At 68.7% G+C, this 55398-nt stretch carries 54 protein-coding genes; 12 read left to right on the top strand and 42 right to left on the bottom strand.

What is annotated here, in order from left to right:
* Window positions 1-85: 85 nt before the first annotated feature.
* On the top strand, window positions 86-1561 hold the full coding sequence (gene eccD, locus A8G15_RS20295; RefSeq protein ID WP_068163677.1) for a type VII secretion integral membrane protein EccD: 1476 nt from the start codon (window positions 86-88) through the stop codon (window positions 1559-1561).
* A 22-nt stretch (window positions 1562-1583) separates the two neighbouring features.
* Window positions 1584-2963: a type VII secretion-associated serine protease mycosin gene (mycP, locus tag A8G15_RS20290; protein WP_156665490.1), complete on the top strand. Its 1380-nt coding sequence runs from the start codon at window positions 1584-1586 to the stop codon at window positions 2961-2963.
* A gap of 27 nt (window positions 2964-2990) precedes the next feature.
* Here mycP and eccB read toward each other — a convergent pair whose 3' ends face one another.
* Window positions 2991-4442, bottom strand: a complete 1452-nt coding sequence (eccB, locus tag A8G15_RS20285) for a type VII secretion protein EccB (protein ID WP_068163671.1) — start codon at window positions 4440-4442, stop codon at window positions 2991-2993.
* Window positions 4443-4550: 108 nt separating this feature from the next.
* On the opposite strand from eccB, the gene eccE reads away from it, so the two are divergent.
* On the top strand, window positions 4551-6173 hold the full coding sequence (gene eccE / locus A8G15_RS20280) for a type VII secretion protein EccE (RefSeq protein ID WP_068163667.1): 1623 nt from the start codon (window positions 4551-4553) through the stop codon (window positions 6171-6173).
* 16 nt (window positions 6174-6189) lie between these two features.
* Here the strand turns inward: eccE and A8G15_RS20275 are convergent, their stop codons facing one another.
* Window positions 6190-6756 carry an NADPH-dependent FMN reductase gene (locus A8G15_RS20275; protein WP_068163664.1) on the bottom strand — a complete coding sequence of 189 codons (567 nt, stop codon included), beginning with the start codon at window positions 6754-6756 and terminating at the stop codon, window positions 6190-6192.
* A gap of 22 nt (window positions 6757-6778) precedes the next feature.
* Window positions 6779-7360, bottom strand: a complete 582-nt coding sequence (locus tag A8G15_RS20270; RefSeq protein ID WP_068163660.1) for a TetR/AcrR family transcriptional regulator — start codon at window positions 7358-7360, stop codon at window positions 6779-6781.
* A 59-nt stretch (window positions 7361-7419) separates the two neighbouring features.
* Between A8G15_RS20270 and A8G15_RS20265 the strand changes: the two genes are divergently transcribed.
* Window positions 7420-8562, top strand: a complete 1143-nt coding sequence (locus tag A8G15_RS20265) for an acyl-CoA dehydrogenase family protein (RefSeq protein WP_068163703.1) — start codon at window positions 7420-7422, stop codon at window positions 8560-8562.
* 254 nt (window positions 8563-8816) lie between these two features.
* Here the strand turns inward: A8G15_RS20265 and A8G15_RS20260 are convergent, their stop codons facing one another.
* From A8G15_RS20260 to infA, 9 genes are all read right to left on the bottom strand, one after another.
* Window positions 8817-9773: an alpha/beta hydrolase gene (locus tag A8G15_RS20260; protein WP_068163700.1), complete on the bottom strand. Its 957-nt coding sequence runs from the start codon at window positions 9771-9773 to the stop codon at window positions 8817-8819.
* 194 nt (window positions 9774-9967) lie between these two features.
* Window positions 9968-10867 carry a tRNA pseudouridine(38-40) synthase TruA gene (gene truA / locus A8G15_RS20255; protein WP_082900031.1) on the bottom strand — a complete coding sequence of 300 codons (900 nt, stop codon included), beginning with the start codon at window positions 10865-10867 and terminating at the stop codon, window positions 9968-9970.
* 5 nt (window positions 10868-10872) lie between these two features.
* Window positions 10873-11415: a 50S ribosomal protein L17 gene (rplQ, locus tag A8G15_RS20250; RefSeq protein ID WP_068163656.1), complete on the bottom strand. Its 543-nt coding sequence runs from the start codon at window positions 11413-11415 to the stop codon at window positions 10873-10875.
* Window positions 11416-11445: 30 nt separating this feature from the next.
* The gene (locus A8G15_RS20245; RefSeq protein ID WP_068163653.1) at window positions 11446-12507 is read right to left on the bottom strand and encodes a DNA-directed RNA polymerase subunit alpha; all 1062 of its coding nucleotides are present in this window, start codon (window positions 12505-12507) and stop codon (window positions 11446-11448) included.
* A 112-nt stretch (window positions 12508-12619) separates the two neighbouring features.
* Window positions 12620-13225, bottom strand: coding sequence for a 30S ribosomal protein S4 (rpsD, locus tag A8G15_RS20240; protein WP_068163650.1), 606 nt, complete (start codon window positions 13223-13225; stop codon window positions 12620-12622).
* Window positions 13226-13249: 24 nt separating this feature from the next.
* Window positions 13250-13663: a 30S ribosomal protein S11 gene (rpsK, locus tag A8G15_RS20235; protein WP_003938066.1), complete on the bottom strand. Its 414-nt coding sequence runs from the start codon at window positions 13661-13663 to the stop codon at window positions 13250-13252.
* Window positions 13663-14031 (bottom strand): 30S ribosomal protein S13, encoded by a 369-nt coding sequence (gene rpsM / locus A8G15_RS20230; protein WP_068163647.1) that lies wholly within the window; start codon window positions 14029-14031, stop codon window positions 13663-13665. The genes rpsK and rpsM overlap by 1 nt, the downstream gene beginning before the upstream one ends.
* A 229-nt stretch (window positions 14032-14260) precedes the next feature.
* On the bottom strand, window positions 14261-14374 hold the full coding sequence (rpmJ, locus tag A8G15_RS20225; protein ID WP_003938068.1) for a 50S ribosomal protein L36: 114 nt from the start codon (window positions 14372-14374) through the stop codon (window positions 14261-14263).
* 92 nt (window positions 14375-14466) lie between these two features.
* Window positions 14467-14688 (bottom strand): translation initiation factor IF-1, encoded by a 222-nt coding sequence (gene infA, locus A8G15_RS20220; RefSeq protein WP_003418601.1) that lies wholly within the window; start codon window positions 14686-14688, stop codon window positions 14467-14469.
* 172 nt (window positions 14689-14860) lie between these two features.
* Between infA and dtd the strand changes: the two genes are divergently transcribed.
* Complete coding sequence (gene dtd, locus A8G15_RS20215) at window positions 14861-15298, top strand: D-aminoacyl-tRNA deacylase (RefSeq protein ID WP_068163644.1); 438 nt, start codon at window positions 14861-14863, stop codon at window positions 15296-15298.
* Between the two features lie 61 nt (window positions 15299-15359).
* Here the strand turns inward: dtd and map are convergent, their stop codons facing one another.
* The 13 genes from map to rplN form a co-directional block, all read right to left on the bottom strand.
* Window positions 15360-16157 carry a type I methionyl aminopeptidase gene (map, locus tag A8G15_RS20210; RefSeq protein WP_068163641.1) on the bottom strand — a complete coding sequence of 266 codons (798 nt, stop codon included), beginning with the start codon at window positions 16155-16157 and terminating at the stop codon, window positions 15360-15362.
* 23 nt (window positions 16158-16180) lie between these two features.
* Window positions 16181-16726: an adenylate kinase gene (locus A8G15_RS20205; RefSeq protein WP_068163638.1), complete on the bottom strand. Its 546-nt coding sequence runs from the start codon at window positions 16724-16726 to the stop codon at window positions 16181-16183.
* Entirely contained in the window at window positions 16723-18036 is a 1314-nt protein-coding gene (gene secY / locus A8G15_RS20200; RefSeq protein WP_068163635.1) for a preprotein translocase subunit SecY, read from the bottom strand. The genes A8G15_RS20205 and secY overlap by 4 nt, the downstream gene beginning before the upstream one ends.
* Window positions 18037-18307: 271 nt before the next feature.
* Entirely contained in the window at window positions 18308-18751 is a 444-nt protein-coding gene (gene rplO, locus A8G15_RS20195) for a 50S ribosomal protein L15 (RefSeq protein ID WP_068163632.1), read from the bottom strand.
* Window positions 18752-18753: 2 nt separating this feature from the next.
* On the bottom strand, window positions 18754-18933 hold the full coding sequence (rpmD, locus tag A8G15_RS20190; protein WP_006554593.1) for a 50S ribosomal protein L30: 180 nt from the start codon (window positions 18931-18933) through the stop codon (window positions 18754-18756).
* On the bottom strand, window positions 18933-19583 hold the full coding sequence (gene rpsE / locus A8G15_RS20185; RefSeq protein WP_068163630.1) for a 30S ribosomal protein S5: 651 nt from the start codon (window positions 19581-19583) through the stop codon (window positions 18933-18935). The genes rpmD and rpsE overlap by 1 nt, the downstream gene beginning before the upstream one ends.
* A gap of 31 nt (window positions 19584-19614) precedes the next feature.
* Window positions 19615-20025, bottom strand: coding sequence for a 50S ribosomal protein L18 (rplR, locus tag A8G15_RS20180; RefSeq protein ID WP_068163690.1), 411 nt, complete (start codon window positions 20023-20025; stop codon window positions 19615-19617).
* Window positions 20026-20027: 2 nt separating this feature from the next.
* Window positions 20028-20567 (bottom strand): 50S ribosomal protein L6, encoded by a 540-nt coding sequence (gene rplF / locus A8G15_RS20175; protein WP_068163627.1) that lies wholly within the window; start codon window positions 20565-20567, stop codon window positions 20028-20030.
* Between the two features lie 13 nt (window positions 20568-20580).
* Entirely contained in the window at window positions 20581-20979 is a 399-nt protein-coding gene (gene rpsH / locus A8G15_RS20170) for a 30S ribosomal protein S8 (protein ID WP_068163625.1), read from the bottom strand.
* Window positions 20980-21173: 194 nt separating this feature from the next.
* Window positions 21174-21359: a type Z 30S ribosomal protein S14 gene (locus A8G15_RS20165; RefSeq protein ID WP_006947159.1), complete on the bottom strand. Its 186-nt coding sequence runs from the start codon at window positions 21357-21359 to the stop codon at window positions 21174-21176.
* A 4-nt stretch (window positions 21360-21363) separates the two neighbouring features.
* On the bottom strand, window positions 21364-21930 hold the full coding sequence (gene rplE / locus A8G15_RS20160; protein WP_068163622.1) for a 50S ribosomal protein L5: 567 nt from the start codon (window positions 21928-21930) through the stop codon (window positions 21364-21366).
* 1 nt (window position 21931) lies between these two features.
* Window positions 21932-22249: a 50S ribosomal protein L24 gene (rplX, locus tag A8G15_RS20155; protein ID WP_068163619.1), complete on the bottom strand. Its 318-nt coding sequence runs from the start codon at window positions 22247-22249 to the stop codon at window positions 21932-21934.
* Window positions 22249-22617 (bottom strand): 50S ribosomal protein L14, encoded by a 369-nt coding sequence (gene rplN, locus A8G15_RS20150; protein WP_068163686.1) that lies wholly within the window; start codon window positions 22615-22617, stop codon window positions 22249-22251. The genes rplX and rplN overlap by 1 nt, the downstream gene beginning before the upstream one ends.
* A gap of 233 nt (window positions 22618-22850) precedes the next feature.
* Here rplN and A8G15_RS20145 point away from each other — a divergent pair, with 233 nt between their 5' ends.
* Window positions 22851-23216: an MmcQ/YjbR family DNA-binding protein gene (locus tag A8G15_RS20145; RefSeq protein WP_068163616.1), complete on the top strand. Its 366-nt coding sequence runs from the start codon at window positions 22851-22853 to the stop codon at window positions 23214-23216.
* A 103-nt stretch (window positions 23217-23319) separates the two neighbouring features.
* Here the strand turns inward: A8G15_RS20145 and rpsQ are convergent, their stop codons facing one another.
* The 12 genes from rpsQ to A8G15_RS20085 form a co-directional block, all read right to left on the bottom strand.
* Window positions 23320-23604: a 30S ribosomal protein S17 gene (gene rpsQ, locus A8G15_RS20140; protein WP_068163612.1), complete on the bottom strand. Its 285-nt coding sequence runs from the start codon at window positions 23602-23604 to the stop codon at window positions 23320-23322.
* Window positions 23601-23837, bottom strand: a complete 237-nt coding sequence (gene rpmC, locus A8G15_RS20135; RefSeq protein WP_068163609.1) for a 50S ribosomal protein L29 — start codon at window positions 23835-23837, stop codon at window positions 23601-23603. Before rpmC ends, rpsQ begins: the two co-directional genes overlap by 4 nt.
* Window positions 23837-24253: a 50S ribosomal protein L16 gene (gene rplP, locus A8G15_RS20130; protein ID WP_068163605.1), complete on the bottom strand. Its 417-nt coding sequence runs from the start codon at window positions 24251-24253 to the stop codon at window positions 23837-23839. Before rplP ends, rpmC begins: the two co-directional genes overlap by 1 nt.
* A 3-nt stretch (window positions 24254-24256) precedes the next feature.
* Window positions 24257-25051 carry a 30S ribosomal protein S3 gene (gene rpsC, locus A8G15_RS20125; protein ID WP_068163602.1) on the bottom strand — a complete coding sequence of 265 codons (795 nt, stop codon included), beginning with the start codon at window positions 25049-25051 and terminating at the stop codon, window positions 24257-24259.
* On the bottom strand, window positions 25051-25452 hold the full coding sequence (rplV, locus tag A8G15_RS20120) for a 50S ribosomal protein L22 (protein WP_068163599.1): 402 nt from the start codon (window positions 25450-25452) through the stop codon (window positions 25051-25053). The genes rpsC and rplV overlap by 1 nt, the downstream gene beginning before the upstream one ends.
* Window positions 25449-25730, bottom strand: a complete 282-nt coding sequence (gene rpsS / locus A8G15_RS20115) for a 30S ribosomal protein S19 (protein ID WP_068163597.1) — start codon at window positions 25728-25730, stop codon at window positions 25449-25451. Before rpsS ends, rplV begins: the two co-directional genes overlap by 4 nt.
* A gap of 19 nt (window positions 25731-25749) precedes the next feature.
* Complete coding sequence (gene rplB / locus A8G15_RS20110; protein WP_068163593.1) at window positions 25750-26583, bottom strand: 50S ribosomal protein L2; 834 nt, start codon at window positions 26581-26583, stop codon at window positions 25750-25752.
* A gap of 37 nt (window positions 26584-26620) precedes the next feature.
* On the bottom strand, window positions 26621-26926 hold the full coding sequence (gene rplW, locus A8G15_RS20105) for a 50S ribosomal protein L23 (RefSeq protein WP_068163591.1): 306 nt from the start codon (window positions 26924-26926) through the stop codon (window positions 26621-26623).
* Window positions 26923-27606: a 50S ribosomal protein L4 gene (gene rplD / locus A8G15_RS20100; protein WP_068163588.1), complete on the bottom strand. Its 684-nt coding sequence runs from the start codon at window positions 27604-27606 to the stop codon at window positions 26923-26925. Before rplD ends, rplW begins: the two co-directional genes overlap by 4 nt.
* Window positions 27603-28256, bottom strand: a complete 654-nt coding sequence (rplC, locus tag A8G15_RS20095) for a 50S ribosomal protein L3 (protein WP_068163587.1) — start codon at window positions 28254-28256, stop codon at window positions 27603-27605. Before rplC ends, rplD begins: the two co-directional genes overlap by 4 nt.
* 29 nt (window positions 28257-28285) lie before the next feature.
* Window positions 28286-28591 (bottom strand): 30S ribosomal protein S10, encoded by a 306-nt coding sequence (gene rpsJ / locus A8G15_RS20090; RefSeq protein WP_003938093.1) that lies wholly within the window; start codon window positions 28589-28591, stop codon window positions 28286-28288.
* Window positions 28592-29028: 437 nt separating this feature from the next.
* Window positions 29029-30693, bottom strand: coding sequence for an amidase (locus tag A8G15_RS20085; protein WP_068163584.1), 1665 nt, complete (start codon window positions 30691-30693; stop codon window positions 29029-29031).
* A 115-nt stretch (window positions 30694-30808) separates the two neighbouring features.
* Here A8G15_RS20085 and A8G15_RS20080 point away from each other — a divergent pair, with 115 nt between their 5' ends.
* Window positions 30809-31504 carry a GntR family transcriptional regulator gene (locus A8G15_RS20080; RefSeq protein ID WP_068163580.1) on the top strand — a complete coding sequence of 232 codons (696 nt, stop codon included), beginning with the start codon at window positions 30809-30811 and terminating at the stop codon, window positions 31502-31504.
* 19 nt (window positions 31505-31523) lie between these two features.
* On the opposite strand, the gene A8G15_RS20075 is transcribed toward A8G15_RS20080, so the two are convergent.
* Window positions 31524-32924 (bottom strand): wax ester/triacylglycerol synthase domain-containing protein, encoded by a 1401-nt coding sequence (locus A8G15_RS20075; RefSeq protein ID WP_156665488.1) that lies wholly within the window; start codon window positions 32922-32924, stop codon window positions 31524-31526.
* Window positions 32921-34243 (bottom strand): wax ester/triacylglycerol synthase domain-containing protein, encoded by a 1323-nt coding sequence (locus tag A8G15_RS20070; protein WP_156665487.1) that lies wholly within the window; start codon window positions 34241-34243, stop codon window positions 32921-32923. The genes A8G15_RS20075 and A8G15_RS20070 overlap by 4 nt, the downstream gene beginning before the upstream one ends.
* 251 nt (window positions 34244-34494) lie before the next feature.
* On the opposite strand from A8G15_RS20070, the gene A8G15_RS20065 reads away from it, so the two are divergent.
* From A8G15_RS20065 to A8G15_RS20050, 4 genes are read left to right on the top strand one after another with little or no spacing between them, the layout of a single operon-like run.
* Window positions 34495-35499 (top strand): daunorubicin/doxorubicin resistance ABC transporter ATP-binding protein DrrA, encoded by a 1005-nt coding sequence (locus A8G15_RS20065; RefSeq protein WP_068163570.1) that lies wholly within the window; start codon window positions 34495-34497, stop codon window positions 35497-35499.
* Window positions 35496-36359: an ABC transporter permease gene (locus A8G15_RS20060; protein ID WP_068163566.1), complete on the top strand. Its 864-nt coding sequence runs from the start codon at window positions 35496-35498 to the stop codon at window positions 36357-36359. Before A8G15_RS20065 ends, A8G15_RS20060 begins: the two co-directional genes overlap by 4 nt.
* On the top strand, window positions 36356-37222 hold the full coding sequence (locus tag A8G15_RS20055) for an ABC transporter permease (RefSeq protein ID WP_068163683.1): 867 nt from the start codon (window positions 36356-36358) through the stop codon (window positions 37220-37222). The genes A8G15_RS20060 and A8G15_RS20055 overlap by 4 nt, the downstream gene beginning before the upstream one ends.
* 23 nt (window positions 37223-37245) lie before the next feature.
* Window positions 37246-38019, top strand: coding sequence for an SDR family NAD(P)-dependent oxidoreductase (locus A8G15_RS20050; RefSeq protein WP_068163564.1), 774 nt, complete (start codon window positions 37246-37248; stop codon window positions 38017-38019).
* Between the two features lie 91 nt (window positions 38020-38110).
* Here A8G15_RS20050 and A8G15_RS20045 read toward each other — a convergent pair whose 3' ends face one another.
* The gene (locus tag A8G15_RS20045; protein ID WP_082900032.1) at window positions 38111-39184 is read right to left on the bottom strand and encodes an alpha/beta hydrolase; all 1074 of its coding nucleotides are present in this window, start codon (window positions 39182-39184) and stop codon (window positions 38111-38113) included.
* A gap of 130 nt (window positions 39185-39314) precedes the next feature.
* On the bottom strand, window positions 39315-39533 hold the full coding sequence (locus tag A8G15_RS20040) for a hypothetical protein (RefSeq protein ID WP_068163562.1): 219 nt from the start codon (window positions 39531-39533) through the stop codon (window positions 39315-39317).
* 258 nt (window positions 39534-39791) lie between these two features.
* On the opposite strand from A8G15_RS20040, the gene A8G15_RS20035 reads away from it, so the two are divergent.
* The gene (locus A8G15_RS20035; RefSeq protein WP_068163559.1) at window positions 39792-40835 is read left to right on the top strand and encodes an alpha/beta hydrolase; all 1044 of its coding nucleotides are present in this window, start codon (window positions 39792-39794) and stop codon (window positions 40833-40835) included.
* Between the two features lie 83 nt (window positions 40836-40918).
* Here A8G15_RS20035 and A8G15_RS20030 read toward each other — a convergent pair.
* Window positions 40919-55398: non-ribosomal peptide synthetase (locus A8G15_RS20030; protein ID WP_156665486.1), on the bottom strand; the 14480-nt coding region annotated here is incomplete at its 5' end.

Genomic DNA, 55398 nt, shown 5'->3' with positions numbered 1-55398 from the left:
GTCGTATGGTCTGCGGCGGGTTCGGTTCGTCTGCAGGGGAGTTCCGGCGGACCGGCGACACATTCGATGCGACGGGGGAACATCGTTGACGGCTGCACACATCGACCGGCCGCGCACGGGCACCGAACCGAGCCGGGGCGTCGGCGCGCCGGATCTGTGCCGGATCACCGTGCTGACCCGGCACAGCCAGGTCGATCTGGCGCTGCCGCTGGGTGTACCGGTGGCACTGCTCGTCCCCGGGATCGTGGATCTCGTTGCGGCGCACCGCACCGACAACGACTTCGACTCCACCCCCGACCAGGTGGAGCCGGACCGGTGGACACTCGCGCAACTCGGCCGGGCACCTCTGTCCGGTGCGCTGGCACTCGAGGAACACGGGATCCGGGACGGTGAACTGCTCGTGCTCGAGAACGCCGCCGCGCCCGCGCCACCACCGCTGTTCGACGACGTCATGTACCACGTCGCGGTCGCCGGCCGCGACCGTCTGCGCCGCTGGTCGGCGCCGGCCGCGCAGTCGGTCGCCGCGGTCCTCGCGGTCCTCGCCGTGTTCGTGGGTTCGGCGGCGCTGCTGCAGACCCCGGCGGGGACCGGCCGCACGATCGCCGGCGCCGCGACGGCGACCCTGACGGTGCTGCTCGTCGTCGCTGCCGCCGTCGTGCACCGCGTGTACCGCGACCGCGCCACCGCGCTGCTCCTGGCGGTGTGCGCGACACCGGCGGCGTTCGCGACCGGGCTGCTCCTGGTCCCGGGGACATACGACCTTCCGCACCTGCTGCTCGGTACCGTCCTCACCGGGGCGGTCGCCGTGGTGGCCGCCCGTGTCGCCGTCGTCGGGACCGCGACGTTCACCGGTGTCGCGACGGTCGCGGCGGTGACGGCGAGCGCGTTGACCGTCGCGGTGTGCGTGCCGGTTCCGGTCGCGTCGATCGGCGCCGGGCTCGTCCTGGCCGGCCTGCTCATCGCGACGCTCGCCCCGCGCATCGCGATGATGCTCGCGCGGCTTCCGTTACCACCGGTGCCGGCACCCGGGACGTCCCTCGATCCGGTGGTCGCGGACCCCGACGACACGAATCCGGCACCGACGTTCGACGAACTCGAAGCCGGCGCAGCCCTCGCCCGGTCCCACCTCACCGGCCTCGTGTACGCCGTCGTCGTCCTGACCGCGGCGGGTTCCTGGTGCGCGACGATCCCCCGAGCCGACGACGGAATCTCTTGGCCGGGCGTGGCACTCGCGGTCGCTGCGGCCGTGACCCTGATGTTCCGGGGCCGCACGTACACCGGAGCGGAGGACGCCGCGCCCCTGGTACTCGGTGGCGGAATCATCCTCCTGGGGCTGCTCGCCGGGGCCGCGGTCACCGAGGCCGCGGCGCCGGTCGTGCTGTTCTCGGCAGGGAGCGCGCTGCTGGTGGGTGCCCTGGTCTTCGGGGTCGTCGCACCGCGGCGCACCTTCACGCCGGTGCAGCGCCGCCTCGCCGAGATCTCCGAGTACGCGGTCGTGGCGACGATCGTTCCGCTGGCCTGCTGGGTTCTCGGGCTCTACTCCGCCGTGCGCGGCATCTGACGTGCGGACCCGTTCTCCGGCCGTGACCGCTGCGTTCGTCGCGGCCGGGGTGCTCGGCGCCGCGACGGTCCCACCCGCGGATGCGGCCCCTCCGGTCGCCGACGCGGGAGCGCTGCCCCCGGCGGCTGTGCCCGCGCCACCGGAGGAGACCGAGCAGCGGAACCTGTGCACGCAGGTACGCGACGCCGTGGACGGTCCGCAGCCACCGGCCGCCCAGCGGATCCTGGATTTCGCAGCCGTGTGGCCCCTCACCCGTGGTGCCGGCCAGAAGGTCGCGGTGATCGACACCGGGGTGTCGCGCCACCCCCGGTTGCCGAACCTGCGGCCGGGCGGTGACTACGTCGCTGCGGGCGACGGCACCGACGACTGCGACGCGCACGGCACACTCGTCGCAGGGCTCATCGCGGCGCAGCCGGTGCCCGGATCGGGATTCGCCGGAGGCGCACCCGATGTCGAGCTGATCGCGATCCGGCAGTCCAGCCGCAACTTCGCCGACCGCAACCAACGCCCCGACGACGGGACCGCGCGCAACTCCCCCGGGTACGGGGATGTCCGCACCATGGCGGCGGCGGTGCGGACCGCCGCGGACATGGGTGCGACCGTCATCAACATCTCGGAGGTCGCCTGCGCGATGGCCGCGGACGGCCTCGACGATCGCGCGCTCGGCGCAGCGGTGCAATACGCGACCGACGTCCACAACGCCGTGGTGGTCGCGGCGGCGGGCAACACCGGCGACCTGTGCCGGTCGTCGAACCCCGGCAGCCTCGACCCGCTGGCGCCGGGCGGCGATCCGTGGTCGGCGGTCACCACGATCGCGTCGCCCGCCTGGTACGACGAGTACGTCCTCACCGTCGGGGCGGTCGAGGCGGACGGTTCCCCCTCCGCGTACAGCCTGCCCGGACCGTGGGTGGACGTGGCCGCACCCGGCAGCGGCGTGCTCTCGCTGCACCCCACCAACGGTGGGCTCGCCGATGCCTACCAGGGACAGGACGGACCGCAACCGGTCGCCGGGACGAGTTTCGCGGCGCCGCTGGTCGCGGCGACGGTCGCTCTGGTCCGTGCCCGGCACCCCGAACTCGACGCCCGCGCCGCGATGGCACGGATCGAGGCGACCGCGCACGCCCCGGCCGAGGGCTGGAATCCCCGGGTCGGGCACGGGGTGATCGATCCGCTCGCCGCGGTCGCCGGTCCGGATCCGGCTACCCGGCCGGAGACCCCGGTGTCCGTACCGATCGCCGCACCGCGACCGGCGCCGCCGCCGGACCACCGCCCGCGCACCGTCGCACTGGCGGCGGGCGGCGCGGTCTGCGGGGCCCTCGTGGTCGCGGTGCTCGCATCGATCCCGTTGCGGCACCGCAGCCGCCCTCGTCCACGGGGCGACGGGGACCGTCACCCGGACTGAGCGATGATGTGTCCCGGTCGACCGAGGTCAGCCGCCGGATCCGAACCGGGCGGGCCGGGCATCGGGTGCGATCCCGTCGTGCGCGACGAGGGCCTCGGCGCGACCCAGCGCCGGCCCCGGGGCGAACAACGACACGATCTGCCACGGGGCGCGGCCCGGTTGCTCCGGGAAACCGAGGGCGGTCGCGGACTCGGCGTCGACGACGCCGTAGCGCACGCCGGTGTCCGCGATGTAGAACAGCGCATCGCGCCGGCCACCGTCCGGAACGATCGAGGTGCTCTGGACGTACGCGCCTCGCCCGGGCGGTACGTACGCGGCATCCGCGTTCGGCCCGGGGCCGTCGGACTGGGCCAGCCCCACCGGCACAGCGTCCTCCGGGATCGGCAGCCCGCGACCCGCGGAGAGGGTCAGTCGCGCGCGTTGCTGTTCGCCGGCGTCGTCGTCCGGTGACCACGTCAGGCAGCCGACCGGTCGGTCGGACGCATCCACGATCGCCGGGACGGTATGCGGGAATGTGTCGACGGCGAGTTCGTGCACCGTCGGGGCCTGATTCGTCACGTCCGGAGGAACCATCGGAATCTCTGCCGCGCCTTGCGAATCCGAGTAGTGGATGATCTGGGCGGTGGCCTCGGAGACCTCCTGCACCCCGTCGCGCAGCACGACGTAGAAGCGCCGGCCGTCCGGTTCGGCCATCGCGACCACCGAGCCGACCGTCAATCCGTCGATGGGGAATCCGGGTTCGGTACCGGCCCCCGCGATGACGGGCGCGGACAGCCGCGGCACCTCCGGGATCGCCTCGATCAACCCCGGACTGACCGGCCGGGCCGTCGCCCCGTCGATGCCGAGTACGCGGGTCAGCGCGCGATCGTTCAGGTCGATCTCCGCCCGCGTCCCGTCGTAGATCAGGTAGTGGGTCGCCCCGGCGGCGACGAGCAGTGCCTCGCCGTCGAGAACGTCGATCCGTTCTCCGTACCGCGGCGTCCCCATCACGAGAGTGGTTGTCACCGAATGCGATCCGATTCCGACGGTGTCGCAGACCGTCCACGATTCGTCCTCGGACCCGTACGGCAGAGCGGACGGGGCGCCGGGAATCCCGACGAGCGGACCGCGCGGGCGCGTCGCGAACTCCTCGTCCGCGACCACGACCGGTTCGGTCGCACTCCCCAGCACGAGACGCGCAGACGCGAGGTTGAGCACCGGATGGAACGTTCCGTCGACGGCGACGAACATCGCCCCCGAGTCCCGGCCCAGCACGATCGTGGCGTCACCGATCTTGTCCTGGGGCCGGAACAGGGCCAGCGCCGCGCACCCGGCGAGGCCGAGACACGCGACCACGGCTCCGACCGCGAGTGCCCGCGTCTGTGAGCGCATCGGATCCCCGATCATCCGCACATCCCGGCGTACCAGCGCATGTTCCATGCGCCGCACCAGGAATCGGTACCCGCTGACCTGCCACCGCGTGGTGGGTTGTGCCGCCATGCTTCCTCCCCCGTACCGCACGCCCCCTGCGGCAACACAGTACAGTTCGCTCGGGGAATGTCGGGTGGACCCTGCGGTCCGCTTCGACCGGAGTTCGGGGGAAGAGCGATGGATCGAGTGGAATCCGCACGCGCGCAGCGAGCCGGCCTCGTGCGGTTCGTCACCGCCCAGTGCGTGGCCGTGGCGACCTGGACGATCGCGGTGGCGTCCGGCGCATCCGCGGTGACCGCCATCGCTGTCGCGATGTGCCCGGCGGCGGCCGCACTCGTACGCATCCGCGGTCGCGGCGTGCCCGACCTGGCGGTGGTGCTGGGGCGGTACATCACCGGACGGTACCGGCGGCCGGCCCGGCCGGTCGATCACCCGTACGGCTCCGGGTCCATCGGATTGCTCAGGGACGGAACGTGCCTGAGCGCGGTCGTCGAGGTTCTTCCGCCCACCGGGGACATCACCCGGCTCGGACGCGACCACACCGATTCCGACCGGATCCTGCCGCTCGCAGCGATCGCACGGTGCCTGACGCACCACGACGTCACCCTCGACGCGATCGACGTGATCGCGCACGGCCGGCGCATCCTCGACACCACACCGGCCGGCCAGGTGTACGCGCAACTCGTCGGTCCGCTGCCCGCCGCATCGGTGCGCACGGTACGACTCGCGTTGCGACTCGACGTGTCCCGGTGCCGTGACGCCGTGGCGAGCCGCGGCGGTGGAATCGAGGGCGCCGCCCGGACGATCACGGTCGCCGCGCAACGGCTCGAACGGGTCCTGGGCGAACACCGGCTCCGCGCACGTGTTCTCACTGCCGCCGAGATCGACGCCGCCGTCGCGCGGATCACCCGGGGTGTCGACCCCGCCGGATTGGAACGGAACTGGCGCAACGTCCCGTTGCCCGGCGGATTCGACAGCGGCGGTGTCGTCGAACCGCGCCGGCTCGATCGCGCCGCCCTGACCGGGATCTGGTCCCACCCCTCGCTCGCGTCCACGGTCACAGTGCGGCTACGACCGGGCCCCACGCCGGAGCGGGTCCGGACCGGCGCGCTCGTGCGGACCACGACCCGCTCCTCGGAACCGCTCGCCGCACCCGGACTGCGTCCGGTCCGGGGCCGCGACCGCGACGCTCTGGTGGCCGCGTTGCCGCTCGCGGTACCGGGTCTCGAGAATCTGGCGACGCTGCGCTCGACGGCGACCGCGGACCTCGACGAGTGGGCGATGCCGGTCGCCGGCTGCGGTCAGCTCCTCGGCTCCGACGAGTCGGGGAATGCGGTCGCCGCGTGCCTCACCGGCCCCGGCGTGCGTTCGGTACACGTGGCCGGGGAACTGTACGTCGCACTGCAGATCGTGTTCCGGGCGGTCGCGGTGGGCGCCCGGATCGTCGTGCACACCGACCGGCCGCAGGCGTGGCAGCCGCTGCTCGACAGTGCGGCCGGTCCGGATCGGTTGCGCCTCGCGGGCCGGTACCCCGGCGACGCCGAGTTCGACACGGCCGTCTACGACGGCGTACGACCGGCGACCGTGCCGCCGCACGTCACCGCCCTGCACATCCACGGTCACCCGGAGCAGTGGCCGCGCGAACGACCCGATCTGGCCCTGTTGCAGCCAGGGGCCACGGGCAACCGTGTGGTTCTCACCGCCGGATCATGCCGCACCACGCTGACCCTGGTGACGATCGCCGCCGAAACGGCGCACATCGGCCGGCCGCGCGTGGCCGCACCCGCGGTCGCGCACTGACGGCGACGCAGCCGGGTCAGCCCGGATAGGGTTCGATACCCCGTCCCGCGCGCACGGTGCGCGCCCACCACGCGAGCTGGTCGAGCATCCGTTCGGCCGCATCGATCGCGGCCCCGTCGGACGTACTGCCGTCGGCGGCGAACGCGTGCTTGACGCGGTGGAAGCTGACCGATTCGCGCACCGGCACCATGTGTACCTCGACCAGCACCTGGCGCAGTTGTTCGACGGCACGCAGACCACCGGACAGTCCGCCGTAGGAGACGAATCCGACCGGCTTGGTCCGCCATTCGCGTTTGACGGAGTCGACAGCGGTCTTCAGCGCCGCCGGGTATCCGTGGTTGTACTCCGAGGTGACGATCACGAACGCGTCGGCCGCACCGATCCGCCGGGTGAACGCCTCGACGTCGGGTCCGCCGGACAGGTCCTGCGGGAGTGGGGTGTCGGCGAGGTCGAGGACCCCGACGTCGAATCCGGGGCGGCGGCGTGCGGTCCCGGCGAACCAGTCGGCGACGACGGGAGCGACACGGCCCGCGCGCACGCTCGCCACGATGATGTCCAGCTTGATCGGCTCGGTCGGGTCCATGACTGTCATGAAACCACCGCGGTCAGACCGTGAGGCCGCGGGTGAGCAAGGTCGCGAGTTCGCGATAGGCCTGTGCGTCGGCGAGCCCCGTCGCGGCGGCGACCTCCCGCTGCTGGATGCGCACCATGACGGCGGCGACCACGTCGGCGACGAACGCGGCGTGCACGTCGCGCAGTTCTCCCGAGGCGACCCCGTCGCCGATGAGCGCGCGGACCCTCCCGGCGGCGAGGCGGGTGTTGCGTTCGTACACCTCCCGGGCCGCCGAGGTCGCGGCCATGTCCTCCATGAAGCGGGCCGACGCCGGTTCGAGTTGCCGGCCGACCGCTTCGAGGTAGGTCCGGATCCGGGATTCGGCGCCGGTGCTGCCGGCGAGTTCGGCCTCGACGCGTTCAGTGGCGCCGCGGAAGAAGTGCACGGTCACGGCGTGGACGAGGCGGTCCTTGTTCTCCGCGAGGGTGTACAGGGTGGACTTCGAGCAGCGGAGACGGGCGGCGATGTCGTCGAGGGTGAAGTGGGAGAACCCTTCGGCCAGGAACAGCGCCACGAGCTCGTCGAACAGTTGCATCCGTCGGGCCGTGGTGCGTCGGGCTCCCGCTCTTGTCATACGCAAAATAGTACTGGAGTATCGTTGTCAGTACTATTTCCCCGATGGAGGAGCCTTCCGTGCCTGTCGAGCGCTTGCTGCCCACCCCCGAAGCCCGGGACCTGATCGACCTGACCCGCGACGTCGCCGACAAGGTTCTGGCCCCCCGCGTCGTCGAGCACGAACGCAACGAGACCTTCCCCGAAGGCGTGTTCCCCGCGCTCGGCGCGGCCGGGCTGCTGAGCCTGCCGTACCCGGAGGAGTTCGGCGGCGGCAACCAGCCGTACGAGGTGTACCTGCAGGTGCTCGAGGAACTCGGGGCACGGTGGGCCGCTGTCGCGGTCGCGGTGAGCGTGCACGGACTGTCCTGTTTCGCACTCGCGACGCACGGCACCGAGGAGCAGAAGAACAAGTGGCTGCCGGACATGCTCGGCGGCAACACCATCGGCGCCTACAGCCTGTCCGAGCCGCAGGCCGGATCGGACGCGGCCGCGCTGGCGTGCCGCGCGACCGCCGTCGACGGCGGCTACCGCATCAACGGCGCGAAAGCCTGGATCACCAACGGCGGCAGGGCCGATTTCTACACGCTGTTCGCCCGCACGTCCGACGCCGGTTCGAAGGGCATCTCGTGCTTCCTGGTTCCCGACGGCACCGAGGGCCTGACCTTCGGCAAGCCCGAGGAGAAGATGGGGCTGCACGCGATCCCGACCACGACGGCGCACTACGACAACGCGTTCGTCCCGGCCGAGCGACGCATCGGCGCCGAGGGGCAGGGCCTGCCGATCGCGTTCAGCGCGTTGGATTCCGGTCGTCTCGGCATCGCCGCGGTGGCGGTGGGTCTCGCACAGGCCGCGCTCGACGAGGCCACCGCGTACGCGAAGGAACGCACCGCGTTCGGCAAGGCGATCATCGATCACCAGGGTCTGGGCTTCGTGCTGGCCGACATGGCCGCGGCCGTCGACTCGGCCCGCGCCACCTACATCGACGCCGCGCGGCGCAAGGACGCCGGCCTGCCGTACTCGCGGCAGGCGTCGGTGGCCAAACTCGTCGCGACCGACGCGGCGATGAAGGTCACGACCGACGCCGTGCAGGTTCTCGGCGGCTACGGCTACACCCGCGACTTCCCGGTCGAGCGATTCATGCGGGACGCCAAGATCACCCAGATCTTCGAAGGCACCAATCAGATCCAGCGTCTCGTCATCGCCCGCAGCCTCGCGAACTGATAGCTTCGGCACCGAAACAAGATCGACAACACGCCGTCGAGATGTATCACAACGGTTCGGCCCGGGTATAAGGTCCTCCACACGGCAGGGCACAAAGTCCTGTCACCGACAAAACGGAGGACTCTTCATGATTCTCGGATCTCTCGCTGCCACGCTGGCCACTCTGCTCGTCGGCCTCGGCATCCTGCTCTGACCCGAGCGGAACGCGCAGGAGGGGTGAGGTCACGCGACCTCACCCCTCCTGCGTTCTCGAATCAGGCGCCGATCGCCTCCGCCATGACCGGCCACGAATCGTGCAGCGCATCCTGCCAGTAGCCCCATGAATGCGTTCCGTCCGGTCGCAGATCGTAGGTGGCCTCGATCCCGAGCCCGTCGAGGGTGGTCCGGAGCCGCTCGTTGCACTGCGACACCGCCGCCTCGATCGTGCCGAGCACCGCGTAGTCGACCGGATCCGGCGCCGCCGAGAACTCGTGCGGGCCCGGCAGTCCCCCACCGGACGAAATGTACAGGGCCTTGCCGCGCAGCTTCTCCGCGTGGAGAGTGACGTCCCGCTCGGCCCATTCGGGCCCGCCCACCGGACCCCACATGTTCTCGACGTCACCACCACCGAGGTGCACGACCAGCTCGACGTAGTTCTGTCCGGGTTCCGAACTCGTCTGCGCGCAACCGCTGTACGCCGCGACCGCGCGATACAGGTCCGGAGCCTCGGCCGCCAATGCCAGCGCCGAGCCGCCGGACATGGACATACCCGCGATCGCGTTGCGGCCACTGGTGCCGAGCGCCTCGTCGAGGACCGGCGGCAGCTCCTCGGTGAGGAAGGTCGTCCAGCGTTGCCGGCCGAGCACCGGGTCGTCCTGCTGCCAGTCCGTGTAATAGCTGTACGCACCGCCGACCGGGATGACGACGTTGACGTCCTTGTCGGCGAAGAACTCCCGCACGTCGGTCTGCTGCTGCCAGGTCGCGGCGTCCTCGCCGCCGCCTGCCCCGTTGAGCAGATACAGCACCGGGCGGGGACTGCTCGTGTCCGCCGGCCGGATCACGTCCAGGCGCACCACCCGGTCCATCGCTGCCGAGTACACGTGCATCACGACATCCCGATCGGTCACGTTCTCGATACGGTCGACGTGCGCCACAGCGCTGTTCGTGCCGCCACCCGCTGCCGGCTCGGCGTTCGCGACACCTGCGACCGGCATCGCCGCGACGATTCCCATCGCCGCGATTCGCCGTCGCCATCGCACGCCGGACACCATTGCGCCTCCCGAAATCCTTTGATCGGCAACCGGATCCGATATGCGAGTACGCGACCGGGGTCACCGGGCCGGCCGGGGACGTGATCGTCTCCGCGGGGCAGGCTACCGGAGACCGGCTTCAGGGAGCACCAGGCGCGCCGCGGTCCGCGGTCGCGTCAGCAGCACCCCGGCACGATCGGGCCCCGCACTTCGCGGGTCGCCGCGTTCCGGGCGGCGAGGTCCTCGTCGGCGGGATAGTCCACGCCGACCAGCGACAGACCGTGCGCGGGTGCGACCGCGACCGACGCGGCACGTTCACGCTCGTCGAGCAACCCGGTCATCCACTCGACGGTCCGGCGCCCCTCGCCCACCGCGAGTGCCGCGCCGACGAGGCTGCGCACCATCGACCAGCAGAACGCATCGGCGCTGACGTGCGCGGTGAGGATGTCCCCGTCCCGGGTCCAGTCGTAGCGTTGCAGTTCCCGCACGGTGGTCGCGCCCTCGCGGCGTTTGCAGAACGCCGCGAAGTCGTGCAGACCGAGCAACGACGCCGATGCCCGCTGCATCGCGTCGAGGTCGACGGCCTTCGGCCACGACACGGTGTCCCGGGAGCGCAGGGGCTGCGCACCGTACGCGGCGGTGGTGACGCGGTACTCGTAGTGCCGCCGGATCGCCGAGAACCGGGCGTCGAAATGTTCGGGAGCCACCGAGATGCCCGTGACCCGCACGTCCCGGGGAAGGAACCGCGCCAGTCGTCGTATCCAGCGGGACGGGTCGTCGGGCAGCGCCGAGCAGGGCACGTCGACATGGGCGACCTGCCCGGTGGCGTGCACGCCGGCGTCGGTGCGGCCGGCCACGGTCAGCAGGACGGGCGTGCGCACGATCGCGGAGAGTTTCTCCTCGATTTCCCCGCACACGGTGCGCAGACCGGGCTGCCGGGCCCAGCCGGAGAAGTCGGTGCCGTCGTAGGAGATGTCGAGTCGCAGCCGGGTCGTCTCCTCCGGCTCGGATGCGGCGAACCCGCCGTCCCCGGTGGGGACGGCGGGTTCGTTCGCGTCAGCGGATGCCGAAGCCAAGTGGACTAGTCCTTCTTGGCCTCGTCGGCATCGGCGGCCGTCGCGGTGCTGTCCTCGATACCCTCGACGACGGCGTCCGCGTTCTCGACCTCGGCGTCGGTCGCGTCGGCTTCGACAGCCTCGACGACGTTCTCCTCGGCGGCCTGCGAGGCGGCGACGCGGCGAGCGCGATCGGCCTCGGAGGTGACCGTCTTCTCCTTGACGAGCTCGATGATCGCCATCGGAGCGTTGTCACCCTTGCGGGGGACGGTCTTGATGATGCGGGTGTAACCGCCGTTGCGGTCCTCGTAGAACGGGCCGATCTCCGCGAACAGGGCGTGCACGACGTCCTTGTTGCGGATGACCTTCAGCACCTCACGACGGGAAGCCAGCGTGTTGGTCTTCGCGTGCGTGACGAGCTTCTCCGCGTAGGGACGCAGAGCCTTGGCCTTGGCCTCGGTGGTGGTGATGCGGCCGTGCTCGAAGAGCGCGGTGGCCAGGTTGGCGAAGATCGCCTTCTGGTGCGAGGCCGACCCGCCGAAGCGGGCACCCTTCTTGGGCTTGGGCATGATTTTCTCCTAGTAACGGACCGTGAGCTGCTACAGCTGTTCGGTCTCGGCGTAGTCCTCGTTGCCGTCGGTGTCGCCGAAGGAACCAGCGTCCGTGTCGCTCCAGGTACCGGTGGCGGCGTCGTAGCCGGCCACGGTGCTGGGGTCGAACGACGCGGGGCTGTCCTTGAGCGACAGGCCGAGCGAGTGCAGCTTGACCTTGACCTCGTCGATGGACTTCTGACCGAAGTTGCGGATGTCGAGCAGATCGGACTCCGTGCGTGCCACGAGCTCGCCGACGGTGTGGACACCTTCGCGCTTGAGGCAGTTGTAGGACCGGACCGTCAGGTCCAGATCCTCGATGGGAAGTCCGAAGGAGGCGATGTGGTCGGCCTCGGCGGGCGAGGGACCGATCTCGATGCCTTCTGCTTCGACGTTCAGCTCACGAGCCAGACCGAAGAGCTCCACCAGGGTCTTGCCCGCCGAAGCGAGCGCGTCCCGCGCGGTGATCGAGTTCTTGGTCTCCACGTCGAGAATCAACCGATCGAAGTCGGTGCGCTGCTCGACGCGGGTCGCCTCCACCTTGTACGTCACCTTCAGCACCGGCGAGTAGATCGAGTCGACCGGGATACGGCCGATCTCGGCGCCGGACGCCTTGTTCTGCACGGCCGGGACGTAGCCGCGACCGCGCTCGACGACGAGCTCGATCTCCAGCTTGCCCTTGTCGTTCAGGGTGGCGATGTGCAGATCCGGGTTGTGGACGGTGACACCGGCCGGGGGCACGATGTCGGCCGCGGTCACGGTGCCGGGGCCCTGCTTGCGGACGTACATGGTGACCGGCTCGTCCTCTTCCGAGGACACCACGAGGCCCTTGAGGTTCAGGATGATGTCGGTGACATCCTCCTTCACACCGGGGACGGTGGTGAACTCGTGGAGCACGCCGTCGATGCGGATGCTGGTGACGGCCGCGCCCGGGATCGAGGACAGCAGGGTGCGACGGAGCGAGTTGCCGAGGGTGTACCCGAAGCCAGGCTCGAGCGGCTCGATGACGAACTTCGAGCGGTTGTCGGCGATGACTTCTTCGGTCAGCGTGGGTCGCTGCGAAATGAGCATGAGTTGCCTCCTTGTGGGCGTCCGCTATATGACGCCCTCGTGGGATGCGGTGTTCCCCCGGCTGTGACCCCGAAGAACCTGGGCCGGAAGAACACCGCAGCGCGTGTGCGCCTTACTTCGAGTAGTACTCGACGATCAGCTGTTCCTGCAGCGGGATGTCGATCTGCGCGCGCTCGGGGAGCTGGTGGACCAGCACCCGCAGGCGCGAACCGACGACCTGCAGCCAACCCGGAATCGGGCGGTCGCCCTGGGTCTCACGGGCAACCTGGAACGGCAGCGTGCTCAGCGACTTCTCGCGGACATCGATGATGTCGTACTGGGAGACGCGGTAGCTCGGGATGTCGACCTTCTTGTTGTTCACAAGGAAGTGGCCGTGCGTGACGAGCTGACGGGCCTGCCGACGCGTGCGGGCGAGGCCGGCACGGTAGACGACGTTGTCCAGACGCGACTCGAGGATGGTCAGCAGAACCTCACCGGTCTTACCGGGGCGGGAGGCGGCTTCCTCGTAGTAGCGGCGGAACTGCTTCTCCATGATTCCGTAGGAGAAGCGAGCCTTCTGCTTCTCCTGCAGCTGGAGCAGGTATTCGCTCTCCTTGATCCGCGCGCGGCCGTGCTGGCCGGGCGGGTAGGGGCGACGCTCGAACGCCTGGTCGCCTCCGACGAGGTCGACGCGGAGACGACGCGACTTACGGGTGACGGGACCGGTATAACGTGCCATTTTCTAGTACCTATTCCTTTCCCGTTAGACCCGACGCCGCTTGGGCGGACGGCAGCCGTTGTGCGGCTGGGGGGTGACGTCGGAGATGGTGCCCACCTCGAGGCCGGCGGCCTGGAGGGAACGGATCGCCGTCTCGCGACCCGAGCCCGGGCCCTTCACGAAGACGTCGACCTTCTTGACACCGTGCTCCTGCGCCTTGCGGGCGGCGTTCTCGGCGGCGAGCTGCGCGGCGAACGGGGTCGACTTGCGCGAGCCCTTGAAGCCGACGTGGCCCGACGACGCCCAGGAGATGACGTTGCCGTTCGGGTCCGTGATGGACACGATCGTGTTGTTGAAGGTGCTCTTGATGTGAGCGGCGCCGTGCGGAACGTTCTTCTTGTCCCTGCGCCGTGCCTTCTGGGTCTTCTTCGGACCGGTGCTGCGTGACTTGGGAGGCATTACTTCTTCTTTCCTGCGACGGTGCGCTTCGGACCCTTACGGGTGCGGGCGTTGGTCTTGGTGCGCTGTCCACGCACGGGCAGACCACGACGGTGTCGCAGGCCCTGGTAGCAGCCGATCTCGATCTTGCGACGGATGTCCGCCTGGACCTCGCGGCGGAGGTCACCCTCGACCTTGTAGGACTCCTCGATGTACTCGCGGAGCTTCGCCAGGTCCTCGTCCGAGAGGTCCTTGCTGCGCAGATCCGGGTTCACACCCGTCGCCGCCAGGATCTCCTTGGAGCGGGTACGGCCGACGCCGTAGATGTAGGTGAGTGCGATCTCCATCCGCTTTTCGCGGGGAAGATCGACACCTGCGAGACGTGCCATGAGTGGCATTCCTTTTCGGTGTGCGGAGGTCTGCTCCCAGCCCGTCCCCTGCGTCGAAGAAACTGTGTGGTCGACAAACACAGTGGGGCCCCGGCCTCCGAACCGGGGGTTGATCGCGCAGCTTCCCGACGAATCGGGAATCGTAACCGCGCGACTGGTGCTGGAAGGTCTTCGTGCTCGTTTCCGAGCTTGCTTGTTGCCAAGCCGATCTTCGCGAAGAAGAGTCGATCTAGCCCTGACGCTGCTTGTGACGCAGGTTCTCGCAGATCACCATGACCCGACCGTTGCGGCGGATCACCTTGCACTTCTCGCAGATCTTCTTGACGCTAGGCTGAACCTTCACGTGCGTCCGATCTCCTGTATGTACGCCCCCGGACACGGCGAAAGACCGTGTCGAAGACATGGTTCTCCCCGACCGTGTAGCCGGGGAAGCTGTTACTTGTAGCGGTAGACGATGCGTCCGCGCGACAGGTCGTAGGGGGAGAGCTCCACGACAACCCGGTCCTCGGGCAGGATGCGAATGTAGTGCTGGCGCATCTTGCCACTGATGTGAGCCAAGACCTTGTGGCCGTTCTCGAGCTCAATGCGGAACATCGCATTGGGCAGCGGCTCGACTACACGGCCCTCGACCTCGATTGCCCCGTCCTTCTTAGCCATATCCTCCGCGATCCGTCGTTCGGTGTGTGGTTGCATCGGCATCCGATACCGTGACGCTCGGCAAGAACCGGTTCACGGACAAGCCGATAACCGGAGCGCAGAGCGCACCACCGATCAATGGTACGGGAAGTTTCCCACCAGGCCAAATGAGACAACACGAGGAGGACCGCGGGTGCGGGCACTGGTTCAGCGGGTCACGACGGCGGCGGTGTCGGTCGACGGCACCGAGGTCGCACGCATCTCCCCCGCCGACGGCGGACACGGACTACTCGTTCTCGTCGGCGTCACGCACGACGACGACGTCACGAAGGCCGCGACGCTGGCCCGGAAGGTGTGGACGATGCGCATTCTCGACGACGAGCGGTCCGCCTCGGATCTGAACGCCCCGCTGCTGGTCGTCAGCCAGTTCACGCTGATGGCCGACACCCGCAAGAGCCGGCGCCCGTCCTGGTCGGCTGCCGCCCCGCGCTCCGTCGCCGAACCCCTCGTCGACGAGTTCGTCGCCGCCCTGCGCGGTCTCGGCGCAGACGTGGGTACAGGAGTGTTCGGCGCGCACATGGAGGTCAGCCTCGTCAACGACGGCCCGGTCACCCTCCTCGTCGAGGTGTGACCACCCCCGCCCCCATCCGAACCGGAGAATAGAACGCTGCGGGAGCCCGGGAAGACCGGGACTACTCGGGGCGGAGGGTGAGGATGCGCGGCCCGTCCTCGGTGACCGCGACGGTGTGTTCCCAGTGCGCGGCGCGGCTGCCGTCGGTCGTGACGACCGTCCACTTGTCCTCGAGCACCTCGGTGTCGTAGGTGCCGAGGGTGAGCATCGGCTCGATCGCGAGCACCGATCCGACGACCAGACGCGGTCCCTTGCCGGGCGCGCCCTCGTTCGGCAGGAACGGATCCATGTGCATCTCGCGGCCGATGCCGTGGCCGCCGTAACCGTCGACGATCCCGTAGCTGCGGCCGTGCAGCTTCTCCGCGGCGTGCGTGCCGAGTTCGATGGCATGCGAGACATCGGTGAGCCGATTGTCCGGGAGCATCGCGGCGATGCCGGCCTCCATCGACAGCCGCGTGGCGTCGCTCAGTTCGGCGTCGGCCTGCGAGAGTTCACCGACGCCGAACGTCCACGCCGAATCACCGTGCCATCCGTCGAGGATCGCCCCGCAGTCGATCGAGACGAGGTCGCCCTCGGCGAGAATGTCGTCGGCGGACGGGATGCCGTGCACGACCCGGTCGTTCACCGACGAGCAGATCGAGCCGGAGAACCCGTGGTATCCCAGGAACGACGGGACGGCCCCCGCATCGCGAATGACCGCCTCCGCCACCCGGTCGAGTTCGAGGGTGCTCACACCCGGCTTCGCGGCGTCGCGCACCGCGACCAGCGCGGCTCCGACGATCGCACCCGCAGCCGCCATCGCGTCCAGTTCACCGGACGTGCGGAACGGGACGACCTTGCGCTTGCGCCCGAAACCCATGTCGAACTCCTCGGTCCTGCTGGTTACTTGCCGAGCGCTGCGAGGGCGCGGCCGTTGATCTCTTCGACCTCGCCGATGGCGTCGACCGTGATGATCGCGTCGCTGTAGTAGTCGAGCAGCGGCGCGGTCTCCTCGCGGTAGACCCGGAGGCGATTGCGGATGACGTCCTCGGTGTCGTCGGCGCGACCGCGGGCCAGCATGCGCCCGACGACCACGTCCTCGTCGATGACGAACGACAGCACACCGTCGAGCGCGACGCCGAGGTCCTTCAGGATGTTCTCGAGTTCCTTGGCCTGCTCGACGCTGCGCGGGAAGCCGTCGAGGAGGAAGCCGTGCGCCGCGTCGGGCTCGGCGAGACGCTCGCGCACCATGTTGTTGGTGATCTCGGCGGGCACGAGTTCGCCTGCGTCGATGTACTTCTTGGCCTCGACACCGAGCGGGGTGCCCTGCCCGATGTTGGCGCGGAAGAGATCGCCGGTCGAAATGGCAGGGACGCCGAGCTTCTCCGACAGGATTGCGGCCTGCGTGCCCTTGCCGGCACCGGGAGGACCGAGGAGTACAAGTCTCACTTGAGGAACCCTTCGTAGTTGCGCTGCATGAGTTGACTTTCGATCTGCTTGACAGTGTCCAGCGCGACACTGACGAGAATGAGCACCGCGGCACCGCCGAAGATGCTCGACGCGGTCTGGCTGCCCGACAGGAAGAAGTGCGGAAGCGTTGCGATGAGACCCAGGTACAGCGCGCCCGGCACGGTGATCCGGTTGAGCACGTACGTGAGGTAGTCCGCGGTGGGCCGTCCCGGTCGGATACCGGGGATGAACCCGCCGTACTTCTTCATCTCGTCGGCGCGTTCCTCCGGGTTGAAGGTGATCGCGACGTAGAAGAACACGAAGAACACGATCAGCGCGAAGTAGATCGCGATGTAGACCGGGTTGTTCGGGTTGACGAGGTACTCGTTGATGAAGCGCTGCCACCAACTGGGATCGGTCGACGTGCTCGCGCCGGTGAGCTGCGCGATGAGGTTCGGCAGGTACAGCAGGGAGGACGCGAAGATCACCGGGATGATGCCGGCCTGGTTCACCTTCAGCGGCAGGTAGGTCGACGAGCCGCCGTACATGCGGCGCCCGACCATGCGCTTCGCGTACTGCACCGGGATGCGGCGCTGGCCCTGCTCGACGAAGACCACACCGGTGATGATCGCCAGGGCGACGACACACACGATCGCGAACACCAGGCCACCGCGCGACTCGAGGATCATGTTGCCCTCGGACGGCAGGCGCGAGGCGATGCCCGAGAAGATCAGGAGCGACATGCCGTTGCCGACGCCGCGTTCGGTGATGAGCTCACCGAACCACATGACCAGGGCGGCACCCGCGGTCATCACGAGCACGATCACGACCATGCCGAAGACGCTGTCGTCGGCGAGGATCGGTTCGGAACATCCCTGCAGGAGCTGCCCTCGGGCGGCGAGCGCCACGATGCCGGTCGACTGCAGCACCGCCAGCGCGATCGCCAGGTAGCGCGTGTACTGCGTCATCTTCGCCTGCCCGGCCTGGCCCTCCTTGCGGAGTTCCTCGAACCGGGGAATCACAACGGTGAGCAGCTGCACGATGATGCTCGCGGTGATGTACGGCATGATGCCGATCGCGAACACCGACAGCTGCAGCAGCGCCCCGCCGGAGAACAGGTTGATGAGCGAGTAGATGCCGGCCTGCTCGCCTCCGGCGATCTGGTCGATACACGCGCGCACGTTCCCGTAGTCGACGCCCGGGGACGGCAGCGTCGCGCCGAGCCGGTACAACGCGACCAGACCGATCGCAATGAGGATTTTCCGCCTCAGGTCCGGGGTCCTGAGGGCCGAAACGAAGGCGGAAAGCAAAGATCCTCCTGGCAGGCCGAACGGGGACGACGGGTCGATGGGTATCACCCGTCGGACGGTGGACAACTCTTGAACTCTAACAGTGCAGCCCCGGGCGGTGCCCACGCGAGGGGCCTCGCACAGCCCTGGGCGCGGAGCCCGGCGATGGGCTCCGCGGGCGGGACGACGTGCCCGTAGGGTACGTCAACACCCCGCAACGGCGAACGGCCGCACCGCAGCAGACGCTGCAGCGCGGCCGTTCGGCAGCCGTGCACGGGCACGATCGGACAGGTCAGGCCTGAACGGTCGCCGTGCCGCCGGCTGCGGTGATCTTCTCCTTGGCGGAGCCGGAGAACTTGTCCGCGGTCACCTGAGCGGCCACGGAGATCTCGCCCTCGCCGAGCACCTTCACGAGCTGGTTCTTGCGAACCAGGCCCTTGGCGACGAGCTCGTCGACGCCGATGGTGCCACCCTCGGGGAACACGCGAGCGATGTCGCCGACATTGACGACCTGGTACTCGGTGCGGAAGGCGTTCTTGAAGCCCTTGAGCTTCGGAAGCCGCATGTGCAGCGGCATCTGGCCACCCTCGAAGGCCGCCGAGACGTTCTTACGCGCCTTGGTGCCCTTCGTACCGCGGCCTGCGGTCTTGCCCTTCGAACCTTCACCGCGACCGACGCGGGTCTTGTCCGTCTTCGCGCCCGGAGCGGGACGCAGGTGGTGCAGCTTGATGGTCATTCTCAGACCTCCTCAACCGTGACGAGGTGACGCACCACGTTGATCAAGCCGCGATTCTGCGCGTTGTCCTCACGCACGACGGACTGGCGGATCTTCCGCAGGCCGAGGGTGCGCAGACTGTCACGCTGGTTCGACTTGGCGCCGATGGTGCTCTTGATCTGGGTGATCTTCAGCTCTGCCATTAGTTCACGCTCCCAGCAGCCTGAGCGCGTGCACGCAGCATGCCGGCCGGCGCAACGTCCTCGATCGGCAGACCGCGGCGGGCCGCGACTTCCTCCGGACGCTGCAGGCCCTTGAGAGCAGCAACGGTCGCGTGCACGACGTTGATGGCGTTGTCGGAGCCGAGAGACTTCGACAGGATGTCCTGGATGCCCGCGCATTCGAGCACGGCACGCACCGCGCCACCGGCGATCACACCGGTACCGGGGCTGGCGGGACGCAGCAGGACGACACCTGCGGCGGCCTCACCCTGCACCGGGTGGGTGATGGTCTTGCCGATGAGCGGGACGCGGAAGAAGCCCTTGCGAGCCTCCTCGACACCCTTCTGGATGGCCGCGGGAACTTCCTTGGCCTTGCCGTAGCCGACGCCGACCAGGCCGTTGCCGTCGCCCACGATCACCAGAGCGGTGAAGCTGAAGCGACGGCCACCCTTGACGACCTTCGACACACGGTTGATCGAGACGACACGCTCGATGTAGTTCGACTTCTCCGCAGCGTTGCCGCCACGCGAGTCGCGATCGCGGCGGTCGCGACCACCACGGTTGTCCCCGGTGTTGGGGCCATTCTGTCCGGCGGGGCCGTTGCCGCCGTCACGCCGCTGACGTCCCGGCATCAGGCGTTCCTTCCGTTCGAAAAAGTGGTCATCAGAACTTCAACCCGCCTTCGCGAGCCGCGTCCGCGAGGGCCGCGATGCGGCCGCTGTAGGTGTGGCCACCGCGGTCGAAGACCACAGCCTCCACGCCGGCAGCCTTCGCGCGCTCGGCGATCAGCTGACCGACCTTCGCGCCGCGGGCCTTCTTGTCGCCCTCGAGGGCGCGGACGTCGGCCTCGATCGTCGAGGCAGCCGCGACGGTCGTGCCCGTCAGGTCGTTGACCAGCTGCGCGTGCAGGTGACGCGACGACCGGTTGACGACGAGACGCGGACGCTCCGCGGTGCCGGAGATCTTCTTGCGGAGACGGAAGTGACGACGCGTCTTCGACAGCCGGCGCGTGGTGGACACGTCCTTGCCGCGCGGGATGCGCTTGGCCTTCTGGTTTTCTGTCTGCTCGCTCATGATCACTTACCCGTCTTTCCGACCTTGCGACGGACCTGCTCACCCTCGTAGCGGATGCCCTTGCCCTTGTACGGGTCGGACTTGCGCAGACGACGGATGTTGGCCGCGATCTGGCCGACCTTCTGCTTGTCGATACCCGAGATCGAGAACTTCGTCGGGGTCTCGACCGCGAAGGTGATGCCTTCGGGGGCCTCGATGAGCACCGGGTGGCTGTAGCCGAGGGCGAACTCGAGGTCCTGGCCCTTGAGCGCCACGCGGTAACCGACGCCGAAGATCTCCATCTTGGTGGTGTAGCCCTCGGTCACACCGACGATGAGGTTCTGCACCAGGGTGCGCGACAGACCGTGCAGCGCGCGGCTGCGACGCTCGTCGTTGGGGCGGGTCACCTGGAGCGCGCCGTCCTCACCCTTCGCGATGGCGATGGGCTCGGCGATCGTCAGCGACAGGTTGCCCTTGGGGCCCTTGACCGCGACGTCCTGGCCGTCGATGGCAACCTCGACGCCGGCGGGGACGGTAACGGGAATCTTTCCAATACGCGACATGTGTTGGCCTCCCTTACCAGACGTAGGCGAGGACTTCCCCGCCCACTCCCTGCTTGGCCGCCTGGCGATCGGTGAGCAGGCCGGAAGACGTGGAGATGATCGCCACGCCGAGGCCGCCCAGGACCTTGGGCAGGTTGGTGGACTTCGCGTACACGCGCAGGCCGGGCTTCGACACGCGGCGCACACCGGCGAGGCTGCGCTCGCGGGACGGGCCGTACTTGAGGTCGACGACGAGGGTCTTGCCCACCTCGGCATCCTCGGTGCGGAAGTCGGCGATGTAGCCCTCACGCTTGAGGATCTCGGCGATGTTCGCCTTGATCTTCGAGTGGGGCAGCTTCACCTGATCGTGGTACGCCGTGTTGGCGTTGCGCAGACGCGTCAAGAAGTCTGCGATGGGGTCGGTCATGGTCATAGCTGACCTGTTCACCTTTCTCGCTGCGGTTCCCATGCAACACCGGAGTGCACCGCGACAGGTCGCGGTTCGCACCGGCCGTGGGCCTACAACGAACTTGGTTTCATGCGGGTCCGATCTGCGAGCGCGGATCGGACCCCTGACGGGTGTGAGGGCGGACGGGTCACGCGGCGGCGACCCGCCCGCCGTTCACGTCACCAGGAGCTCTTGTGAACTCCGGGAAGCTCACCGCGGTGTGCCATCTCACGAAGGCAGACACGGCAGAGTCCGAACTTGCGGAACACGGCGTGGGGACGCCCGCAACGCTGGCAGCGGGTGTACGCGCGGACCGCGAACTTCGGCTTCTTGTTGGCCTTGTTGACCAGTGCCTTCTTAGCCATGGGCTCAGTTCTCCTTGAACGGGAAGCCGAGGTGCTTGAGCAGGGCACGGCCTTCTTCGTTGTTGGTAGCGGTGGTCACGACGGTGATGTCCATGCCGCGCGGACGATCGATCTTGTCCACGTCGATCTCGTGGAACATCGACTGCTCGTTCAGGCCGAACGTGTAGTTGCCGTTGCCGTCGAACTGGTTGCCGTTGAGGCCACGGAAGTCCCTGATTCGGGGAAGCGCGATGGACACGAGACGGTCCAGGAACTCCCACATGCGGTCGCCGCGCAGCGTGACGCGCGCACCGATCGGCATGCCCTCCCGCAGCTTGAACTGCGCGATGGACTTGCGGGCCTTGCGGATCTCGGGCTTCTGACCGGTGATGAGGGTCAGGTCCGCGACCGCACCGTTGATCAGCTTGGCGTCGCGAGCGGCGTCGCCGACACCCATGTTCACGACGACCTTGACGACGCCCGGGATCTGCATGACGTTCGCGTAGCCGAACTCGGCGTTCAGCGCGTCCTTGATCTCGGCACGGTAGCGGGCCTTCAGGCGCGGCTGGGTCTTGTTCTCGGTGGTGGTCATGTCAGATGTCCTTCCCGTTCTTCCGGGAAATCCGAACGCGCTTGCCGGACTCCTCGTCGGTCCGGTAGCCCACGCGAGTGGGGTTGCCGTCCGAGTCGATGACCGCGACGTTGGAAACGTGGATCGGGGCCTCCTGCGTCACGATTCCCCCGGAGGAGGCGCCGCGCTCGTTGGCCGAGACCGCCGTGTGCTTCTTGATCCGGTTCACGCCCTCGACCAGGACACGGTTCTCCTTCGGGAAGGCCGCGATGACCTTGCCCTTGGCACCCTTGTCCTTGCCCGAGATGACGAGCACGGTGTCGCCCTTGTGCACCTTCATCACAGCACCTCCGGAGCGAGCGAGACGATCTTCATGAACCGCTTGTCGCGCAGCTCGCGGCCCACGGGGCCGAAGATGCGGGTGCCACGCGGGTCGTTGTCACCCTTGATGATGACCGCGGCGTTCTCGTCGAACTTGATGTACGAGCCGTCCGGCCGGCGGCGCTCCTTGACGGTGCGCACGACCACGGCCTTGACGACGTCGCCACGCTTGACGTTGCCACCGGGGATCGCGTCCTTCACGGTGGCGACGATGATGTCGCCGATTCCGGCGTAGCGACGGGACGAACCACCGAGAACGCGGATGCAGAGAATCTCCTTGGCACCCGTGTTGTCGGCGACGCGCAGTCGCGACTCCTGCTGGATCACTAACTTCTCCTTGACCTGGATTGGTGTGTACGTCAGATTTCCGACCTGGACGTACGCGGTCGTCGGCTGCTCGCGGCGCACGTGCGCAAGACACACGGGTCCCGCGAAGCAACCCGTCCAGGGTAGGCGATATACAGCATGCAGGGCAAATCCGCGAACTGTGAGGTCGATCCCCGATCGGCACCCGGACGCGGCGCAGGCATCCTGTCGGGCCGGCCGGTTACCGTCGGCACATGCGTCCCGACCTCCCCGGCCCGATGCTCGCGCGGTTGCACGAGATCCTCCGCGCGTTCCCCGAATGCGTCGACGAACCTGCATGGACCGGAGTGCGCTGGCGGGTCCGCGGCGCGACGGTCGCGCACGCATTCGGCGGCGAGGACGGGCTGTTCCGGATCGTATTCCGCACCGAACCCGGCGAGGTCCCCGCATTCGAGAACATGGGCGAGCCCTACTTCCGGACGAACTGGGGCGAGAACACGGTCGGCATCATGCTCGACGACGCGACGGACTGGACCGAACTCGCCGAGATGCTCACCGACTCCTACTGCGTTCAGGCACCCGCCGCGCTGGCGGATTCGGTGAACCGGCCCGGGAACTGACTCTCTCATCTCCCCCTCCGGCCCGGCACCGAACGCGGCACGGCCCGGCACCCCGAAAAGGGATGCCGGGCCGCGTGTTTCGCTCCGCGAGGGCGAGAGGACCTTACTTGGCCTTCTCGAGCACCTCGACCAGACGCCACCGCTTGCTGGCGGACAGCGGACGGGTCTCCATCAGCTGGACGCGGTCGCCGATGCCGGCCAGACCGTTCTCGTCGTGCGCCTTCACCTTGGTGGTACGGCGGATGATCTTGCCGTACAGCGGGTGCTTCACGCGGTCCTCGAGCTCGACCACGATGGTCTTCTCCATCTTGTCCGAGACGACGTAGCCGATGCGGACCTTGCGGCTCGCGCGCTCTTCGTTGTTGCTCACTGCCTTTTCCTCACTCATGCCACGTCACCCGCATTCGGGCCGGTGGACAGGCCGAGCTCGCGCTCGCGCAGCACCGTGTAGATCCGGGCAATTTCGTTCCGCACGACGCGGAGCCGACGGTTGTTGTCCAACTGTCCGGTGGCCATCTGGAAGCGCAGGTTGAACAGCTCTTCCTTGAACTCACGGACCTTGTCGGCCAGCTCGGCGTCGCTCAGCTCGCGAAGTTCCGCGGCGGGGGTACCGGTAGCCATCAGAACTGCTCCTCCCTCGTCACGATGCGGCACTTGCAGGGGAGCTTGTGCATCGCGCGGCGCAGGGCCTCGCGGGCAATCTCCTCGTTCGGGTAGCTCATCTCGAACAGCACGCGACCGGGCTTGACGTTCGCGACCCACCACTCGGGCGAACCCTTACCGGAACCCATTCGGGTTTCGGCCGGCTTCTTGGTGAGCGGGCGATCCGGGAAGATGTTGATCCAGATCTTGCCGCCACGCTTGATGTGCCGGGTCATGGCGATACGAGCGGACTCGATCTGCCGGTTGGTGATGTAGGCCGGCTCGAGAGCCTGGATCCCGTACTCACCGAAGGTCACCTGGGTTCCGCCCTTGGCGGCACCCGTACGGCTCGGGTGGTGCTGCTTGCGGTGCTTGACCCGCCGTGGGATCAACATGCGTCAGCCCTCCTGATTCTCGGTCGAAGCGGGTGCATCGGCAGAGGCGGCGCGGCCGGCGTCCGTGCTCGTCGCGGTGGTGCCCGAAGCACCGGAGCGACGCGGACGGCTGGGGCGCTCGCGACGCGGGCGATCCGCGGGAGCGGCCGCAGCGGCCAGCTCACGACGGCCGCCGACGATGTCGCCCTTGTAGATCCAGACCTTCACGCCGATGCGGCCGAAGGTGGTCTTCGCTTCGTACAGGCCGTAGTCGATGTCCGCACGCAGGGTGTGCAGCGGAACGCGACCCTCGCGGTAGAACTCCGAACGGGACATCTCGGCGCCGCCGAGACGGCCCGAGCACTGCACCCGGATGCCCTTGACGTTCGGCTGACGCATGGCCGACTGGATGGCCTTGCGCATCGCACGACGGAACGCGACACGGTTGCTGAGCTGCTCGGCGACGCCCTGGGCGACGAGCTGCGCCTCGGACTCCGCGTTCTTGACCTCGAGGATGTTCAGCTGGACCTGCTTGCCCGTCAGCTTCTCGAGCTCGGCGCGGATGCGATCGGCCTCGGCGCCGCGGCGGCCGATGACGATGCCCGGACGCGCGGTGTGGATGTCCACCCGCACGCGGTCCCGGGTCCGCTCGATCTCGACCTTCGCGATGCCCGCGCGCTCCAGGCCGGAGGCCAGGAACTTACGGATCGCGACGTCTTCCTTCACGTACTCCGCGTACTGCTTGTCCGCGTACCAACGCGACTTCCAGTCGGTGGTGATGCCCAGGCGGAAGCCGTGCGGGTTGATTTTCTGGCCCACTACTGAGCTCCCTTCCGGCGGTTACGGTTGGACGCGGTCGACCGGGAGGCGACGCTCTCGACGATCACGGTGATGTGGCTCGTCCGCTTGCGGATCCGGAACGCACGGCCCTGGGCACGCGGCTGGAACCGCTTCAGGGTCGCACCCTCGTCCACGTACGCCGTCGCGACGACGAGCGTGCTGGGGTCGAGGTCCAGGTTGTTCTGCGCGTTGGCAGCGGCGGAGGCGATCACCTTGGCGACCGGCTCGGCAGCGGCCTGCGGAGCGAACTTGAGGATCGCGAGGGCGTCCTCGACCGACTTGCCGCGAACGATGTCGACGACGCGACGCGCCTTCATCGGGGTCACACGCACGTGGCGCGCAACAGCCCGAGCGCTGGGGTTGGTGGTTTCAGTGCTCATCGACGCTTGCTCTTCCGGTCGTCCTTGATGTGGCCCTTGAACGTACGGGTCGGCGCGAACTCGCCGAGCTTGTGTCCGACCATCGAGTCCGAAACGAACACCGGCACGTGCTTGCGACCGTCGTGGACGGCAAACGTGTGACCGATGAAATCGGGCAGGATAGTGGAACGGCGCGACCAGGTCTTGATGACCTGCTTGGTGCCCTTCTCGTTCTGCAGATCCACCTTCGCCAGGAGGTGGTCGTCGACGAACGGGCCCTTCTTGAGGCTGCGTGGCATTCTCTAACTCCCTCCTTGACTAGCGCTTCTTGCCGGTACGGCGACGACGGACGATGAGCTTGTCGGACGCCTTGTTCTTGCGGGTGCGGCCCTCGGGCTTGCCCCACGGGCTGACCGGGTGGCGACCACCCGAGGTCTTGCCCTCACCACCACCGTGCGGGTGGTCGACCGGGTTCATGACGACACCGCGGACGGTCGGGCGCTTGCCCTTCCAGCGCATACGGCCGGCCTTGCCCCAGTTGATGTTCGACTGCTCGGCGTTGCCGACCTCGCCGACGGTGGCGCGGCAGCGCACGTCGACGCGACGGATCTCACCGGACGGCATACGCAGCGTGGCGTAGGTGCCTTCCTTGCCGAGGAGCTGGATGCTCGCGCCGGCGGAACGGGCCATCTTGGCGCCGCCGCCCGGACGCAGTTCCACCGCGTGCACGGTGGTACCGGTCGGGATGTTGCGCAGCGGCAGGTTGTTGCCGGGCTTGATGTCCGCGGTCGGGCCGGACTCGATCGGAGCGCCCTGCACCAGGCCCTTGGGGGCGATGATGTAGCGCTTCTCGCCGTCCACGTAGTGGAGCAGCGCGATGCGGGCGGTGCGGTTGGGGTCGTACTCGATGTGAGCGACCTTGGCCGGGATGCCGTCCTTGTCGTTGCGACGGAAATCGATCAGGCGGTAGGCGCGCTTGTGTCCGCCACCCTTGTGACGGGTGGTGATGCGGCCGTGCGCGTTACGACCACCGCGACCGTGCAGCGGGCGGATCAGCGACTTCTCGGGCGTCGACCGAGTGATCTCGGCGAAGTCCGAGACACTCGCGCCGCGCCGACCCGGGGTAGTCGGCTTGTACTTACGAATTGCCATGAGTCTTCTCGTCCTCTATCTCTCGAGTTCCGACCGCTTACGCGACCGGGCCTCCGAAGATCTCGATGGGCTTGCTGTCGGCGGTGAGGGTCACGAGCGCGCGCTTGGTGTCCTTGCGCTTGCCGTAACCGAACCGGGTCCGCTTGCGCTTGCCCTGACGGTTGGCGGTGTTGACGCTGCTCACCTTGACGCCGAAGACCTTCTCGACGGCAATCTTGATCTGCGTCTTGTTCGAGTCCGGGTGCACCAGGAAGGTGTAGGTGCCGTCCTCCATCAGCCCGTAGGACTTCTCGGAGATGACCGGAGCCAGCAGGATGTCGCGCGGATCGGCGATCGTGCTCACTTGCTCTCCTCCTTCGCGAGCTGCACGGACTCGGCCGGCCCGTGGATGAACGTGTTGAGCGCCTCGACGCTGAAGACGACGTCGTCGCTGTAGAGCACGTCGTACGTGTTCAGCTGATCCGGCGCGATCGGGTGCACGTTCTGCAGGTTCTGCACGCTCTTCCACGCCGCGAGGTCCTCACGGCCGACGACGAGGAGCAGGTTCTTGCGATCGGTCAGCTCCGCGAGGAAGCTGCGTGCGCTCTTGGTCGACGGGGCCTGCCCGGCGACGAGCTCGGTGATCACGTGGATGCGCTCGTTGCGCGCCCGGTCGGAGAGGGCACCGCGCAGGGCGGCGGCCTTCATCTTCTTGGGGGTGCGCTGGCTGTAGTCACGCGGCTGCGGGCCGTGGACGGTGCCACCACCGGCGAACTGCGGCGCGCGGGTCGAACCCTGACGGGCGCGGCCGGTGCCCTTCTGCCGGTACGGCTTCTTGCCACCACCGCGGACCTCGCCGCGGGTCTTGGTGGAGTGCGTGCCCTGGCGAGCCGCGGCGAGCTGCGCCACGACGACCTGGTGCAGCAGCGCGATGTTCGCGGGAGCGTCGAAGATCTCCGCGGGGAGATCGACGGTGCCGTTGGCCTTGCCACCCGGCGCCTTGACGTCCAGCGTCAGCTTGGTTGCGGTCTCGGTGCTGGTCATGCCCGTGCACCACCCTTCACTGCGGTCTTGACGATCACGACGCCGCCGTTGCGGCCCGGGATCGCACCCTTGATCAGCAGCAGGCCGTTCTCGGCGTCCACCTTGTGGACCGAGAGGTTCTGCGTCGTGACGCGGTCGCTACCCATGCGGCCGGACATGCGCGTGCCCTTGAACACACGGCCCGGGGTGGCGCAGCCACCGATGGAACCGGGACGACGGTGCACGGCCTGCGCACCGTGCGATGCACCCTGGCCGGCGAAGCCGTGGCGCTTCATGGTGCCCGCGAAGCCCTTGCCCTTGGAGGTGCCGGTGACGTCGACGTAGGCGCCGTCCTCGAAGACCTCTGCCGTGAGCTCCTGGCCGATCTCGTAGGCCGAGGTGTCCTCGACACGGAGCTCGACGAGGTGGCGGCGGGGGGTCACGCCGGCCTTGGCGAACTGGCCGGAGACCGGCTTGTTCACCTTGCGCGGGTCGATGGCGCCGAAGGCGAGCTGCACGGCGCTGTAGCCGTCGCGCTCCTCGGTGCGAATCTGCGTGACCACGTTCGGTCCGGCCTTGACGACGGTGACCGGGACGACCCGGTTGTTCTCGTCGAAGACCTGGGTCATGCCGAGCTTGGTGCCCAGGATTCCCTTGATCTGGTTAGTCATGTGTTATCTCCGCTGCGTCTTCTACGAGCTCACTGAATGTTGACGTCGACGCTCGCCGGGAGGTCGATGCGCATGAGCGCGTCGACCGTCTTCGGCGTCGGGTCGAGAATGTCGATCAGCCGCTTGTGAGTACGCATCTCGAAGTGCTCGCGCGAGTCCTTGTACTTGTGCGGCGAGCGGATGACGCAGTACACGTTCTTTTCGGTGGGCAACGGCACCGGGCCGACCACGCGGGCACCCGTACGGGTCACCGTCTCGACGATCTTGCGCGCAGATGCGTCGATCGCCTCGTGGTCATAGGCCTTGAGCCTGATGCGGATCTTCTGTCCCGCCACGCTTAGTGTCCTTTTCTTGCCGCGTTTCGTAGCACCCGAACGAGCCGGGAGCCACCTCGTCTGCACAGCCCCACCGGAACGGCGACCGAGAACAGCACTGACACGATGCGATACCGGGATGCACCCGATCCGCTGCCGCTGTTCATCTGTCAATAGTTCTCCGGTCCACGCGGTCGGGCGTGTCGCCTCCCCGCTCATTCCCCGGCACCGAACTCGATGCCGCTGGAACCAACCGGATGCACCCACACGGGCGCACAGGGGTACTGCTTCCGTCTTGCATGTGGCCGCGACCAGGCCGAAAGGCTCGATCCGCGACTGTCACACCAACCCGTTCCGAGCCGCAAAAAAACCATGACCCGGTCAAGGCAACCCGACCAGTATGCAGGACCGCCCACACAAACTCAACTCGGCGCTCCCCACGTTCGTCGGCGCCGACGTCAGCCCGGTCCGGTGGCGGTCGTGATCGCGGGAAGGATCGTCGCTCGCGCGTCGAGCGTATTCGTCGGATCGGGACCGGGGCCGGCCGCGGCGAGCGGCACTTCGGGGATCGCGCGCGGCGCCGGCGCGATCGGCGGCACGTCACGCCAGACGGGCAACGCCTCCTGCAGTTCGAGCGCGACGGCGACCACCTCGCGGTCCTGCCACGCGCGGCCGCCGATCTGCACACCGAACGGAATCCCGGTCGCCGACGACCGGCCCACCGGAATCGAAACCACCGGCGCGCCAGCGTAATTCGCCCACCGGACGTCGCCCTGCACACCCGCCGACACGGTGTACTCGAGGAACTCGTTCCGGCGCGCCCCGTCGACGAACGTCCCGGGATACACCACCGCATCGAGGTCGTTGTCGACGAACATCCGGTTGTAGTCGTACTGGAATCGAAGCCGATCACGCTCGAGGCCGAAGTACTCGGCCGCCGGGAGCGCAAGGCCCGCCGCGGCGGATGCCAGCGCGGGCAGGCGCTCGGGACGGTAGAGGTGGACCCGGTCCGAGAACTGCCGGTGATAGGTCCCCATCTCGGCCATGTCCCCGGTGGCCAGCGACGCCGGTTCCGCCGGAGCCACGACGGGGACGATCTCCGCTCCGAGAGCGCGGGCCGCGTCGAGCAGTCCGTCGAACAGCGACCGCAGCGGCGCGGGGAGTTTCGCGACGGCCGCGTCGGGCACGCCGAGGCGGCTCCCGCCCAGCGGAGCGGCACCACCGCGGGCGGCCGACGCGAAGCCCTCCCCGCCGAGTGGCGGACCGAGCAGGGTCGCCGGATCCGAGGGGTCCTCCCCCACGAGCGCGTCCAGTAACAACACGGCATCGCCGACGCTGCGCCCCAGCACGCCGACATGGTCACGAGTCGGGGTCAGCGGGATCATCCCGGCCACGGAGACCCGCCCGAACGACGGTTTGACGGAACTGACGCCGCACGCGCTCGCGGGCAGCCGCACCGAACCACCGGTATCGCTGCCGACCGACAGCGGGACGAACCGCGCAGCGAGCGCGGCGGCGCTACCACCCGACGACCCACCGGGTGAGAAGTCCGTGTTCCACGGATTGCCGACCTGGGAGGTGGCGACACCGATCGCGAACTCGTCCGTGTGCACGTGACCGAGGAGGACGGCCCCGGCGTCGCGCAGTCGGCGCCAGACACCGGAATCCCCCGCGGCGACGTTGCCCTCGAGCACACGGCTCGACGCGGTCAGCGGCAGACCCGCGACCGCGAAGATGTCCTTCAGCGCGATCGGCACTCCGCACAGCGGCGATTCCGGGACACCGTCGCGACGCGCGCGGCCGAGCCGTTCGGCGGCCGCGTCCGCCGCCGCGTACGCGATCTCGGGATACATCCTGATCCAGGCACCGATCTCGCCGTCGAACGCTCGGCTGCGGGTGATGCACGCGTCGAGCAGTTCACGCGGATGCAGATGCCCGGCCTGCAGCAACGCGGCAGCCGAGGTCGCGCTCATCAGCGCCGGATCGGTTTCCGACACGGAACCGGGATCGGGCAGCCGGCGGGCAGGCGTCGTCGCGGCGGCCGGTACCCGGGACACACCCAAGACGGCGACGCCTGCAACCGCTCCCCCCAGGAAGCGCCGACGGTTGATGGTGGCAGTCACGGAACGACAATAGGTGGAACCGCGCCGTCGTGCGGGCCCGGCGCGAGCGCCGGGGTGGGATACTGCACCGACCGGATCCCGGTCCCCCGCCGAGCCCCGGACCCGAGGAGTGCCCATGACATCGTCCGCCCGGCCGCGTCCCGTCGGGTCCCGCGCGCTGCGCCGCCGTCCCCAGCTGTCCGACGACGTCGCAGTTCACGTACGCAATCGCATCATGTCCGGCATGGTCCGACCCGGCGACTTCATCCGGCTGGACGAGACCGCCGCGGAGCTCGGCGTGAGCGTCACCCCCGTGCGTGAGGCGCTGCTGACCCTGCGCGGCGAGGGTCTGGTGGAACTGGTGCCGCACCGCGGGTACGTCGTCGCTCCGCTGAGTCGCGGCGACATCGACGACCTGTTCTGGTTGCAGGGACAGATCGCGGAGGAACTCGCCCGGCGCGCGGCGGAGTCCATCACGCCCGACACGATCGCCGAACTCACCGAACTCAACGAGCAGTTGCGCGAGGCCGTGCGCGCGAGCGAGGGTGGACGCATCGAGGACATCGAGTTCGTGTTCCACCGGACCCTGAACCGCGCGGCCGACGCGCGCAAACTCTCGTGGTTCCTGCTCAACGCCACCCGCTACACCCCGGCGAGCTTCTATTCGTCCGATCCGGACTGGGGTGCGGCGGCGGTGCAGAGTCATTCCCACCTGATCGAGGCGCTGACCCGGGGCGATTCCCATGCGGCCGGCGAAGTGACCCGCCGGCACTTCACGGACGGGGCGCGGCGGCTCGTCCGTCATCTCGACGAGGCCGGGGTGTGGAACTGACCGCCCCGGACCGGCCGGCTCAGCCGACGGGGATCGTCGGACGGTCGGGCTCGGCCTGATCGAGGGCGGCGACGAGCGCGTCGAACGAATCCTCGAGTGCCCGGCGGAAATGCTGCGGGTCGGGCATCATCTCTGCGGTACCGACGAACGAGAACGCCAGTTCGGCGCCCAACGACGCGACGCTCACCGCAAATCCCGCGTGTACCGGAGACGCGTTGAAGGCGGTGATCGAAGGCCTGCCCAGGAAGGTGAGGTCGGACGGGCCGCGAGGCACATTGGTGACCATCGCGTTCGCGGAGATCCCCGTCCCGGCTTCGACCGCGCGATGCGTCGCCGCCACGACCTTCCGTGCCATCCACCACGGATACTCGTCGAGAGCGGTGGTCGCGATCATCGCCGGTGCACTGCGGCTGCGTTCCTTGCCCTGTGCGCTGGATTCGGCGATCCTCCGGAGGCGGATGCGCGGGTCCGGTTCCTGCACGTGCAGGTCGACGAGGATCATCCCGAACTGGTTCGACGCCTGCTCCGGGTTCCTGCGGCGCTCGGACAGCGGGATCAGCGACATCGGTGCCGCGACGACCACCGGATCCGAGCCGAGCTCACCGTGGTGGCGCAGGTATTCGCGCATCGCTCCCGAGACGACGGCGAGCGCGAAGTCGTTGACGGTGGCCCCCGGGATCGCGCGACGCGCAGCCTGCGCTGCCTCGAGCGATCGATGTGCCACGTCGACGACCACCTCGCCGCCGCTCGCCGAGACGTTGAACCTGTTCGGCACCGCGGTGGGTGCGGGCGGGATCTCCCCGCGAGCGGTCAGCTCGTCGAGTTCGGCGACCGCGGTCCGGGTACGCCGCGCCGCGCGCAGCATGGTCACGACCTGCCCGGGGATCGCGGCGACCTGGCGCAGCGGCCCGGGCGGAGCGTAATCGGGTTCGGGTTTCTCGACGTCCGCGTCCGGGGCGTCGAACAGCCGGCGGGCGATCGCGACCGCCTCGACGCCGTCCCCGATCGCGTGCTGGAACTTGATCACGATGTACACGGCGTCGTCGGGGAGGCCGGGAACGCCGCGGACACCGGTGATCGCGTGCAGTTCCCACAACGGCCGGGACACGTCCATGGGCGCGGCGACGATGCGCGCCCACTCGGCGGTGAATCCGTCCCAGCCGACACCGTCGAGATCGGTGTACCGGACGTGGTCCGCGACCTCGACGCGGTCGGCGGTGCGCCACACCGGGTACCCCAACGGCGACCGGAATTCGACGATCTCGGTGAAGATCCGGGACCGGTCGAGCCGGGCGGTCATCCACTCGACGACTTCGCTGTGGCCGAACCGCGCTTCGGCGCCGTTCCCGGGTTCGAAGACCCATATCTGGACGAACTTCGATTCGTCGATGGGCGCCAGTTCGTCCCCGAACGAGGTCACGATGTGGTCGAGCCCTCCCCCGCCGTGTACGGCGAGCACCCCGAAGGCGACACCGCCCGCGCCCCACAGCAGGTCAGCTCACCCGAGCCTCGCGGGACGTTGGCGACGGTGGTGTTCGCGATCACCTGCGCCCCCGACGCCACCCGCCGCTGGTGCGCGGTGACGATCCGCCTGGCGATCCACCAGGGGTAGTCGTCGAGTGCGGTGGTCGCGGTCACGGCGGGGGGTGTCCGAGCGCGGGACTTACCGGCGGCCGAACCGGCCACGATGGCTCGGAAACGTGCGAGGGGATCGGGCTCGTCGGTGCTCAGGGAGAGCAGAACCATGGCGAACTGGTTGGAAGCGCGCTCGGGTGCTCGGAGTCGCTCCTTCGGCGCGACCGCCGACATGGGGAACGCTCCGACGAGTGATTCCCGGGGCAGCTCCCCGTGACGTTCGAGGTATCCGCGCAGGCCTCCGGAGACCACGGCCAGGACGAAGTCGTTGAGGGTCGCGCCGGGCACCGTGCGCCGCGCATCCTGAGCCGCGCGGATGTCCCACCGGACGACGTCCATGGTGGTCCGGCCGGTCAACGGCCCGTTGAATCGGGTGTGCGGCGCTGCCGGTGCCGCGGTGATCGCCTCGCGGTCGACGAGGGCGTCGAACGCGGCGACCGCGGCCCGGGCCCGCCGCGACGCGCGCAGCATGCGGGCGGCCCGCAGGGGTACAGCCGCAGTCTGTACGAGCAGCGGGGGGCCCGAGAGCACGTTCCGGTCGGCGTGTTCGGCTCCGCTGTCCGGGTCGTCGAACAACCGGCGCGCGATCGCAACCGTTTCGATTCCGTCGCCGACACAGTGATGGAATTTCAGGACGACGAATGTCGATCCGTCGGGAATTCCCGCTATTCCTTTCGCCCCGGCGAAGGCGTGCAATTCCCAGGGGGGCCGGCTCAGATCCATCGGCTCCGCGAGCACGGCCGCGAATCTGCGTCGCAGGCCATCCCAATCCTCGTCACCGACGTCGACACAACGGACCTGCTGTTCCCACTGGGCGTCGCCGTCCCGAATCCAGTTCGGGTCCGCGGGGCAGCGATGGAATTCGACCCGCTCGGTGAGCGCCCGCGATCGAGCGATCCGGGCTCCGACCCATTCGAGAAGTGCATTCCGGTCGACCGGCCGGTGATCGCCGGGACCGGGCGCGAACACCCAGACGTCGACGATCGCCGACTCCCCGGCCGCTGCATCGGAAACCAGTTCGAGGGCGTGGCGCGGGGTCATCGCCCGGCGATATCGCGCTCGCTCGGCGAGGGTCGACCGGCCGTCGCGCAGTAGGAATTTCACTGGGATTCTCCCCCATAACTCCTGCCCCGACGCGAATTCCACGATAGCGAACGAATTCCCGCCCCGGGCCGGTATCGGGCATTACGGTCACGGGACGGGACAGCGATGCAGATCCGAATCCGCGGAGATTCCGGACGGACGTGTCCGGATCGCCCGCGCGGGTAACATTGCGGCGGTCGCACCGAGGAACAAGGAGAGCGGGAGAACAGGAGAGAACGGGCCGATCCGATCGAACTCGACGGTGGAGCGTGATGCTGGGATATCAGGACTACGCGGTGCTGGTGGAAGACGTCCACAAATCGTTCGGCGATGTGCACGCACTCAGCGGAATCACCTTTTCTGCGCCCCCGGGCAGCGTCCTGGGAATCCTCGGCCCGAACGGCGCCGGAAAGACGACGACGGTCAACATCCTGTCGACCTTGATCCGGCCCACGAGCGGCCGCGCGACGATCGCGGGCTACGACGTGATGACCCACGCGCCCGAAGTCCGGCGCTCGATCATGATGACGGGTCAGTACGCGGCGCTCGACGAGGCGCTGACCGGCCGGGAGAACCTGATCCTGTTCGGGCGCCTGATGGGACTCGACCGGTCGACTGCGAAAGCCCGGGCGGATGCCCTCCTGGTGGAGTTCGATCTCGTCGACGCCGGTAAACGCGCGGTCCGGCATTATTCGGGCGGCATGCGGCGACGGGTGGACATCGCCTGCGGACTCGTCGTGCGTCCCGAGGTCGTGTTCCTCGACGAACCGACGACCGGACTGGATCCACGCAGCAGGCAGGGCGTGTGGTCGCTCGTCGCGGCGCTGAAGAACCAGGGCATCACGGTGCTGCTGACGACCCAGTATCTCGAGGAGGCCGATCTCCTCAGCGACAACATCATCGTCATCGACAAGGGCACCGTCGTCGCGGAGGGCACCGCCGACGAGCTCAAGGCCCGCACCGGGGGCAGTTTCTGCGAAATCGTGCCCGCCGACCCGGCGGCCGTGCGCTGGGTCGTTCACGCACTCGGCGACCTGGTGCCCGACGAGGTGCGCGCCGAGATCGCGCAGCATCCGAGCGTCGACCGCGTCTCGATTCCCGCGCCGGCCGGGGCGGCGACGCTCGCGGAAGCCCTGCGCCGCCTCGATTCGGAGGAGATTCCACTCGCGGACATCGGACTGCGCCGGCCCTCGCTCGACGACGTGTTCCTCACTCTCACCGGCCACTCCACCGCTCCGGCTGCCGACGACACCCCGGCGGAGGAGGTGTCCACGTGACCGCGACGGCGAAGAACGTGAAGAGCCTGGCCTCGCAGCGCAATCTTCGACGTGACGCCACGCTGTCGCTACCGGAGAAGAACACCGGCGTGCACCGCCGCCCCGAACCATCGGGTTTCCACCAGTGGCGCGCCCTGTCGGGCCGGTCGATCCGATCGATGATCCGCGAGGGCGACCTGCTCATCGCGGTGATCGCGCCGTTGGTCTTCACGATCGGGTTCTATCTGCCGTTGAAGTTCGTGATGCAGATCAGGGGCGTCGACTACGCCCAGTTCCTGATGCCGATCATCGTGATGCAGGCGATGGCGTTCACCGCGATCTCCGCTTCGCAGACCGCCGCTTCGGAATCCGCGAACGGCTTCACCAGCCGGTTGAAGACGATGCCAGTGTCGGCCCCGGTTCCGCTCATCTCCCGCATGACCAGCAGTTTCGTCCGGTCCGCGGTGGCGCTGACCGCCGCGCTGCTCTTCGGGTACGCCATCGGATTCCGGTTCAGCGCCGGTTTCTGGCAGGCTGCGGCGTTCTGCGGGTTCGGCATGCTCATCGGCGTCACCCTGTCACTGGGAGCCGACGCGATCGGATCTCTGTCGAAAAGTCCCGAGGCGACCGCGCAGGCGCTGGCCCTGCCCCAGTTGATCCTGGGCATGCTGTCCTGTGGCTTCGTTCCCGAAGAGGGGTTCCCCGAGTGGATTCGTCCGTTCGTCCGCAACCAGCCGATCTCCCAGTTCTCCTTCGCGATGCGTGACATGGCCGAAGGTGGCATCACCGGGTCGGTGCTGCTCCCGGCGGCGCTGTGGTGCGCCGGCCTGCTCGTCGTGTGCGCGCCCCTCGCGGTCTGGGCGAGTGTGAGGCGCGGATGAGCACCAACATCGACCGGGACCTGCCGCAGGGCGCCTTCGACGCCGACCGCATGTTCGACTTCCCGGAACCCGACGCCGCGCACCCGGAAGGATCGGTGCGTGCGCTCGCCGACCACAGCCTGATGCAGTGCGGCCGGCTGCTGCGCCGCTGGTCGCGCGACCCGGCCACCATGATTCAGGCCTTGCTGTATCCGGCGCTGACCCTGGTGATGTTCCGGCTGGTGCTGGGCGACTCGATCACCGCCGCGACCGGGCAGCCCGCGATCTACGGCAACGTGCCGCTGATCGCGCTGATCGGTGCGATGTTCGGTTCGGTGGTCAGCGCCGTCGGGCTGCGGGAAGAACACAAGAAAGGTCTGCTCAGCCGGTTCTGGGCGATGCCGATCCACCGGGCATCGGGCCTGGTCGGTCGCATGATGGCCGAGGCCGTGCGGATCTTCGCCACGACGCTGCTCATCGTGGTGGTCGGATCCGCCCTGGGATTCCGTTTCCTGCAGGGGCCGCTGGCCGGAATCGTCATGATGCTGATCCCGATTCTGTTCGGGGTCGGGTTCGCGGTGATGGTCACCGCGCTGGCCGTGGTCTCCGGTGACTCCCCGCTCGTGGAGACCGTGTCGATCGTGTGCACGCTGCTGATGTTCTTCAATTCGGGATTCGTTCCGGTGATGGCCTATCCGACGTGGTTGCAGCCGGTCGTGCAGTACCAGCCGCTCTCGTGCGCCGTCGACACGATGAAGGGTCTGTCGCTCGGCGGCCCCGTCCTCGAGCCGTTGCTGCTCACGTGCGCGTGGTCGTTCGGGATGATCGCGGTGTTCCTGTATCCGGCCGTCCGCGGCTACCGCCACGCCGCCGCTCACAACTGACCCGGGTCCATTACGGTGGCCGCATGACTGATTCCGCAGCCACGCAACCTCCCTCGAGCCGCCCGGTCGCGCTCGTCACCGGGCCCACCTCCGGTCTGGGCGCTTCGTTCGCCCGTCTGCTCGCCGAGCGTGGGCACGATCTGGTCCTGGTCGCCCGCGACGAGGCGCGGTTGCGCGCACTCGCGGACGAACTCGCCGGTGCGCATGGCGTCCGAGCCGAGATCATCACGGCGGATCTCGCGTCGGAAGCCGGACGGGATACGGTCTCCGAGCGGCTCGCGAAGGGCGTCGACGTGCTCGTCAACAACGCCGGTTTCCTCACCGACGGGGAGTTCTGGGACGCGGATCTCGACCTGTTGCGCGGGCAGCTCGGTGTCAACGTCACGGCGGTGCTGGAACTGACGCACGCCGCGCTCCCCCCGATGCGGGCGGCCGGCCGCGGCACGATCGTGAACGTCGCGAGCGTGTCCGGTCTGTTCACGGGCCCCGCGTCGACGTACAGCGCGAGCAAGGCGTGGGTGGTCAAGTTCTCGGAGGGGCTCGCCCACAAGGTGGCCGCGGACGGTGTGCGCATGGTCGCGCTGTGCCCCGGCTTCATGGACACCGAGTTCCACCCGCGCGGCGGGCAGGACGTCTCCGGTGTTCCGAAGCAGCTGTGGCTCGACACGACGGAGGTCGCGCGGACCGCGCTCGAGGACGCGGCGAGCGGCAGGATCGTGAGCATCCCCGGCCGGCGCTACCGGCTGTGGACCACCCTCGACCGGCTCAAGCCGCGCCGGCTGGTGTGGCGGGCCTGAGACACTTCCCCGACACGACACCGGGGCCGGTGACGACTCGTTCGTCACCGGCCCCGGATTCTTCGTCGCGGCTGCCGCTTCGCTCTCGGGCTCAGCCTTCGTCGATGTCGAGCGCGCGTGCCAGCACGGGCCACGACTCCTTCAGCTCGTCCTCCCAGTAGCCCCACGAGTGGGTGCCGTCCTCGCGGAACTTGAAGGTGGCGGGGATGCCCAGTTCGTTCAGCCGGTCCTGCAGGTTGTGCGTGCAGTAGTTGGTGGCAGCCTCGATCACGCCACCGACGATGATCTGGTTGGCCACGTTTCCGGCATCACCGTTCATACCGGGGCCGTCGCCGTTGTCGTACCGGCCCGGCAGGCCCGTGCCGTTCGAGACGTACAGTTCCAGGCCGCGCAGCTTGTCGGCGTGAAGGTAGGGGTCGTTCGCCTTCCATGCCGGATCGTCGAGCGGGCCCCACATGTTGTCGGTCTTGCCGCCGCCCCACGTCTCGACCACGAGCTTCACGAACTGCTGGCCGATCGGGTCGGAGGTCTGCGCGCATCCGCTGTAGGCGGCGACACCTCCGAACAGTCCGGGCTTCGCGGTCGCGAGCGAGAACACCGACGTGCCGGACGACGACAGGCCGGCGATGGCGTTGACGCCGTTGGTGCCGAGCGCGGCGTCGACGATGGGCGGCAGTTCCTCGGTGATGAACGTCGTCCACTTGTTGTTGCCGAGAACCGGATCCGGGGAGTACCAGTCCGTGTAGTAACTGAACTTGCCGGCCAGCGGCGACACGACGTTGACGTTCTTCTCGGTCAGGAAGTCGATCGCGTCGGTCTGCAGGCGCCACGTACCGGCGTCCTCGCCGCCGCCGGCTCCGTTGAGCAGATACAGCGTGGGGCGCGGTTCGCTCGTGTCGGCCGGACGCCACACGTCGACCGGGATCTCACGTCCCATGGACGCCGAATGGATCCAGATGATGATCGAGTGATCGTCGTAGACCTCGGTCTTGGTGATCTTCGAACCGTTGGGCGACTCCACCGAGGACAGAACGTTCCCGGTGTCGAGGACCGGATCGGCGCCCGCGGTCGCCGCGCCCGCAGCGGTGGGCAGTGCGACCGCGGTCAGTACCACGGCCAGGGTCCTCGCGACGGCTACCGCCGTACGGTTCGTGTTTCGGCGCATGCGCTCGCTTCCCACCTTCTCCATTGCTGTTGCTGCGTGTCGGGTCACCGCGGCGCAGCGCCCTCGTACATGCGACGATGGGACCCCCTGAGGGATCCCATCGTCGACCGTTGCGATCTGTGGTCGCGTGTCAGCCGATCACGAAGCACTGACCGCCGACCACGGCGAACAGGTTGCCCGGAGGGCAGTTCGGCGGGGTGACCGCGTTCGCGAGCTGGTCCGGGGTCAGGCCGATGAACGGGATCGGCGCCTGCGGCACGATCGGCTCCGCCTGAGCGGCACCTGCGGCGCCGAAAGCGATACCGGCAGCGGCTGCGCTGCCGAGCAGAACGGTCAGTGCACGACGCATCTGGGAACTCCTCCTGTAAGCGGCCACCACTGCGGCCGGTTCAACGATGGCGGCGACAGCACGAACCCCCCATCGGTGCGGATCACACCGTACGCCAACGGTGACGATACCGTAAAGAAGTTCGATTCTCCGGCAGCGGATCCCCTCGCGAGAAGGACTCTCCGGGAATGAAACACAATCGCGGTGCGCGGCGATGAACAACCGAACAGTCCCGGCGATCGGCAGGTCCGATCGCCCCGGCAGGCAGGTCCGCGACGCATGACCCGAACCGCAGCGCGCGCAGCGCTCTTGCTGGTATCCGCGCTGCTCGGCGCCCTGTTTCCGGCGCTGGGAGCCGCCGCCGCAGATCCCGTTGTCGAACGCGGAGAACCGCTCGCGTCGCCGGTGTCGGCGAACGGCTCGCACATCACCGGAATCGAGGTGCGCGGCGAACAGTCGCTCGTGCTCTCCGTCTATTCGGCGTCCATGGACCGAGAGATTCCGCTCGAAATACTCCGACCGGAGGACACCTCGGTCCCTCGGCCCACGCTGTATCTGCTCAACGGCGCCGGCGGTGGCGAGGACGGAGCCACGTGGAGCGCCCGCACCGACGCGGCGTCCTTCCTGTCCGACAAGAACATCAACGTCGTCACTCCGATGGCCGGGAAATGGAGCTACTACACCGACTGGCAGCGGCCCGACCCGGTGCTCGGCGTCAACAAGTGGACGACCTTCCTGACCGAGGAACTGCCCCCGCTGATCGATGCGGGCCTCGGCACCAACGGCGTCAACGCCATTGCGGGCCTGTCGTCGTCGGGCACCTCGGTGCTGCAGCTTCCGATGGCGAAGCCCGGACTGTATCGCGGGGTGGCCGCGTACAGCGGCTGCGCGCAGACGTCGGATCCGGTCGGGCAGGCGTACGTGAATCTCGTGGTCGAGACGTGGGGTGGCGGCAACACCACGAACATGTGGGGCCCACCGAACGATCCGGCGTGGGTGGAGAACGACCCCTACGTCAACGCCGAGAAATTGCGCGGCCTCGCCCTGTACCTGTCGAACGGCAGCGGCCTGCCCGGGCGGTACGACACGCTCGACGGCCCCGATATCGACGGGGACGTCGGGGTACTCGCGAACCAGGTCGTCGTCGGCGGCGTGATCGAGGCCGCGACGAACGGCTGCACCCACAACATGGCCCGGCGTCTCGACGAGTTGGACATCCCGGCGACCGTCGTCTTCCGGGACACCGGCACCCATTCGTGGGGTTACTGGCGAGACGATCTGGAGAACTCCTGGCCGGTGCTGGCCGGTGCACTCGGCGTCTGATCGTTCACCTTCCTCCTCCCGCACACGGCAACGGCCGGACCGGAACATGTGTTCCGGTCCGGCCGTTGCCGTTACGGTTCCCGCTACCGGTCGTCGAGGCGGCGGAAGAAGCCGGTGCGGGTGTAGTAGTCCACGTAGCGGCCGAGCACTTCCGCGTCCACGACCGGGCAGTCCACTCCGGTTCCGGCCAGGTGCGCGCGTGCCTTCTCGTCCGAGAACGTCTCGATCTCGGCGAGCCCGGTCGCGAACTGGCCGGACACGAGCATCGCCCGCATCAGGCTGTCGTCACCGGCGGCGGACAGTTTCTCCGCCGTGGTGAACAACGCCTCGCCGAACTCGGGCACCGACACCACCCTCAGATCGAATCCGTGTGCCCGCAGCTGGGTTTCGAGTTCGGTCATCGGCACCCGGCGCTGCGACACGAGGTGATACGTCCCGCCCCACGTCTCGGGATCGAGTGCGAGCCGCACCAGCGCCCCGGCGACGTAGTTGACCGGAACCATCGGCACCGTCCCGGTCGCGATGTCCGGGATCTGCTGCAGGGCGACGATGGCGCGCACCATGTTCCAGAACGCGTCGTCGGAACCGCACGCACCGGTCACCACGTCGCCGGTGATCAGACCGGGCCGGTAGATCGACACCGGCACGCCCCGCTCGCCGGCGAGCCGGACCACGGCCTCGCCGACCCACTTCGACTGAACGTATCCGGAACCACCGACCCGTTCGGCGTCGAGCAGGTCGTCCTCGCCCGCGACGTACGGCTGCCCGGCCGCGAGTGCCGCCTCGTCGGTGAGCACCGAACCGGTGGACACGAAGTGCAGCGGCTTGAGCCGGCCTGTGGCGGCGAGCCTCAGCAGTTCTTCGGTGGCGAGCACGTTCGGCCGATGCAACCGGCTGTACGTCTCGATGTGGTTGACCCGGGCGCCGTTGTGCACGATGGCGTCGACGCGTCCGGCGAGTTCGGCGAAGCGTTCCTCGCTCAGTCCGAGCCTGTCCTGCCCGAGGTCGCCGGGCACCGCGACGATGCGGTCCGCTGCGGTGTCCTGCCAGGATCCGAACCGACGCATCGATTCTTCGATCCGGGCCAGTCCGTGTTCGGGCGAGTCGGCCCGGACCAGGCACCACACCTCGGCGCCGGTGCGGTCGAGCAGTTCCCGCACCAGATGCGAACCGAGGAAGCCGGTCGCGCCGGTCAGCAGCACGACCTCGGGTTCGACGCGGGGCGGCTGCGCACCGGCAGCGGTGATGTCCGCTGCGAGACTCACATGGTCCGCGAAGCTCGCGACGTCCGAGCCGCTGCCCTGCGGATCGATCGACCGGGCGAGGTCCTCGACCTGCGGATGGTCGAACAACTCCTGGACCCCGACCTCGAGTCCGGTCAGGTCCCGCAGCCGGTTGATCACCTTGATCACCAGCAGCGAGTGCCCGCCGAGTTCGAAGAAGTCGTCGTCGAGGCCGACACGTTCGGTTCCGAGGATCTCGGCGAACACGGCCGCGACCGCGAGTTCGATCGGTGTGACGGGCGCGCGGAACTCCCGTGCCTCGAACACCGGTGCCGGGAGCGCCCGGCGATCCAGCTTCCCGACGGGCGTCAGCGGCAGTTCGTCGAGCACCACGATCACCGACGGAACCATATGCGACGGCACGCTTCTCGCGACGAACTCCTTGAGTTCGGACGGATCGATCTCCGCACCGGCGACCGGCAGCACGTATCCGACCAGACGCGCCGAGGCGGACTCGCCGTCCCGGTGCGCGACCGTCGCGGCCACGTCGACGGACGGATGCGCGGACAGCGCCGCGTCGATCTCACCGAGCTCGATGCGCAGACCGCGGATCTTGACCTGGAAGTCGCTGCGCCCGACGTAGGCGATCTCGCCGTCCGCCGTCCACGTGACGACATCGCCGGTGCGGTACATGCGCTCGCCGGGAGCACCGAAGGGATCGGCGACGAACCGGTCCGCGGTCAGGCCGCGACGCTCGTGGTATCCACGAGCGAGTTGCACACCGGCGATGTACAACTCACCGGGCACGCCCACGGGCACGGGCCGCAACCGGTTGTCCAGCACCAGTTCCCGCATTCCCCGGATCGGTCCGCCGATCGTGATCGGAGCACCGGGCGTCATCGGATCGGAGATGTTCGACATGATCGTCGTCTCCGTGGGTCCGTAGCCGTTGTACAGCGACCGGCCCGGCGACCATTTCTCCACGATGTCCGCCGAAACCGCCTCGCCGCCGGCGACGAGATGCTGCAGCGAATCCAGACCCGTCGGGTCCATCGAGGCCAGCACCGTCGGGGTGATGAACGCGTGCGTCACCGACTCGCGCCGGATCAGGTCCTCGAGGGCACTTCCGCCGAACACGTCCGGCGGCGAGATCACCATCGTCGCGGCGGCGCCGAGCATCAACAGCAGTTCGAGCACGGACGCGTCGAAACTCGGCGACGCCACGTGCAGCACGCGCGACCGCTGCGTCGGCGAATACCTCTCGTACTGCTCGACGCAGAAATTGTGCAGGCCCGCATGGGTGACGCTCACACCCTTCGGTCGGCCCGTCGAACCCGACGTGTAGATCACGTACGCCACCTGCGACGACCTGATCGGCGCCGGCAGATCGCGGTAGGTGACCGGCGCCCCGGACTCGACGGCGCACCGCGAGCGGACGTCCTCGTCGTCGAGGACCAGCCAGTCCACGCCGCCGGAGAGACCGTCCACGTGCGCCGACAACGTCAGTCCCAGAACGACTCCGGAGTCGTCGATCATGTGGGCGACCCGATCGGCCGGGTACTTGACGTCGACCGGGACGTAACCGGCGCCGGTCTTCGCGACCGCCCACACCGCGAGGACCGATTCGATCGACCTCGGTACGGCGATCGCAACGAGATCGGACGCACCGATGCCCCGGCCGAGCAGCATGCGGGCCAACTGCGACGACTGTTCGTCGAGTTCGCGGTAGGTCAGTGCCCGGTCGCCGGAGGTCACGGCGATCCCGTCCGGGTTCTTCGCGACCGCTTCGGCGATCAGCGCGGGCAGCGTCGACGTCCATGCCGGGCCGCGCGGTGCGCGTGCCACTGCGGTTCCCGACCGTGCGGCACCGACGAGTGCCGCGCGCTCGGAGTCCGCGAGGACCTCGACATCGCCGACGACGATCGTGGGATCGGCGGTGACCGCGGCCAGCACCCGGCCGAACCGCTCGGCGAACGACACGACGGTCGCCTCGTCGAACAGATCGGTCGCGTAGGTCAGGTCGACGCCGTACTCCCCGTCGCCGCCGGTTTCGGTGACGGTCACCTGCAGGTCGAAGCGCGACACCCCGTCATCGAATTCGACTGCGGCGAGCCGGAGTCCACCGAGGTCGAACGTTGCGGCCGGCTGATTCTGGAACACCAGAGCCACCTGGAACAGTGGGTTGCGGGACGTGGATCGTTCGACGTCGAGCGCTTCGACGAGTCGTTCGAACGGCACGTCCGCATTCCCGAACGCACCGAGGTCCGTCTTCCGGGCGCGTGCCAGCAGGTCCGCGAACGTGTCCTCGGCGACCACGGGGGTGCGCAGCACCAGCGTGTTGACGAACATGCCGACGAGATCGTCGAGCGCGGCGTCGCCGCGGCCGGCCACGGGAGCACCGACGGTGACGTCGTCGCTTCCGGACAGTCGGGCCAGCAGCAGTGCCAGCGCGGCGTGCACCACCATGAACGGTGTCGACCCCCGCTCCGCGGCGAGCCGGTCGATACCGGCCCGCACGCCGGCAGGCAGGGTGAACCGGTGCGTGGCACCGCGATGGGACAGTGCGACGGGACGCGGCCGGTCCGTCGGCAGCGTCACCTCGTCGGGAACCCCGGCGAGGGTCTCGGTCCAGTACGCGAGCTGCTGCGCGAGCAGCGACTGCGGATCCGTCTCGTCCCCGAGCACGTCCCGCTGCCACAGGGTGTAGTCCGCGTACTGCACCGGCAGCGGCGCCCGGACCGGTGCGCCGCCCTGCGACCGTGCCGCGTAGGCCGTGACGACATCACGGGTCAGCGGGGCGATCGAGAATCCGTCCGAGGCGATGTGGTGGGCGACGAACACGAACACGTGGTCGTCCTCACCGATCCGCAGCAGCCCGACACGCACAGGCACCGCCGCCGTGACGTCGAACCCGGTCGAGATCAGCCGGATGACCCGCGCGAGCACCTCCGCCTCCGGGACGTTCTCGACGTCCACTGCCAGGCGCGCCCGTTCCGGGGACAGCACGTCCTGTACGCCGGCGCCGTCGACCTCGGGGTAGACGGTGCGCAGCACCTCGTGCCGGGCGACCACGTCGTCGACGGCGAGTTGCAGCGCGGGTACGTCGAGCGGCCCGGACATGCGAATCGCGATCGGGATGTTGTACGCGGCCGACGCCGGGTCGAAGCGGTTGAGGAACCACATGCGGGACTGCGCCGCCGACAACGGAATCCGGTCCGGGCGCACCTGCGGCACCAGGGCCGCACGGCCCGGTCCCCCGGTGTGCGACTCGAGCCGCGCCGCGAGCGATTCGACGGTCGTCGCCTCGAAGAGCGCGCGCACCGGCACCACCGTGTCGAGGGCTGCGCCGAGTCGCGCCACGACCTGCGTCGCGACGAGCGAGTTGCCGCCGAGTTCGAAGAAGTCGTCGTCGACACCGATCGTGCCGACACCGAGGACCTCGGCGAACACGCCGGCGACGATCTCCTCCACCGGAGTGGACGGCGCCCGGAACTCCCGCGCCTCGAACACCGGTGCGGGCAGCGCCTTCCGGTCGAGCTTGCCCGACGCGTTGAGAGGGAACTCGTCGAGCACGACGAACGCCGACGGCATCATGTAGGTCGGCAGCTTCCGGGTCAGTGCCTCGCGGGCCCGCTCGAGGTCGAACGACTCCGGCGTCCCGGGCACCACGTACGCGACGAGCTGCTCACCGGTGACGGTGTCGACGACGAGCACGGCCGCCGAGATGACCGCGTCGTCGGCAAGCAACGCCGCCTCGATCTCGCCGAGCTCGATGCGCTGGCCACGGAACTTGACCTGGAAGTCGGTGCGCCCGATGTAGACGAGTTCACCGCCCTGCCAGTACACGAGGTCACCCGTGCGGTACATCCGCCGACCTGTTTCGAACCTGTCGGCCACGAACCGGTCGCTCGTCAGATCGACACGGCCGTGATAGCCGCGCGCCAGCTGAGCCCCGGCGAGATACAGCTCGCCGGGCACACCGTCGGGCACCGGGTTCAGTCGGGAGTCGAGGACGTAGACCTTCGAATTCCACTGCGGCACACCGATCGGAACCGAGCCGACATCACCCGGTGCGGCCTGCCGGTAGGTGATCGAGACCGCGGCCTCGGTCGGGCCGTACAGGTTGTGCAGCCCGGCGTCGCTGATCCGCGCGAACGCCTCGGCGGTCGCCGCAGGCAGCGCCTCGCCGATGACGAACACGTCGCGAAGACCCGCGACGTCGCCCGGCGCCACCGCGGAGACGAACACCGACAGCATCGACGGCACGAAATCGGTGACGGTGACACCCGCCGAACGGATCCGTTCCGCCAGGTACAGCGGGTCGCGGTGACCGTCCGGGGTGGCGACGACGAGGGTCGCCCCGACACGCAGGGGCATGAAGAAGCCCCACAGCGACACGTCGAACGTCGTCGCGGTCTTCTGCAGGTACACGTCGGACCCGGTGAGCAGGTAGTGCCCCTGCATCCATTCCATCTGGTTGACGATCGCGCCGTGCGGGACCGCGACGCCCTTGGGCTTGCCCGTGGACCCGGACGTGAAGATCACGTACGCGGTGTTGTCCGCGTGCACGGAGCCACGGCGTTCGGCGTCTCCGATCGGACCGGTGGCGACACCGGACAGGTCGAGGGTGTCGAGGAACAGCACGGTCCGGCCGGTCGCGGCGGTGAAGCCGTCCCGTTCGGTGCTCAGCACGGCGACCGGGTCCGCCGCCTCGAGGATGTAGGCGATGCGATCGGCCGGATGGTCGGGATCCACCGGCACGTAGGCACCACCCGCACGCAGCACGGCGTACATCCCGACGACGAGTTCGAGTGAGCGCCGCATACCGAGGGCGACCCGCGATTCCGGGCCGACACCGAGCGCGATCAGGTGCCGCGCCAGCGCCGTGACCCGAGTGTCGAACTCGGCGTACGTCAGTGACTCGTCCTCGTACACGACGGCGGTGGCCTCGGGCGTCAGCCGCACCTGACGATCGAAGCCGTCGAGGAGCAACGTGTCGACCGTGGGGTGCTGCGTGCGATTGCGCACGTCGACGATCTCGGCGCGTTCGCCTTCGGCGAGGACCGGCAGGTCCCCGACGACGATCGCCGGGTCGCTGGTCACCGCGTCGAGGACCCGCACGAAGCGGTCCGCGAACGCGACGATCGTCGGCTCGTCGAACAGGTCCGTGGCGTACTGGAGTTCCACCGCGGCACCGGCCGACGCGCCGGTGTCGTCGAACATCTCGGCGACCGCGACCTGCAGATCGAACTTGACGAGGTGGGTGTCGGTCTCGATGGGCGCAACGGACAGTCCCCCGAGTTCGAGGGCGGTGCGGTTCATGTTCTGGAAGAACAACGCCACCTGGAACAGCGGGTGGCGACCCTGCGACCGGGCCGGGTCGAGCACCTCGACGAGGCGCTCGAACGGGACGTCGGCGTGCGCGAACGCCCCGAGGTCGGTGGACCGTACGCGGTCGAGCAGGTCCGCGAACGATTCGGCGGCGGCAACGTCCGTGCGCAGAACCAGCGTGTTGACGAACATGCCGACGAGGTCGTCGAGTGCGGCCTCGCCGCGGCCCGCGATGGGCGCGCCGATCGCGATGTCGTCGGTGCCGGACAGTCGCGCCAGCAGCGACGCGAGGGCCGCGTGCACCACCATGAAGGGCGTCGCCCGGCGGTCACGGGCGAGCACGCCGATCGCGTCCTGGAGCCGCGCCGGGAGCGTGAACGTGTACGCCGCGCCCCGGTTCGAGGCCACCGCCGGTCGCGGGCGATCGCTCGGCAGGTCGAGCTGGTCGGGGACTCCGGCGAGCCGCTCCGTCCAGTAGCCGAGTTGCCGTGCGATCACCGAGGAGGGATCGGATTCGGCGCCGAGCACCTCGCGCTGCCACAGCGTGAAGTCGGCGTACTGCACCGGCAACGGCGACCATGCCGGGGCCTCACCCCGCGAGCGGGCGGCATACGCCACCATCACGTCCCGGGTGAGCGGCGCCATCGAGAATCCGTCGGCCGCGATGTGATGGACCGAGAAGACGAGCACGTGTTCGCCGCCGCCGAGCTGCAGCAGCGCGGCACGCACGGGAACCTGTGCGGTGACGTCGAATCCGGTCTCGACGATCTCGGTGACCACCGCGAACGCCGAATCCGCAGTGACGGCTCGCACATCCAGTTCGACCGCGGCCTCACCGGCGGGCAGGATCACCTGGTGCCCGCCGCCGTCGACCGCCGGGTAGACGGTGCGGAGCACCTCGTGCCGGCTCACGACGTCGGCGACGGCTGCGCGCAGCGCGTCCACGTCGAGCTCGCCGGACAGGCGCACCGCGGCCGGGATGTTGTTGACCGCAGAGTCGGTGTCGAACCGATTGAGGAACCACATGCGGGACTGCGCCAGCGACAACGGGATCCGGTCCGGGCGGGGCTGCGGCGCGAGCGGCGCCCGCCGGCCCGACCCGGCACCGGTCTCGACGCGGGCGGCCAGGGCCGTCACGGTCGAATCCTCGAACAGGACACGAACCGGCACCTCGGTGTCGAGAGCAGCGCCGAGTCGCGCCGCGACCTGCGTCGCGACGAGCGAGTTGCCACCCAGCGCGAAGAAGTCGTCGTCGGCTCCGACGCGATCGACACCGAGCACGTCCGCGAACGTCGCCGCGACGATCTCCTCGACCGGGGTGGCCGGGGCACGGAACTCGCGGGCCTCGAACACCGGTGCGGGCAGCGCCTTGCGGTCGAGCTTGCCGTTGGCGCTGAGCGGGAACTCGTCGAGCACCGTCACCACGTCGGGAATCATGTACGCGGGCACACGTGCCCCGACCGCGGACTTCACCACGGCCACATCGACGTCGGCGCCGTCGGACGGGACGACGTACGCGACGAGCTGCTGGCCGAGTTCCCCGTCGTGGACCACGACCACGGACTGTCCGATCGCGGGCAGGTCCGTCAACGCCGCTTCGATCTCGCCGAGTTCGATACGCAGACCCCGCACCTTCACCTGGAAATCGGTGCGGCCGATGTAGTTCAGTTCCCCGGTCGGCGACCACGACACGAGATCACCGGTCCGGTACATGCGGGCACCGGCCGCAACATTCCCCGTCGCTTCGCTCGCCCCGGTTCCACCATTCCCCGTCGCTTCGCTCGCCCCGGTCACGAACGGATCGGCGACGAAGCGCTCCGCGGACAGATCGGGACGCCGCACATATCCGCGCGCCACCTGCACGCCCGCCAGGTACAGCTCACCCGCGACACCCGGCGGTACCGGCTGCAGGCGGTCGTCGAGCACGTACACCCGCGTGTTCCACACGGGCGCACCGATCGGCACGTTCACCGTGTCCGCGTCGGTGACCTCGTGGAAGGTCACGTCCACCGCGGCTTCGGTCGGGCCGTACAGGTTGTGCACCGCGACTCCGGGCACGAGTTCCCGCATCCGCGCGGCGACGGGCGCCGGCAGCGCCTCACCCGACGCGAACACCATCCGCAGGCCCGAGCCCGCTGCCGCGCTCGGCTCGGTGACGTAGGCGGCAAGCATCGACGGCACGAAGTGCACCACGGTGACACCCGCGCCGGCGATCAGCCGGGCCAGCGCCGCCGGATCGCGGTGCACGTCCGGTGCGGCGACGACGAGACGGGCACCGATCTGCAAGGGCCAGAAGAACTCCCACACCGACACGTCGAACGTGAACGGTGTCTTCTGCACCACCACGTCGTCGGTGGTCAGCCGGTACTGTCCCTGCATCCACTGCAGGCGGTTGACGATCGCGGCATGCGCGACCGCCACGCCCTTCGGCCGTCCCGTCGAACCGGACGTGAAGATCACGTAGGCCGTGTTGTCCGGAAGGACCGCGCCGAGGCGTTCGGTGTCCGCGATCGGACCGTCCGCATACTCGGAGACGTCGATCCGGTCGAGCAGCACCACATCCCGGCCCGGCGCCTCGATCACGTCACCGCTGGTGGACAGCACGAGGACCGGGTCGGCTGTCGCCAGCACGTAGTCGTTGCGTTCGGCGGGCTGGTCGGGGTCGATCGGCACGTACGCACCACCGGCAACGACGACCGCGTACATGCCGACGAGCAGCTCCGTCGACCTGCGCATCGTCAGCGCGACGAGCGCGTCCGGTCCCACACCCGACGCGATCAGCACCCGCGCCAGGCGGTGCACGCGCGACGCGAATTCCCGGTACGTCAGGGTGTCGTCGCCGAACACCACCGCCGGAGCGTCCGGCGTGCGCGCGACCTGCGCCTCGAACAGGTCCACCAGCGTCGCCGTCGAATCCACCTCGTGTGCGGTGGCGTTCCACGTTTCGAGAACCGAGGTCCGCTCGGCCGCGTCCATCACCGGAACGTCGCCGGCCCGCAGGCCCGGGTCGGCGACGACCGCCGCGAGCACCCGGGTGAAACGCTGCGCGAGGGAGACCACGGTCGCCTCGTCGAACAGGTCCGTCGCGTACGTGATGCCGGCGGCGATCCCGGCGGGCGATCCGTCCGCGGAGAACGTGTCCGACAGGACGAACTGCAGATCGAACTTCGCGTTGCGGTTCTCGGCCTGCACACCGGCGACCGTCAGTCCCGGAAGCTCGAAGCTCGACTGCCCGAGGTTCTCGAACGTGAGCATCACCTGGAACAGCGGGTGACGTGCCTGGGACCGCGGCGGGTCCAGCACCTCGACGAGCCGTTCGAACGGCACGTCGGCGTGCCCGAACGCTCCGAGATCGGTGTCCTTGACCCGCGCCAGCAGATCCGTGAACGGCTCCGCCCCGTCGATGCGGGTCCGCAGCACCAGGGTGTTGACGAACATGCCCACCACGTCGTCCAGCGCGGCCTCACCACGACCGGCGATCGGTGTTCCGATCGCGATGTCGTCGCTGCCGGACATGCGCGCCAGCACCGTCGCCAACGCCGCGTGCACGACCATGAAAGCGGTGACACCCGTGCGCCGCGCCAGGCCGGCGATTCCGGCCTGCACATCCGCGCCGATCTCGAAGCGGTGGTCGCGGCCGGTGTTCGACGCGATCGCCGGACGGGGACGGTCGGCGGGCAGATCCAGCTGGTCCGGGACTCCGGCCAATGCGGAGGTCCAGTAGTCGAGCTGACCGGCGATCAGCGACCGCGGATCGTCCTCGGCACCGAGCACCTCGCGCTGCCACAGCGCGTAGTCCGCGTACTGCACCGGCAACGGTGCCCACGACGGATGCTCACCGCGCGAACGGGACGCGTAGGCGACCATCACGTCCCTGGTCAGCGGCCCCATCGAGAAACCGTCGGCGGCGATGTGGTGAGCCACGAACACCAGCACGTGCTCGTCCGGTGCGATGCGCAGCAACTCCGCCCGCACCGGCACGGAAGTGGTGACGTCGAATCCGGCCCCCACCGTGGCGAACACCCGCTCGAGCGCGTCGGCTTCGGTCACCTCGACCGGGGTGAGCGCGATGCGCGCCTGCGCGGCGGGCAGGATCACCTGAGTGCCCGCGCCGTCGACCTCCGGATACACCGTGCGCAGGGCCTCGTGCCTGGCCACCACGTCGTTGACCGCGGCCTCGAGCGCGGTCGCGTCGAGTTCGCCGGTCAGGCGGATCGCGATCGGCACGTTGTATGCCGCCGAGCCGGGATCGAACCGGTTGAGGAACCACATGCGGGACTGAGCGGCGGACAACGGAATACGATCCGGACGCGGCCGGGCGGTGAGCGGCACCCGGCCGCCCGCACCCGCGTGCTGCTCGGCGACCGCCGCGAGGGCGCCGACCGTCGGAGCCTCGAACAGAGCGCGCACGGGAATCCGGGTGTCGAGCTCGCTGCCGATCCGGGAGACCACCTGGGTCGCGACGAGCGAGTTGCCGCCGAGCGCGAAGAAGTCGTCGTCGAGACCGACCCGGTCCAGACCGAGCACCTCCGAGTAGACGGCGGCGACGATCTCCTCCACCGCCGTCGTCGGGGCCCGGAACTCGCGTGCGGCGAGGACCGGCTCCGGCAGGGCACGCCGGTCGAGCTTGCCGGAGTGGTTGAGCGGAAGCTCGTCCAGCACCATCACGACGTCGGGAACCATGTACCGCGGCAGCGATTGGCTCAGCGCCGACTGCACTTGTACCGGGTCCACATCACCGGCGGGCACCACATAGGCGATCATCCGATCGGATCGGACGGCGACAGCACCTGCCGCCACACGAACGACGTTGCGCAGAACCGATTCGATCTCACCCAGTTCGATTCTCTGACCACGCAGTTTCACCTGGTCGTCGTTGCGGCCCACATAGACCAACTCGCCGGCCCGGGTCCACCGAACCAGATCGCCGGTGCGATACATCCGTTCGCCGGCCCCACCGAATGGGTTCGCAACAAACCGCTCCGCTGTCAACTGAGAGCGTCCTGCATAGCCTCGGGCCAGCTGCGCACCCGACAGATACAGTTCGCCGATCACGCCCCTCGGAACCGGATGCAGCCGAGAGTCGAGCACCACGGCGTCGGTGTTGCGCACAGGCGTGCCGATGGGCACATACGTTCCGGCGACGTTGTCGCTTCCCTGGCGGCTGGTTGCCTGAATGGTCACTTCTGTAGGTCCGTACAGATTGATGACATCGGTGCCATACAGCTGCCGGACACTGTCCGCCGTCCCAACCGACAACGCTTCGCCGCCCGAGAAGACGAGCCGCAGTGCCCGCGCGGGCCGCGCCTGGTCGATTACGAGGTCGAGCACCGACGGCACGAACTGCGCCACCGTGATCCGCTCATTGGCGATGACAGATGCCAAATAGGCTGGATCACGGTGACCGTCGCGATCAGCTATCACCGTTTGTGCGCCGACCGTCGTGGCCAGCAGCAGTTCCCATACCGAAGCGTCGAACGTAGCGGGAGTTTTGAGGAGCACCGCGTCGGTATCGTTCAGCCCGAATTCGTCCCGCATCCATCGCAGCTGGTTGTACAGCGCTCCGTGCGAGACCGCGACGCCCTTCGGACGACCGGTCGATCCGGACGTGAACAACACGTATGCGGTGTTGGCCGCCCGCATCGGGCTGCATCGGGCCGAGTTGCGAACCGGATCACTCGGCCGATCGGAGAGATCGAGGCCGTCGACGCACAGCACGGTGCGATCGGTTTCCACGTCTTCATCCGATGTTGTGAGTACCAGATGGACATCCGCGGTATCAAGTAGGTAGGCGATTCGGTCGGCAGGCTGTTCGGGATCGACTGGCACATATGCGCCTCCTGCGGCCAGCACCGCATGAATGCAGATCACCATGTCGATCGACCTGCCGATGGCCACCGCTACCGGCACCTCGGGACCGACGCCGAGCGCTACCAGGTGGTGCGCGAGGCGCGAGACCCGCGCCGTGAGATCGCTGTAGGTCAGCGTCCGATCCCCGGCGCGGAGCGCGACGGCGTCAGGTGTGCGCCGACTCTGGGCCACGAACAGATCCGGGATCAGGTCACCGGAAATGGCTGGTTCCGACGGGCCGCGCCCCAGCTCCGATATCCGCTGCCGCTCCACTTCGGCGACCAAGGCTATGTCACCGACCGGACAATCCGGCTCGGCGACCGCAGCCGTAAGCACTCGCACGAACTGCTCGGCCACCGCGGCCACACTGTCGGCGTCGAAGATGTCGGTTGCGTAACCGATCTCACCGAGATACGACCCGTCGCCACCGGCGGGTTCGACGAGCGTGACCGACAGATCGTATTGCGCTGCTTGCCAATCGAAGTCGAGGGCGGAAACCGACAGTCCGGGCAGTTCGACGACCGATTGGGTGTAGTTCTGGAAGGCCAGCATGACCTGGAACAGCGGTGAGAACGACTGCGATCGGACCGGGTTGATGCGGTCCACGAGCCGTTCGAACGGAACGTCGGCGTTCGCAAATGCCTCGAGACCGACACGCGTGGTGTCGGACAACAGGTTCCGGAACGACGCGGCACCGTCGACGCCGGTCCGCAGCACGAGTGTGTTGACGAACATGCCGACCAGGTCGTCGAGGGCGGCCTCACCCCGGCCGGCGACCGGGGTACCGATCGTGATGTCGTCGCTGCCGGACAATCGCGCCAGCAACACCGCAAGTGCCGTGTGCACGACCATGAACGGCGTGGCGCGCTGATCCGCGGCCAGACGCTTGATGCCGGCGACGACATCGGCCGGCACCGCGAAATCGATGCTCGCGCCGACGCCGGAGCGCACCGCGGGCCGGGGCCGGTCGGTGGGCAGGTCCAGGACGTCGGGCGTGCCCGCGAGCGTGTCGATCCAGTAGTCGAGTTGCCGGGCGATCACGGAGCCGGGATCGTTCTCGTCGCCGAGCACCTCGCGCTGCCACAGCGCGAAGTCGGCGTACTGCACGTCCAGGGGCTCCCAGGCCGGGGCCTGCCCGCCGACGCGGGCCGTGTAGGCCAGGACGATGTCTCGGGCCAGAGGCCCGGTCGACACACCGTCGGCCGCAATGTGATGGACGACGAGAGCGAGTACGTGCTCGTGCTCGTCGATCCGCAGCAGAGCGCCGCGCACGGGGGGTGCCACGGTCACGTCGAAGCCCGCGGACAACAGTTCGCCGACCCGGCTGCGCAGGTCGTTCTCGTCGAGCACCTGCACCGGTTCGAGGCCTTCCGGCAGCCACCCGGCCGGAAGCACCTCCTGGACACCGGCACCGTCGACCTCGGGGTAGTACGTGCGGAGGACCTCGTGGCGGGCGATCACGTCGCGGACCGCAGCTTCGAGGGCAGCGACGTCGAGTTCCCCGCTCAGGCGCATCGGGATCGGGATGTTGTAGGCCGCGGAGGCGGTGTCGAACCGGTTCAGGAACCACATCCGCTGCTGCGCCAACGACAACGGCACCCGCTCCGGACGCGGACGCGCCGTGAGCGCCACCCGCGCACCCGAACCCGCATGCGACTCCACCGCAGCGGCCAACCCCGCCACCGTCGACGCCTCGAACACCATCCGCACCGGCACCTGCGCATCCAACGCAGCACCCAACCGCGCCGTCACCTGCGTCGCCACCAGCGAATTACCACCGAGCGCGAAGAAATCGTCGTCCAACCCGACCCGCTCGACCCCGAGCACCTCCGCGAACACCGCAGCCACCGTCTGCTCGACCGGGGTGACCGGAGCACGGAACTCGCGCTGTACCACCTGCGGCGCCGGGAGCGCCTTGCGATCGATCTTGCCGTTGATGTTGAGCGGCAACGCCTCGAGCACCACCCACGCAGACGGCACCATGTACGACGGCAGCTCCGCCGCGACACCGGCCGCCAGCGACGACACCTCCACCACCGCACCGGCAACGGGCACGACATAACCGACGAGCTGCTCACCGGTGAGCCGGTCGCTGTGCACCACGACCACCGCCTGTGACACCGAAACCTGGTTCCGCAGAACCGATTCGATCTCACCCA

It is taken from the genome of Rhodococcus phenolicus (genome assembly GCF_001646785.1).
Classification (GTDB): Bacteria; Actinomycetota; Actinomycetes; order Mycobacteriales; family Mycobacteriaceae; genus Rhodococcus; species Rhodococcus phenolicus.
This window is presented reverse-complemented; position numbering and strand designations above follow the sequence as displayed.

Bases quoted from the DNA above. Each gene is read 5' to 3' on its own strand.
- eccB (WP_068163671.1), bottom strand. From the start codon at position 4,442: ATGGCGGCACAACCCACCACGCGGTGGCAGGTCAGCGGGTACCGATTC.
- eccE (WP_068163667.1), top strand. From the start codon at position 4,551: ATGGATCGAGTGGAATCCGCACGCGCGCAGCGAGCCGGCCTCGTGCGG.
- A8G15_RS20275 (WP_068163664.1), bottom strand. From the start codon at position 6,756: ATGGACCCGACCGAGCCGATCAAGCTGGACATCATCGTGGCGAGCGTG.
- A8G15_RS20270 (WP_068163660.1), bottom strand. From the start codon at position 7,360: ATGACAAGAGCGGGAGCCCGACGCACCACGGCCCGACGGATGCAACTG.
- A8G15_RS20260 (WP_068163700.1), bottom strand. From the start codon at position 9,773: ATGGGAATCGTCGCGGCGATGCCGGTCGCAGGTGTCGCGAACGCCGAG.
- rplQ (WP_068163656.1), bottom strand. From the start codon at position 11,415: ATGCCCAAGCCCAAGAAGGGTGCCCGCTTCGGCGGGTCGGCCTCGCAC.
- A8G15_RS20245 (WP_068163653.1), bottom strand. From the start codon at position 12,507: ATGCTCATTTCGCAGCGACCCACGCTGACCGAAGAAGTCATCGCCGAC.
- rpsD (WP_068163650.1), bottom strand. From the start codon at position 13,225: ATGGCACGTTATACCGGTCCCGTCACCCGTAAGTCGCGTCGTCTCCGC.
- rpsK (WP_003938066.1), bottom strand. From the start codon at position 13,663: ATGCCTCCCAAGTCACGCAGCACCGGTCCGAAGAAGACCCAGAAGGCA.
- rpsM (WP_068163647.1), bottom strand. From the start codon at position 14,031: ATGGCACGTCTCGCAGGTGTCGATCTTCCCCGCGAAAAGCGGATGGAG.
- infA (WP_003418601.1), bottom strand. From the start codon at position 14,688: ATGGCTAAGAAGGACGGGGCAATCGAGGTCGAGGGCCGTGTAGTCGAG.
- map (WP_068163641.1), bottom strand. From the start codon at position 16,157: ATGGGTTTCGGGCGCAAGCGCAAGGTCGTCCCGTTCCGCACGTCCGGT.
- rplO (WP_068163632.1), bottom strand. From the start codon at position 18,751: ATGACCATCAAGCTGCACCACCTGCGTCCCGCTCCGGGCGCGAAGACG.
- rpmD (WP_006554593.1), bottom strand. From the start codon at position 18,933: ATGGCAGAGCTGAAGATCACCCAGATCAAGAGCACCATCGGCGCCAAG.
- rpsE (WP_068163630.1), bottom strand. From the start codon at position 19,583: ATGCCGGGACGTCAGCGGCGTGACGGCGGCAACGGCCCCGCCGGACAG.
- rplR (WP_068163690.1), bottom strand. From the start codon at position 20,025: ATGAGCGAGCAGACAGAAAACCAGAAGGCCAAGCGCATCCCGCGCGGC.
- rplF (WP_068163627.1), bottom strand. From the start codon at position 20,567: ATGTCGCGTATTGGAAAGATTCCCGTTACCGTCCCCGCCGGCGTCGAG.
- rpsH (WP_068163625.1), bottom strand. From the start codon at position 20,979: ATGACCATGACCGACCCCATCGCAGACTTCTTGACGCGTCTGCGCAAC.
- A8G15_RS20165 (WP_006947159.1), bottom strand. From the start codon at position 21,359: ATGGCTAAGAAGGCACTGGTCAACAAGGCCAACAAGAAGCCGAAGTTC.
- rplE (WP_068163622.1), bottom strand. From the start codon at position 21,930: ATGACCACCACCGAGAACAAGACCCAGCCGCGCCTGAAGGCCCGCTAC.
- rplX (WP_068163619.1), bottom strand. From the start codon at position 22,249: ATGAAGGTGCACAAGGGCGACACCGTGCTCGTCATCTCGGGCAAGGAC.
- A8G15_RS20145 (WP_068163616.1), top strand. From the start codon at position 22,851: ATGCGTCCCGACCTCCCCGGCCCGATGCTCGCGCGGTTGCACGAGATC.
- rpsQ (WP_068163612.1), bottom strand. From the start codon at position 23,604: ATGAGTGAGGAAAAGGCAGTGAGCAACAACGAAGAGCGCGCGAGCCGC.
- rpmC (WP_068163609.1), bottom strand. From the start codon at position 23,837: ATGGCTACCGGTACCCCCGCCGCGGAACTTCGCGAGCTGAGCGACGCC.
- rplP (WP_068163605.1), bottom strand. From the start codon at position 24,253: ATGTTGATCCCACGGCGGGTCAAGCACCGCAAGCAGCACCACCCGAGC.
- rplV (WP_068163599.1), bottom strand. From the start codon at position 25,452: ATGAGCACTGAAACCACCAACCCCAGCGCTCGGGCTGTTGCGCGCCAC.
- rpsS (WP_068163597.1), bottom strand. From the start codon at position 25,730: ATGCCACGCAGCCTCAAGAAGGGCCCGTTCGTCGACGACCACCTCCTG.
- rplB (WP_068163593.1), bottom strand. From the start codon at position 26,583: ATGGCAATTCGTAAGTACAAGCCGACTACCCCGGGTCGGCGCGGCGCG.
- rplD (WP_068163588.1), bottom strand. From the start codon at position 27,606: ATGACCAGCACCGAGACCGCAACCAAGCTGACGCTGGACGTCAAGGCG.
- rplC (WP_068163587.1), bottom strand. From the start codon at position 28,256: ATGACTAACCAGATCAAGGGAATCCTGGGCACCAAGCTCGGCATGACC.
- A8G15_RS20080 (WP_068163580.1), top strand. From the start codon at position 30,809: ATGACATCGTCCGCCCGGCCGCGTCCCGTCGGGTCCCGCGCGCTGCGC.
- A8G15_RS20065 (WP_068163570.1), top strand. From the start codon at position 34,495: ATGCTGGGATATCAGGACTACGCGGTGCTGGTGGAAGACGTCCACAAA.
- A8G15_RS20055 (WP_068163683.1), top strand. From the start codon at position 36,356: ATGAGCACCAACATCGACCGGGACCTGCCGCAGGGCGCCTTCGACGCC.
- A8G15_RS20050 (WP_068163564.1), top strand. From the start codon at position 37,246: ATGACTGATTCCGCAGCCACGCAACCTCCCTCGAGCCGCCCGGTCGCG.
- A8G15_RS20045 (WP_082900032.1), bottom strand. From the start codon at position 39,184: ATGCGCCGAAACACGAACCGTACGGCGGTAGCCGTCGCGAGGACCCTG.
- A8G15_RS20040 (WP_068163562.1), bottom strand. From the start codon at position 39,533: ATGCGTCGTGCACTGACCGTTCTGCTCGGCAGCGCAGCCGCTGCCGGT.
- A8G15_RS20035 (WP_068163559.1), top strand. From the start codon at position 39,792: ATGACCCGAACCGCAGCGCGCGCAGCGCTCTTGCTGGTATCCGCGCTG.